At 45.5% G+C, this 57671-nt stretch carries 53 protein-coding genes and 3 tRNA genes (1 of these 56 only partly in view); 27 read left to right on the top strand and 29 right to left on the bottom strand.

The window, feature by feature from the left end; all coding sequences use genetic code 11:
* Window positions 1–55: 55 nt before the first annotated feature.
* A complete protein-coding gene (locus QTN94_RS03515) occupies window positions 56–526 on the bottom strand; it encodes a zinc ribbon-containing protein (protein WP_331426888.1) in 471 nt (156 codons plus the stop codon).
* Window positions 527–715: 189 nt separating this feature from the next.
* Between QTN94_RS03515 and leuS the strand changes: the two genes are divergently transcribed.
* From leuS to QTN94_RS03450, 13 genes are all read left to right on the top strand, one after another.
* Complete coding sequence (gene leuS, locus QTN94_RS03510; RefSeq protein WP_331426886.1) at window positions 716–3304, top strand: leucine--tRNA ligase; 2589 nt, start codon at window positions 716–718, stop codon at window positions 3302–3304.
* 137 nt (window positions 3305–3441) lie between these two features.
* Entirely contained in the window at window positions 3442–4080 is a 639-nt protein-coding gene (locus QTN94_RS03505; RefSeq protein WP_331426930.1) for an LPS-assembly lipoprotein LptE, read from the top strand.
* A 2-nt stretch (window positions 4081–4082) separates the two neighbouring features.
* Window positions 4083–5096: a DNA polymerase III subunit delta gene (gene holA / locus QTN94_RS03500; protein ID WP_331426885.1), complete on the top strand. Its 1014-nt coding sequence runs from the start codon at window positions 4083–4085 to the stop codon at window positions 5094–5096.
* A 72-nt stretch (window positions 5097–5168) separates the two neighbouring features.
* Complete coding sequence (gene rsfS / locus QTN94_RS03495; protein ID WP_138973403.1) at window positions 5169–5486, top strand: ribosome silencing factor; 318 nt, start codon at window positions 5169–5171, stop codon at window positions 5484–5486.
* Window positions 5487–5489: 3 nt separating this feature from the next.
* A complete protein-coding gene (gene rlmH / locus QTN94_RS03490) occupies window positions 5490–5960 on the top strand; it encodes a 23S rRNA (pseudouridine(1915)-N(3))-methyltransferase RlmH (protein ID WP_331416085.1) in 471 nt (156 codons plus the stop codon).
* A 6-nt stretch (window positions 5961–5966) separates the two neighbouring features.
* Window positions 5967–7847, top strand: a complete 1881-nt coding sequence (mrdA, locus tag QTN94_RS03485) for a penicillin-binding protein 2 (protein WP_331426884.1) — start codon at window positions 5967–5969, stop codon at window positions 7845–7847.
* Window positions 7848–7849: 2 nt separating this feature from the next.
* Window positions 7850–8971 (top strand): rod shape-determining protein RodA, encoded by a 1122-nt coding sequence (gene rodA, locus QTN94_RS03480; RefSeq protein ID WP_138973406.1) that lies wholly within the window; start codon window positions 7850–7852, stop codon window positions 8969–8971.
* Window positions 8972–9754 carry a septal ring lytic transglycosylase RlpA family protein gene (locus QTN94_RS03475; RefSeq protein WP_331426883.1) on the top strand — a complete coding sequence of 261 codons (783 nt, stop codon included), beginning with the start codon at window positions 8972–8974 and terminating at the stop codon, window positions 9752–9754.
* Window positions 9755–9844: 90 nt separating this feature from the next.
* Entirely contained in the window at window positions 9845–11023 is a 1179-nt protein-coding gene (locus QTN94_RS03470) for a serine hydrolase (protein ID WP_331416087.1), read from the top strand.
* 149 nt (window positions 11024–11172) lie between these two features.
* A complete protein-coding gene (gene ybeD, locus QTN94_RS03465) occupies window positions 11173–11451 on the top strand; it encodes a DUF493 family protein YbeD (protein WP_138973409.1) in 279 nt (92 codons plus the stop codon).
* A gap of 179 nt (window positions 11452–11630) precedes the next feature.
* The gene (gene lipB, locus QTN94_RS03460) at window positions 11631–12296 is read left to right on the top strand and encodes a lipoyl(octanoyl) transferase LipB (protein WP_331426882.1); all 666 of its coding nucleotides are present in this window, start codon (window positions 11631–11633) and stop codon (window positions 12294–12296) included.
* Window positions 12297–12303: 7 nt separating this feature from the next.
* Window positions 12304–13269 (top strand): lipoyl synthase, encoded by a 966-nt coding sequence (lipA, locus tag QTN94_RS03455; protein WP_331426881.1) that lies wholly within the window; start codon window positions 12304–12306, stop codon window positions 13267–13269.
* Between the two features lie 132 nt (window positions 13270–13401).
* Entirely contained in the window at window positions 13402–13728 is a 327-nt protein-coding gene (locus tag QTN94_RS03450) for a hypothetical protein (protein ID WP_138973412.1), read from the top strand.
* 150 nt (window positions 13729–13878) lie between these two features.
* On the opposite strand, the gene glyA is transcribed toward QTN94_RS03450, so the two are convergent.
* Window positions 13879–15129 (bottom strand): serine hydroxymethyltransferase, encoded by a 1251-nt coding sequence (glyA, locus tag QTN94_RS03445; protein WP_138973413.1) that lies wholly within the window; start codon window positions 15127–15129, stop codon window positions 13879–13881.
* Between the two features lie 346 nt (window positions 15130–15475).
* On the opposite strand from glyA, the gene QTN94_RS03440 reads away from it, so the two are divergent.
* Window positions 15476–16075, top strand: a complete 600-nt coding sequence (locus tag QTN94_RS03440; RefSeq protein ID WP_331426880.1) for a YitT family protein — start codon at window positions 15476–15478, stop codon at window positions 16073–16075.
* Window positions 16076–16136: 61 nt separating this feature from the next.
* On the opposite strand, the gene vexH is transcribed toward QTN94_RS03440, so the two are convergent.
* Window positions 16137–19259 (bottom strand): vibriobactin export RND transporter permease subunit VexH, encoded by a 3123-nt coding sequence (vexH, locus tag QTN94_RS03435; protein WP_331426879.1) that lies wholly within the window; start codon window positions 19257–19259, stop codon window positions 16137–16139.
* Complete coding sequence (locus QTN94_RS03430; protein WP_331426877.1) at window positions 19259–20329, bottom strand: efflux RND transporter periplasmic adaptor subunit; 1071 nt, start codon at window positions 20327–20329, stop codon at window positions 19259–19261. Before QTN94_RS03430 ends, vexH begins: the two co-directional genes overlap by 1 nt.
* A 284-nt stretch (window positions 20330–20613) precedes the next feature.
* On the opposite strand from QTN94_RS03430, the gene QTN94_RS03425 reads away from it, so the two are divergent.
* The 3 genes from QTN94_RS03425 to QTN94_RS03415 all read left to right on the top strand — a co-directional run bounded on the left by QTN94_RS03425 (window position 20614) and on the right by QTN94_RS03415 (window position 21077).
* A tRNA-Tyr gene (locus QTN94_RS03425) sits at window positions 20614–20698 on the top strand.
* 104 nt (window positions 20699–20802) lie between these two features.
* Window positions 20803–20887: transfer RNA gene (locus tag QTN94_RS03420), tRNA-Tyr, on the top strand.
* A 105-nt stretch (window positions 20888–20992) separates the two neighbouring features.
* Window positions 20993–21077, top strand: a tRNA-Tyr gene (locus QTN94_RS03415).
* A gap of 154 nt (window positions 21078–21231) precedes the next feature.
* Here the strand turns inward: QTN94_RS03415 and treC are convergent.
* The 5 genes from treC to gmhB form a co-directional block, all read right to left on the bottom strand.
* Window positions 21232–22914 (bottom strand): alpha,alpha-phosphotrehalase, encoded by a 1683-nt coding sequence (gene treC, locus QTN94_RS03410; RefSeq protein ID WP_331426875.1) that lies wholly within the window; start codon window positions 22912–22914, stop codon window positions 21232–21234.
* An 80-nt stretch (window positions 22915–22994) separates the two neighbouring features.
* Window positions 22995–24419, bottom strand: coding sequence for a PTS trehalose transporter subunit IIBC (gene treB, locus QTN94_RS03405; protein ID WP_331416094.1), 1425 nt, complete (start codon window positions 24417–24419; stop codon window positions 22995–22997).
* Between the two features lie 199 nt (window positions 24420–24618).
* Complete coding sequence (gene treR / locus QTN94_RS03400) at window positions 24619–25566, bottom strand: trehalose operon repressor TreR (protein ID WP_138973419.1); 948 nt, start codon at window positions 25564–25566, stop codon at window positions 24619–24621.
* A 72-nt stretch (window positions 25567–25638) separates the two neighbouring features.
* Complete coding sequence (locus tag QTN94_RS03395) at window positions 25639–25983, bottom strand: MliC family protein (protein ID WP_331416095.1); 345 nt, start codon at window positions 25981–25983, stop codon at window positions 25639–25641.
* Window positions 25984–26025: 42 nt separating this feature from the next.
* Window positions 26026–26577 carry a D-glycero-beta-D-manno-heptose 1,7-bisphosphate 7-phosphatase gene (gene gmhB / locus QTN94_RS03390; protein ID WP_331426873.1) on the bottom strand — a complete coding sequence of 184 codons (552 nt, stop codon included), beginning with the start codon at window positions 26575–26577 and terminating at the stop codon, window positions 26026–26028.
* A 223-nt stretch (window positions 26578–26800) separates the two neighbouring features.
* Here gmhB and metN point away from each other — a divergent pair, with 223 nt between their 5' ends.
* Genes metN through QTN94_RS03375 form a run of 3 tightly spaced genes read left to right on the top strand, consistent with a single transcriptional unit; the run spans window position 26801 to window position 29359 of the window.
* On the top strand, window positions 26801–27835 hold the full coding sequence (gene metN, locus QTN94_RS03385; RefSeq protein ID WP_331426871.1) for a methionine ABC transporter ATP-binding protein MetN: 1035 nt from the start codon (window positions 26801–26803) through the stop codon (window positions 27833–27835).
* Entirely contained in the window at window positions 27825–28502 is a 678-nt protein-coding gene (locus QTN94_RS03380) for a methionine ABC transporter permease (protein WP_269376720.1), read from the top strand. Before metN ends, QTN94_RS03380 begins: the two co-directional genes overlap by 11 nt.
* A gap of 47 nt (window positions 28503–28549) precedes the next feature.
* On the top strand, window positions 28550–29359 hold the full coding sequence (locus QTN94_RS03375; protein WP_331426870.1) for a MetQ/NlpA family lipoprotein: 810 nt from the start codon (window positions 28550–28552) through the stop codon (window positions 29357–29359).
* 52 nt (window positions 29360–29411) lie between these two features.
* Here QTN94_RS03375 and QTN94_RS03370 read toward each other — a convergent pair whose 3' ends face one another.
* The 4 genes from QTN94_RS03370 to QTN94_RS03355 all read right to left on the bottom strand — a co-directional run bounded on the left by QTN94_RS03370 (window position 29412) and on the right by QTN94_RS03355 (window position 32752).
* Entirely contained in the window at window positions 29412–30185 is a 774-nt protein-coding gene (locus tag QTN94_RS03370; RefSeq protein WP_331426868.1) for a substrate-binding periplasmic protein, read from the bottom strand.
* 218 nt (window positions 30186–30403) lie between these two features.
* A complete protein-coding gene (locus QTN94_RS03365) occupies window positions 30404–31990 on the bottom strand; it encodes an AbgT family transporter (protein WP_331426866.1) in 1587 nt (528 codons plus the stop codon).
* Window positions 31991–32365: 375 nt separating this feature from the next.
* Window positions 32366–32491 (bottom strand): type B 50S ribosomal protein L36, encoded by a 126-nt coding sequence (gene ykgO / locus QTN94_RS03360; protein ID WP_009847431.1) that lies wholly within the window; start codon window positions 32489–32491, stop codon window positions 32366–32368.
* On the bottom strand, window positions 32492–32752 hold the full coding sequence (locus QTN94_RS03355) for a type B 50S ribosomal protein L31 (RefSeq protein ID WP_331416100.1): 261 nt from the start codon (window positions 32750–32752) through the stop codon (window positions 32492–32494).
* Between the two features lie 119 nt (window positions 32753–32871).
* Between QTN94_RS03355 and tsaA the strand changes: the two genes are divergently transcribed.
* Complete coding sequence (tsaA, locus tag QTN94_RS03350) at window positions 32872–33567, top strand: tRNA (N6-threonylcarbamoyladenosine(37)-N6)-methyltransferase TrmO (protein ID WP_331426865.1); 696 nt, start codon at window positions 32872–32874, stop codon at window positions 33565–33567.
* Between the two features lie 110 nt (window positions 33568–33677).
* Window positions 33678–35393 (top strand): proline--tRNA ligase, encoded by a 1716-nt coding sequence (locus QTN94_RS03345; protein ID WP_331426863.1) that lies wholly within the window; start codon window positions 33678–33680, stop codon window positions 35391–35393.
* A gap of 278 nt (window positions 35394–35671) precedes the next feature.
* Here QTN94_RS03345 and QTN94_RS03340 read toward each other — a convergent pair whose 3' ends face one another.
* Window positions 35672–36517, bottom strand: coding sequence for a class II glutamine amidotransferase (locus QTN94_RS03340; protein WP_331426861.1), 846 nt, complete (start codon window positions 36515–36517; stop codon window positions 35672–35674).
* Window positions 36518–36591: 74 nt separating this feature from the next.
* Window positions 36592–37170, bottom strand: coding sequence for a D-sedoheptulose 7-phosphate isomerase (gene lpcA / locus QTN94_RS03335; protein ID WP_331426859.1), 579 nt, complete (start codon window positions 37168–37170; stop codon window positions 36592–36594).
* Between the two features lie 306 nt (window positions 37171–37476).
* Here lpcA and fadE point away from each other — a divergent pair, with 306 nt between their 5' ends.
* Window positions 37477–39930, top strand: a complete 2454-nt coding sequence (gene fadE, locus QTN94_RS03330) for an acyl-CoA dehydrogenase FadE (RefSeq protein WP_331426857.1) — start codon at window positions 37477–37479, stop codon at window positions 39928–39930.
* Between the two features lie 116 nt (window positions 39931–40046).
* Here fadE and QTN94_RS03325 read toward each other — a convergent pair whose 3' ends face one another.
* A complete protein-coding gene (locus QTN94_RS03325; protein ID WP_138973434.1) occupies window positions 40047–41297 on the bottom strand; it encodes a TIGR03503 family protein in 1251 nt (416 codons plus the stop codon).
* Window positions 41298–41305: 8 nt separating this feature from the next.
* On the bottom strand, window positions 41306–42043 hold the full coding sequence (dnaQ, locus tag QTN94_RS03320) for a DNA polymerase III subunit epsilon (protein WP_331426855.1): 738 nt from the start codon (window positions 42041–42043) through the stop codon (window positions 41306–41308).
* 56 nt (window positions 42044–42099) lie between these two features.
* Here dnaQ and rnhA point away from each other — a divergent pair, with 56 nt between their 5' ends.
* Window positions 42100–42564: a ribonuclease HI gene (rnhA, locus tag QTN94_RS03315; protein ID WP_138973436.1), complete on the top strand. Its 465-nt coding sequence runs from the start codon at window positions 42100–42102 to the stop codon at window positions 42562–42564.
* On the opposite strand, the gene QTN94_RS03310 is transcribed toward rnhA, so the two are convergent.
* Entirely contained in the window at window positions 42561–43304 is a 744-nt protein-coding gene (locus QTN94_RS03310) for a class I SAM-dependent methyltransferase (RefSeq protein WP_138973437.1), read from the bottom strand. The two genes, rnhA and QTN94_RS03310, sit on opposite strands and share 4 nt — an antisense overlap.
* 38 nt (window positions 43305–43342) lie before the next feature.
* On the opposite strand from QTN94_RS03310, the gene gloB reads away from it, so the two are divergent.
* From gloB to QTN94_RS03295, 3 genes are all read left to right on the top strand, one after another.
* Window positions 43343–44101: a hydroxyacylglutathione hydrolase gene (gene gloB, locus QTN94_RS03305; protein WP_331426853.1), complete on the top strand. Its 759-nt coding sequence runs from the start codon at window positions 43343–43345 to the stop codon at window positions 44099–44101.
* 70 nt (window positions 44102–44171) lie between these two features.
* On the top strand, window positions 44172–45734 hold the full coding sequence (locus QTN94_RS03300) for a LysM peptidoglycan-binding domain-containing protein (RefSeq protein ID WP_331426851.1): 1563 nt from the start codon (window positions 44172–44174) through the stop codon (window positions 45732–45734).
* Window positions 45731–46417, top strand: coding sequence for a YIP1 family protein (locus QTN94_RS03295; protein WP_269376703.1), 687 nt, complete (start codon window positions 45731–45733; stop codon window positions 46415–46417). Before QTN94_RS03300 ends, QTN94_RS03295 begins: the two co-directional genes overlap by 4 nt.
* 4 nt (window positions 46418–46421) lie before the next feature.
* On the opposite strand, the gene QTN94_RS03290 is transcribed toward QTN94_RS03295, so the two are convergent.
* The 11 genes from QTN94_RS03290 to lpxD all read right to left on the bottom strand — a co-directional run.
* The gene (locus QTN94_RS03290) at window positions 46422–47264 is read right to left on the bottom strand and encodes an endonuclease/exonuclease/phosphatase family protein (RefSeq protein ID WP_331416108.1); all 843 of its coding nucleotides are present in this window, start codon (window positions 47262–47264) and stop codon (window positions 46422–46424) included.
* A 55-nt stretch (window positions 47265–47319) separates the two neighbouring features.
* Window positions 47320–47658 (bottom strand): nitrogen regulatory protein P-II, encoded by a 339-nt coding sequence (gene glnB, locus QTN94_RS03285; RefSeq protein ID WP_331416109.1) that lies wholly within the window; start codon window positions 47656–47658, stop codon window positions 47320–47322.
* Between the two features lie 101 nt (window positions 47659–47759).
* A complete protein-coding gene (locus tag QTN94_RS03280; protein WP_331416110.1) occupies window positions 47760–48074 on the bottom strand; it encodes a c-type cytochrome in 315 nt (104 codons plus the stop codon).
* Window positions 48075–48124: 50 nt separating this feature from the next.
* Window positions 48125–49444, bottom strand: a complete 1320-nt coding sequence (gene tilS, locus QTN94_RS03275; RefSeq protein ID WP_331426849.1) for a tRNA lysidine(34) synthetase TilS — start codon at window positions 49442–49444, stop codon at window positions 48125–48127.
* 96 nt (window positions 49445–49540) lie between these two features.
* The gene (accA, locus tag QTN94_RS03270; protein WP_138973444.1) at window positions 49541–50500 is read right to left on the bottom strand and encodes an acetyl-CoA carboxylase carboxyl transferase subunit alpha; all 960 of its coding nucleotides are present in this window, start codon (window positions 50498–50500) and stop codon (window positions 49541–49543) included.
* Between the two features lie 38 nt (window positions 50501–50538).
* Complete coding sequence (gene dnaE, locus QTN94_RS03265) at window positions 50539–54018, bottom strand: DNA polymerase III subunit alpha (protein WP_331416113.1); 3480 nt, start codon at window positions 54016–54018, stop codon at window positions 50539–50541.
* Between the two features lie 90 nt (window positions 54019–54108).
* Complete coding sequence (gene rnhB, locus QTN94_RS03260) at window positions 54109–54726, bottom strand: ribonuclease HII (protein WP_331416114.1); 618 nt, start codon at window positions 54724–54726, stop codon at window positions 54109–54111.
* A 4-nt stretch (window positions 54727–54730) separates the two neighbouring features.
* A complete protein-coding gene (gene lpxB, locus QTN94_RS03255; protein WP_138973447.1) occupies window positions 54731–55873 on the bottom strand; it encodes a lipid-A-disaccharide synthase in 1143 nt (380 codons plus the stop codon).
* A 92-nt stretch (window positions 55874–55965) separates the two neighbouring features.
* Entirely contained in the window at window positions 55966–56754 is a 789-nt protein-coding gene (gene lpxA, locus QTN94_RS03250; RefSeq protein WP_331416116.1) for an acyl-ACP--UDP-N-acetylglucosamine O-acyltransferase, read from the bottom strand.
* A 1-nt stretch (window position 56755) separates the two neighbouring features.
* A complete protein-coding gene (fabZ, locus tag QTN94_RS03245) occupies window positions 56756–57208 on the bottom strand; it encodes a 3-hydroxyacyl-ACP dehydratase FabZ (RefSeq protein ID WP_138973449.1) in 453 nt (150 codons plus the stop codon).
* Window positions 57209–57303: 95 nt separating this feature from the next.
* A protein-coding gene (lpxD, locus tag QTN94_RS03240) for a UDP-3-O-(3-hydroxymyristoyl)glucosamine N-acyltransferase (protein ID WP_331416117.1) crosses the window boundary here: on the bottom strand, window positions 57304–57671 show its end. It continues 664 nt past the right edge of the window; the window shows 368 of its 1032 coding nt (coding positions 665–1032); the start codon falls outside the window, past its right edge — the gene reads right to left on this strand; it ends in the stop codon at window positions 57304–57306.

Genomic DNA, 57671 nt, shown 5'->3' with positions numbered 1-57671 from the left:
CTCGATTCTCGAAGCGAAGCGTTCTAGCATCTCGTAGGGCGCAGCCCGCTCTTTTTTACGGTTTCAATGCCCGTCGACTGAATCCTTTGTGGCCACAGTGCGTGCAAGGAATAATAACAGTTGGGTGAGTGTATTGTGTTTTATGACCACACTCATCACAGACAAGCATACCCAAACCAATCACTTCGCCCGCCTGATATAGACCTTGGTGCTCTAGATCCTGAAATAACTCGACCCACTCGACTTTCGTTCTATCCGTAATATCAAGTAGCCCTTGCCAGATGGAGTCGGCAATCATGATATAAAATGGACCACTTTTTGAGTCTTCATAATTGTCAGCAAACTCTTTTAAATCTGACTTAACATATGCAGACACAAGTGCTAACTCATCTTTGGTTAAGTCATTCGCAGCATCGACGACCTTACCAGAGGTTTCTAAAACGTGGTTAACTTCATCAGGACTATGCTTTAGAGCTTCGACAACATCTTCAAACATCTCCTCGTAACCTGCTTTGCGTTTTGCCATCGCTAACCTCCTTTCGATTCAGTGGTGCACATTCATAAAGCCCAGTTAAGGCATTAAACATCACCATCTTTACGTGATTTGAGTGGGTATTGGCTATTGTTGTGCCCCTCTCCTTTAGGTATTCTATGACGATCTATTAATGTCTGTTCTAACCGAACTCACAAATTCCAAGATAACCGGATATCATCGATGCAAGAACAATATAACCCGCAAGATATTGAACAAAAAGTTCAACAGCACTGGGATAACAACAAGACCTTTGTTGTAAGTGAAGACCCAAACAAAGAAAAATTCTACTGTCTCTCTATGTTCCCATACCCAAGTGGCCGACTGCACATGGGTCACGTGCGTAACTACACTATCGGTGATGTGGTATCTCGTTTCCAACGTCTTCAAGGTAAAAACGTAATGCAACCAATCGGTTGGGATGCATTCGGTCTACCTGCAGAAAATGCAGCCGTTAAAAACAACACGGCACCAGCGCCTTGGACTTACGAAAACATTGAGTACATGAAGAACCAGCTTAAACTTCTAGGCTTTGGTTACGACTGGAATCGTGAGTTTGCAACCTGTACACCAGAGTACTACCGTTGGGAACAGGAATTCTTCACTAAGCTTTACGATAAAGGCTTAGTTTACAAAAAAACGTCTTCAGTTAACTGGTGTCCAAACGACCAGACGGTTCTAGCTAACGAGCAGGTTGAAGACGGCTGTTGCTGGCGTTGTGACACACCTGTAGAACAAAAAGAGATCCCTCAGTGGTTCATTAAGATCACAGAGTACGCTCAAGAACTGCTAGACGATCTCGATAACCTAGACGGTTGGCCTGAAATGGTTAAAACCATGCAGCGCAACTGGATCGGTCGTTCTGAAGGTGTTGAACTGCGATTTACAGTAAAGAACGTCGAAGTAAAAGGTCACCAAGACCTAGAAGTTTACACAACACGTCCAGACACACTAATGGGTGTGACATACGTGGGCATCGCAGCAGGTCACCCTCTAGCGGCTATCGCAGCGGAAAATAACGCTGAGCTTGCAGCTTTCATCGAAGAGTGTAAGAACACTAAAGTCGCTGAAGCGGAACTAGCAACAATGGAGAAAAAAGGTATGGCGACTGGCCTTACCGCAATTCACCCATTGAATGGTCGTGAAGTTCCTGTTTACATTGCTAACTTCGTACTGATGGATTACGGCACAGGTGCTGTTATGGCTGTACCTGCGCACGACCAACGTGACTTCGAGTTTGCAACCAAGTACGGTCTAGATATCATCCCTGTTATCAAGCCAACTGACGGCAGCGAGCTAAACATCGCTGAAGAAGCATATACAGAGAAAGGTGTACTGTTCGATTCAGGCGAATTTGACGGTCTTGAATTCCAAGCAGCATTTGATGCCATTGCAGCAAAACTAGAAGCTGAAGGTAAAGGCACTAAAACAGTTAACTTCCGTCTACGTGACTGGGGTGTTTCTCGTCAGCGTTACTGGGGAGCTCCAATCCCAATGGTCACAACGGAAGATGGCCAAGTTCATCCAGTGCCAGCAGACCAACTACCAGTGATTCTTCCTGAAGATGTGGTAATGGACGGTGTAACGAGTCCGATCAAAGCAGATAAAGAGTGGGCGAAGACCACGTTCAACGGTGAACCAGCACTGCGCGAAACCGATACATTTGATACCTTTATGGAATCATCTTGGTACTACGCACGTTACTGTTCTCCGCAAGCTGATGACATCTTAGATCCAGAAAAAGCAAACTACTGGCTACCAGTAGACCAATACATCGGTGGTATCGAGCACGCTTGTATGCACCTACTGTACTCTCGCTTCTTCCATAAACTACTACGTGACGCGGGTTACGTAACCTCTGATGAGCCGTTCAAACAGCTGCTATGTCAAGGTATGGTGTTGGCTGATGCGTTCTACTTTGAAAACGAGAAAGGCGGTAAAGAGTGGGTTGCACCTACTGATGTAACCGTAGAGCGCGATGGCAAAGGCCGAATCACTTCTGCAAAAGATGACCAAGGCCGCGACGTTGAGCACTCAGGCATGATCAAGATGTCTAAGTCGAAAAACAACGGTATCGACCCACAAGAGATGGTAGACAAGTACGGCGCTGACACAGTACGCCTATTTATGATGTTTGCCTCTCCAGCAGATATGACTCTTGAGTGGCAAGAATCAGGCGTTGAAGGCGCTAACCGCTTCTTGAAACGTGTTTGGAAGCTGGTTAAAGAGCATGCATCAAAAGGCGTGGCTGAAGCCATTGACACGTCAGCACTATCTGGTGACCAGAAAGCGCTACGTCGTGATGTTCACAAAACTATCGCGAAAGTAACAGACGATATCGCTCGTCGTCAAACGTTCAACACAGCAATCGCCGCTATCATGGAACTAATGAACAAGCTAGCGAAAGCGCCTCAAGAATCAGCGCAAGACCGTGCGATCCTTGATGAAGCGTTAAAAGCGGTTGTCGCAATGCTTTACCCAATCACTCCGCACATCTCATACGAACTATGGGTTGCGCTAGGTGAATCAGATATCGATAACGCGGTATGGCCAACGTTTGACGAAAAAGCACTCGTTGAAGATGAGAAAACCATCGTTGTTCAAGTTAACGGCAAACTACGTGCGAAGCTAACAGTACCGGCAGATATCTCTAAAGACGAGATTGAACAACTGGGCCTAAACGATGAGAATGTGACTAAGTTCACTGAAGATAAAACGGTACGTAAAGTTATTTACGTCCCAGGTAAACTTCTAAACATCGTTGCGAACTAATCTGTTCTAATAACGTCATAAACAGGGTAGCCACCTACCCTGTTTTATTTATCTTAGCGTTTTGACCCGCAATAACTCAGAACGCTAAGATAAGTATTCCAATAATCGAGAGCCATCAACCTATGTTTCCTCAAGTCATGCGACTCATTTCAACTCGTTCTGTAAAGCTATCTACGGTTGTTCTTGCTGCAAGCCTTTTATCTGCTTGTGGTTTCCACCTACGCGGTGACTACTCAATCCCTGAAGAGCTTGATACGATGTCACTGACCAGTTATGACCAGTACAGCAACTTCACGCGTATGATGAAAGGCCAACTGCGTATGAGTGAAATTAAATTGGTTTCTCCTGCGGCAGATGTTCCGAATTTGCACCTAATTAGCGAAGGCGTCGGTGAACGTACGCTCTCGCTATACCAAAACACCCGTGCAGCCGAAAAAGAGCTGACATTCCGTACCTCTTACCGTGTGACTATTCCAGAGCTAGGTTCCAAAACGTTTTCTACTAGCGTAACGCGCAGCTACTTAGATAACCCACTGACAGCTTTAGCGAAATCGGTAGAACGCGACATGATCGAAGATGAAATGCGTAAACTCGCAGCGTCACAGATCATTCGTCAGATGGCTCGCCTAAAAACCAATATCGAATCCGGCACTATGCTTAGTCAAGTAGAGCAACAGGCGCAACTTAAGGAACAAGAGGAGCAGTACCGAGTGAAGACATTCGCTAGTGATGAACCTCAACAAACCGTCACAACTTCCTCTGAGAACCAGCAGTAACTATGCGAGTTTTCGCTGATCGATTGGTGGAGCAGTTAACCAAACAGCTCTACCCTACCTACTTAATTTTCGGTAACGAACCGCTACTTCTTCAGGAGTCTCGCCAAGCGATTCAACAAGCCGCCTATAAACAAGGTTTTGAGGAAAAACATAGGTTTGCTATCGATAATTCCTTTGACTGGAACTTAGTTTACGATTGCTGTCAGGCGATGAGCCTTTTTTCTGCCCGACAAATTATTGAGTTGGAGCTCCCTGAATCTGGTGTAAATACCACCATCGCTAAAGAGTTGCTTGCGGTCTCCGACTTACTCCATAGTGATGTCATTCTGGTTCTAATTGGAAGCAAGCTCACCAAGGTCCAAGAGAGTGCTAAGTGGTTTAAAGCTCTCTCAGGAACGGGCTGCTTGGTAAACTGCCTCACGCCAGATATTCAGCGCCTACCTCAGTTTGTTCAAATCCGTTGCCGCGCTCTTGGTCTTAAGCCGGACCCTGAAGCAGTTCAAATGCTGGCTCAATGGCACGAAGGTAACTTGTTTGCACTGACTCAGAGTTTGGAAAAACTGGCTCTGCTCTATCCAGATGGCGTACTTAATCTAATTCGGTTAGAAGAGTCCCTTAGCCGTCACAACCATTTTACTGCGTTTCATTGGATAGACGCCCTATTGGCGGGCAAGGCTAAGCGTTCTCAGCGCATCCTTCGCCAACTGGAAGCAGAAGGTGTAGAAACCGTCATCCTAGCCCGCACAGTACAAAAGGAACTCACACAACTACTGACAATGTCTCAGCTTCTACAAACACGGCCTATCGGACAAGTGTTTGAGAAATACAGAATTTGGCAGTCGAAGCGTCCTCTTTACTCTGCGGCTCTAAACCGATTGACACCAGTGAGACTGATGCAACTTCTTCAGTTATTGGCACAGACTGAGAGGACAATAAAAACTCAGTACGAACAATCTAGCTGGCCACTATTACACCAGTTGAGTACTGAGATTTGCTTACCTCAAGTTAAGCTATAAAAAGCGTGGTATACTTCGCCGCCCCAAAATACACTACCAAGTGTCAATCGATTAAATAACGAGGAAAAAGCCTTGCAACTTGAACAGTTAAACGAATTTCTAGTCGACAAAGTTGATGATATGAAAGCTCAAGACATTAAAACTATTGATGTTCAGGGTAAATCAAGCATTACAGATTACATGATCGTTTGTACTGGCACGTCAAAACGCCATGTTGCCTCTATTGCTGAACACGTCGCAAAAGAATCTAAACTTGCTGGTATTATTCCACTAGGCATTGATGGCGAAGCTGAAGGTGAATGGGTTGTACTTGATATGGGAACAACGATTATCCATGTTATGCAGGAAGAGCAACGCGAGCTATACCAACTTGAAAAGCTTTGGGGCTAAGCGATGAAATTACAGCTAATTGCCGTTGGCACTAAAATGCCGAAATGGGTTGAAGAGGGCTTTCAAGAGTATCGTCGTCGTTTCCCACACGATATGCCGCTTGAGCTGGTTGAAATTCCAGCTGGAAAACGTGGCAAAAACGCCGACATTGCAAGAATCTTGCAAAAAGAGGGCGAAGCGATGCTTGCAGCAGTGCCAAAAGGCAACCGAATTGTTACTCTCGATATTCCTGGCAAAAAGTGGGATACACCACAATTAGCGGAACAACTAGAGCATTGGAAACTTGATGCCAGAGACGTGTCTATTCTGATCGGTGGCCCAGAAGGTCTAGCACCTGCATGCAAAGCAGCCGCTGACCAGAGCTGGTCACTATCAGCACTAACGCTACCACACCCACTGGTGCGCATTGTAATGGCAGAAAGCCTGTATAGAGCGTGGAGCATTACTGCTAACCACCCATATCATCGAGAATAACCATCAATGTTAAGGAAGCGTACCCTAATAAGGGATTACCATGAAGAAGCGCGACTATTTAAAAGCCGCGCTATCGTCGCTTTCATCGGTATTGTCGCTATGCTGGGCATCTTGGTAACCAACCTGTACAACATCCAGATTAACCAATACCAAGATTACAAAACCCGCTCTAATGACAACCGAATTAAAGTTGTCCCTATCGCGCCTAACCGCGGCTTAATCTACGACCGTAACGGTAAACTGCTAGCGGAAAACCGCCCAGTATTCAGCCTCGAACTGACGCCGGAAATGATCAAAGATATGGATGATACCATTGCTCGTCTGCAAAAAATCTTAACCATTACTCCAGAGCAAGTAGAGCGTTTTCAAAAAGAACGCCGACAAACTCGACGCTTTAAATCTGTTCCGATCTTAAACCAACTGACACCAGAGCAAGTCGCCAAATTTTCGGTCAACCAACATAACTTTCCTGGCGTATCGGTTAATGCCGCGCTCAAACGTCACTACCCTTATGGTGAAGTGCTGACTCACGTTATTGGTTATGTGTCGCGTATCAATGACCGTGACATGCAACGTCTAGTTCGTGAAGAGAAAGATGCCAACTACCAGGCCACACATGATATCGGTAAACTCGGCATTGAACGCTATTACGAAGATATGCTGCATGGTACGGCGGGTTATCAGGAAGTCGAGGTTAACAGTCGTGGCCGCGTCATTCGTACACTTAAGTATGTACCTCCGGTTCCGGGCAAAGACATTGTACTTAACCTGGATATTGACCTTCAGCTCTATGTTCATAAGTTGCTTGATGGGCGTCGCGGCAGCGCGGTCGTTCTCGATCCTAAAGACAACGGCGTATTAGCAATGGTATCCAGTCCAAGTTACGACCCCAATGCTTTCGTTCATGGCATTTCAGGACAGGCATACAGCTCATTACTTAACGACAAAAACCGCCCCTTGGTGAATCGAGCAACACTCGGAATATATCCACCCGCTTCAACCATCAAACCATTTATGGCCGTGGCGGCGTTGCAAGAAGGCGTGGTTACCCCTTATACCACTAGAAATGATCCTGGGTACTGGAATATTCCGAACTCTAAAACAAAGCCGTTCCGCGATTGGTTACGCTGGGGCCACGGCAAAGTAGATATTGTTCAGTCGATTGAAGAATCTGTTGATACCTTTTTCTATCAAATCGCTTACGATATGGGGATTGATCGCATATCGAGTTGGATGATGATGTTCGGATTCGGTGACTACACTGGCATTGATATTTACGAAGAAAGTAAAGCTAACATGCCAACCCGTGAATGGAAAATGGCACGACATCGAACGCCTTGGTATCAGGGTGACACTATTCCTGTCGGTATTGGACAAGGGTACTGGACATCGACCCCAATGCAACTTGCTAAGGCAACATCGGTACTCGTAAAACGCGGAGAGGTGGTCGCTCCTCACCTACTAAGAGCCACTATCGATAATGGTGAAGTGTTTGAAAAACAACAGTTATCCGATATTGAAACTTATCCACCTATCGCTGGTGTCAAACCTCGTTACTGGGACATGGCCATTGAAGGCATGCGACTGGTTAACCATGGTAAGAAGGGAACCGCTCGTCGAGCGTTCACTAAGACACCGTATGTCAGTGCGGGTAAATCCGGGACAGCGCAGGTGTTTGGACTAAGTGAGGATGAAGAGTACAACGCAGATGAAATTGCGGAACACCTTCGCGACCATGCGCTCTTCACTGGGTTTGCTCCGATTGACAATCCAAAGGTGATTGTCACAATCGTATTAGAAAATGCTGGGGGTGGCTCTTCTCTGGGTGGCCCAGTGGTAAGAAAGATATTTGACCACGTACTCGTGGAAAACAAAGAGGCGAACTAATCATGGATTTGAATCCAGCAACGGGTCAAAACCGAGTTCTGTTTGAACGCTTCCACCTCGATCTACCTTTATTACTAGGAATTCTGGTCCTGATGGGATTTGGTCTTGTCGTCATGTACAGCGCTAGCGGACAAAGTTTAGCCATGATGGATCGTCAAGCAATGAGAATGGCTCTCTCCCTTGGCGTTATGTTACTTCTCGCACAAATTCCACCACGCACTTACGAGGCGATGGCACCGATCATGTTTGCTGGTGGTGTGGTGCTACTACTAGGCGTGCTCTTTTTCGGTGAAGCCTCTAAGGGAGCTCAGCGCTGGTTAAACTTGGGGTTTATTCGCTTCCAGCCATCTGAACTGCTTAAACTCGCAGTGCCTCTGATGGTGGCTCGTTATATTGGTAAACGCCCTCTTCCGCCAACATTCCAGACTCTGGTCATGTCATTGGTCATGGTGTTTGTCCCGACAATTCTGATTGCTAAGCAACCTGATTTAGGTACCTCAATACTGATTGCCGCATCAGGCATTTTCGTTATCTTTCTCGCCGGTATAAGTTGGAGAATCATTTTTGCAGCCGCCTGTGGCCTAGGTGCCTTTTTGCCTATTTTATGGTTCTTCCTGATGCGAGAGTATCAAAAGGTACGGGTGAGAACGCTATTTAACCCTGAGTCTGACCCACTTGGTGCGGGGTATCACATTATTCAAAGTAAAATCGCTATCGGCTCAGGAGGCATATCAGGGAAAGGATGGCTGCAAGGTACCCAATCACAATTGGAGTTTTTGCCTGAACGTCATACTGACTTCATTTTTGCCGTCATTGCCGAAGAGTGGGGATTGATTGGTATTCTTATCCTATTAGGCTTGTACCTGTTCATTATTGGTCGAGGCTTGGTGTTAGCCAGCAAAGCACAAACCGCATTCGGTCGAATGATGGCGGGTAGTATCGTTCTCAGCTTTTTCGTTTACGTCTTCGTAAATATTGGCATGGTGAGTGGAATTTTACCTGTTGTTGGCGTACCGCTCCCCTTAATCAGTTATGGTGGTACATCCATGGTAACTCTAATGGCTGGTTTCGGGATACTGATGTCAATTCACACTCATAGAAAAGCATTTTCCAAGGCAATTTAAATGATAAACAAGCGACTACTGCTTACTCTTGTTGCAACTTGTGCGGTTTTGGCAGGCTGCTCTTCAGCACCATCAAAACGCTACACCATTGATGATGACATTGCGCCTGATGCACCAATTTCAGTCGATCATATTGAAGATGCTACTCCACAATACGAATCCTATAGTTTAGGAGGTAACAGTAACTACACGCTAAGAGGCAATAGCTACACCATCATTAAAGAGCCTAAAGGCTTCAAACAAGAAGGCATTGCTTCGTGGTATGGTAAAAAATTTCACGGTCACTTAACTTCCAATGGCGAAGTCTATGATATGTATTCCATGTCAGCTGCCCACAAAGAGTTGCCGATCCCTAGTTATGTCAAAGTCACAAACAAAGACAATGGAAAGACAGCGATCGTTCGCGTCAACGACCGTGGTCCATTTCACCCAGGCCGTATCATTGACCTGAGCTATGCAGCTGCAACGAAATTAGATGTGATTAAAACGGGTACTGCCAACGTCGCCATCGAAGTTATTACGGTCGATAAACCAACGCAAACCAATAAACAGGATTCCCTGACTAAGTTTGCCGTTCAGGTAGCCTCTTCACAATATCAAGATCGCGTTGAAACTTTAGCGCGAGATTTAAGTCAAAAGCTATCGGTGAAAAGCTACGTCAACTCGAGTAGTAATGTACACCGCGTCTTTTTGGGCCCTTTCGACGACTATATGTCGAGCCAAAAAGCACTAGAAAGAGTGAAAGAACTCGGTTATACCAGTGCTTTCATTAAATCCCACTAGTCCTCAATCCAGTGTATCCCTATTCCTATACTGGTTTGAGAGATTGATTCTGTTAAGATATGGACAGTTAACGATAAACCTGTAGTCAATATGAAAAAAACAACGCTAATTAAATCAGTTTTTGCGTCTTCTATTGCGCTTTCTGCAACCATCGCATCTTCTGCCTTCGCATCACCAATTGTGATGCCAGACGCGCCTCAAATCGCCGCTAAAGGCTACGTTTTGATGGATTATCATTCAGGTAAAGTTTTAGCTGAAAAAGAGATGAATACAAAACTCTCTCCAGCAAGCTTAACGAAAATGATGACCAGCTATGTTATTGGTCAAGAGTTAGAACGCGGTAACATCTCACTGCAAGACGATGTCACCATCAGCAAGAACGCTTGGGCAAAAAACTTCCCTGATTCATCGAAAATGTTCATCGAAGTCGGCACTACCGTAAAAGTAGAAGACCTCAACCGAGGAATCATTATCCAGTCTGGCAATGATGCTTGTGTTGCTATGGCTGAACATATTGCCGGATCTGAAGATGCATTTGTTGATCTAATGAACGCATGGGCTGACACAATTGGTATGAAGGACACACACTTCGCCAACGTTCATGGCCTAGACAACGCGAATCTTTACTCGACACCTTACGATATGGCACTACTTGGTACTGCGCTTATTCGCGACGTACCGGAAGAATACCGTATCTACTCTGAGAAAAAATTCACCTACAACGGCATTACTCAATACAACCGTAACGGCCTGCTTTGGGATAAAAGCATGAACGTTGATGGTATTAAAACGGGCCACACAAGCAATGCTGGTTACAGCTTAGTAAGCTCTGCAACAGAGGGTAAAATGCGCCTTGTTGCCGTCGTGATGGGGACTAAAGACGCTAACGCTCGTAAATCAGAAAGTAAGAAGTTACTCAGCTACGGCTTCCGTTTCTTCGAAACAGTCGCGCCTCACAAAGCAGGTGAAACGTTCGTAGAAGAAAAAATCTGGATGGGTAATAAGGACACTGTGGCACTTGGGTTGGATCAAGACACCTATGTGACTTTACCTCGTGGACAAGCGAAAAATCTCAAAGCTAGCTTTATCCTTGAAAAAGAGCTTGAAGCCCCAATAATGAAGGGTGACGTAGTTGGTAAGCTATACTATCAACTAGAAGGTGAAGATATTGCCGAGTACCCACTACTTGCTCTTGAAAACGTAGAACAAGGTAGCCTATTCAGCCGCCTATGGGATTACATTGTCATGTTGTTCAAAAGCTTCTTGTAATCTATGTACTTAGCAAAAAAAGCCGCCAATTTGCGGCTTTTTTTTATTTATCTCAGTAGTGACTAGCGTGAGCCACGTCTTGAGTTCATCTCAGATAGACAGTACTATTCTGCGCTGCGAATAACGACTTTCCAACTTGGAGTTTCAACATGCTGAACATTAACTCAGATGCAAAATTGAGAGACCTGCTTGAGTTCCCTTGTTCTTTCACATACAAGGTAATGGGCTACGCTAAGCCAGAGCTACCAGAAAAGGTTCTTGAAGTCATCCAACGCCATGCTCCAGGTGATTACAGCCCAACAGTAAAACCAAGTGCTAAGGGAAATTACCACTCGGTATCAATCAACATCACTGCAACCTCGATTGAACAGGTTGAAACGCTTTATAAAGAGCTTGGTGAGATTGACATCGTGCGCATGGTGCTATAAAAAATTTGAATACACTCAAATTTTATTGAAAGCAGCGAAAGCTGCTTTCTTTTTAGATATCAATTAGATAAATATCCTGCAAAAACTCTAGGGTTAAAAATGTGTTACTGGCATATAGTTCAATAACCAGAAGCAGTTTATAATCTTTCCACTTTACTAACCGACGATGGAAGAGCGGAATGCAAAACCTGCTTGTTGTGAAACATCTTGGTAGACAGGACTATAAGCCTATCTGGCAAGCGATGCACGATTTCACTGACAATCGAACAGAAGAAACGCCTGATGAAGTATGGCTTGTCGAACACAACCCTGTCTTCACACAAGGACAAGCCGGCAAAGCTGAACACCTGTTAAACACAGGGGATATTCCGGTCGTTCAAAGCGATCGTGGTGGGCAAGTCACCTACCATGGACCCGGACAACTGGTCGCTTATTTTCTTATCAACCTTCGTCGTAAAAAGCTAGGTGTTAGAGAACTCGTTACACATATCGAGAACCTCGTAATCAACACTCTAAAAGCATACAATATCGAATCCGCTGCTCGACCTGATGCCCCTGGTGTCTACGTCGATGGCAAAAAGATTTGTTCCTTAGGGCTTAGAATTCGTAAAGGTTGTTCATTCCACGGCTTGGCACTAAACGTCAACATGGACTTGTCACCTTTCCTACGCATCAACCCATGTGGTTATGCAGGTATGGAGATGGTACAAGTCAGCCAATTAGGTGGGCCTGACGATATCGCTCAAGTTGAGACAAAGCTAGTCGAAGAACTGGTGACTTTACTTGGTTATGACCACGTAGAACTAGATACAGCCGCAAAATCGGCAAGCAACAACGAGAAGTAAGAGAAGCATGAGTAAACCAATCCAAATGGAAAAAGGCGTTAAGTACCGCGACGCTGACAAAATGGCTCTGATCCCGGTAAAGAACATGCCTACCGAGCAGAAAGAAGTTCTTCGTAAGCCAGAATGGATGAAGATCAAACTGCCTTCTGACAGCCAACGTATTCAAGATATCAAATCTGCAATGCGTAAAAACAACCTGCACTCCGTTTGTGAAGAAGCTTCGTGTCCAAATCTAGCAGAATGTTTTAACCACGGAACAGCAACTTTCATGATCCTTGGTGCAATCTGTACTCGTCGTTGCCCGTTTTGTGACGTTGCCCATGGACGTCCACTCGCTCCAGAAAATGATGAGCCAAAGAAACTAGCAAAAACAATCCAAGACATGAAGCTGAAGTATGTGGTGATCACATCGGTAGACCGTGATGATCTTCGTGATGGCGGCGCTCAGCATTTTGCAGACTGTAACCGTGAAATTCGTGCTCTCAACCCTAACATCAAGATTGAAACCTTGGTTCCTGATTTCCGTGGTCGCATGGATATCGCCCTTGAACTTCTTAAAGATAACCCGCCAGATGTCTTCAACCACAACCTTGAAACAGCACCTCGCCTTTATCGTAAAGCGCGTCCAGGAGCGAACTACAAGTGGTCACTGGAGTTATTGAAAAAATTCAAAGAACAGCATCCTAGCATTCCAACTAAGTCTGGTTTGATGATGGGTCTTGGTGAGACGAAAGAAGAGATCATTGAGGTTCTTAAAGACCTTCGTGCACACGGTGTCACTATGCTGACATTGGGTCAATACCTTGCACCAAGCCGCCACCATTTACCTGTTGAACGCTACGTGCCTCCATCAGAGTTTGATGAGTTAAAAGAAATTGCTCTAGAGCTTGGTTTCACACATGCAGCATGTGGACCATTTGTGCGCTCGTCGTACCATGCAGACCTTCAGGCTCAAGGTTTAGAGGTGAGCTAGAGTAAGTCAATTTTGTGGCAAGGGTCGACATAATAAGTCGACCCTTTTTGTTATCGGTTGTTGAATGAATCACTACACTTCGATAGGCTTAACCTACAACCATTACTACTAAGCGTATTCCAAGGAACTAGTATGAAAAAGTTTGGACTAGCGGCAATGACTCTGGCGGCCCTGTCTGCTGGCTGTGCTTCAAATACCGAGCAAGACAATTTTCGAGAAGCTTCATTTGAGCTTTGCAATACCGAAGTGGATATCTACTCAGTGAGTGATGACGGTCGCGTACGCATTGTTTGCTCTGACGGTTCTAAATTCGCACTGACGAATGAAAGCACGCTGGAAACGATGCGTGACATTAATATCGACTACTGTGACGGTGAAGGCTTAGGTAAATTCAACGAAAGCAGTAAGTATTACTCGTTCAAATGTAAGTCTGGCACTCTTCTTAGCCTACCTAAGTAACGGGAAATGAACAATAAAAAGGGCCGATGTAACAACATCGGCCCTTTTTGTTTTCTCACTGTATTGGTTCTAGCTCGAGGAAAAGGTGCGGAGTTTGCGCTAGTAAATGAGCACCTTTGACAACAAAATAGACCAAGTCAGGCAGAACCATTATGCGTAAACTGGTAGACGCTTACAGATATCGAGCACCTTCGCTTTCGTTGCTGCGATAACTTCCTCATTACCGATGTTATCTAAAACATCACACATCCAGTTTGCTAGCTCTTTTGCGTCTTCTTCAGTGAAACCACGACGAGTGATTGCAGGAGAACCAACACGGATACCAGACGTGACAAACGGGCTACGAGGGTCATTTGGTACAGAGTTCTTGTTAACTGTAATGTTTGCTGCACCTAGTGCTGCATCTGCATCTTTACCTGTAATATCTTTGTCAATTAGGTCAACAAGGAATAGGTGGTTTTCAGTACCGTTAGAAACGATCTTGTAGCCGCGCTCTTGGAACTGAGCAACCATTGCTTTCGCGTTTTTAACTACGCGAGCTTGGTACTCTTTAAACTCTGGCTCCATCGCTTCTTTGAATGCAACCGCTTTACCAGCGATAACATGCATTAACGGGCCACCTTGGCCACCAGGGAAGACAGCTGAGTTGAGTTTTTTGTACATCTCTTCACCCGCGTTAGACAGGATAAGACCACCACGTGGACCTGCTAGCGTTTTGTGCGTTGTTGTAGTGACAACGTGAGCGTGTGGTACAGGCGTTGGGTATACGCCCGCTGCGATTAGACCCGCAACGTGAGCCATATCGACAAATAGGTACGCGCCTGCTTTATCTGCGATTTGACGCATGCGAGCCCAATCTACGATCTGTGAGTAAGCAGAGAAACCACCGATGATCATCTTCGGTTTGTGTTCTAGAGCAAGTGCTTCCATTTCGTCGTAGTTGATTTGACCAGCTTCGTCGATACCGTAAGGAATAACGTTGTAGTGTTTACCAGAGAAGTTGACTGGAGAACCGTGTGTAAGGTGACCACCGTGCGCTAAGCTCATACCAAGAACAGTATCACCAGGGTTAAGTAGAGCCATGTAAACAGCACTGTTTGCCTGTGAGCCTGAGTGAGGCTGTACGTTTGCGTATTCACAGCCAAATAGCTGACATGCACGATCAATTGCCAGAGATTCAGCTTTATCAACGTACTCACAGCCACCGTAGTAGCGCTTGCCTGGGTAACCTTCAGCGTACTTATTTGTAAGCTGAGAACCTTGCGCTTCCATTACACGTGGACTTGTGTAGTTTTCTGAAGCAATAAGTTCAATGTGTTCTTCCTGGCGAAGAGTTTCTTCTTGAATTGCTGCGAACAGTTCCGCATCGTAATCTGCGATGTTCATATCACGCTTTAGCATCTGTATCTCCTGACTCAGATTGAGACTTTAAATTGCAAAAAAAACCGACCTTTGACACTCACGCAAACGTTTGCATCAAGCTAATGACGCGCATTCTACATAATTTGATCTTTGTCATAAAGAGAAAATTTCAGTTTTTCTCATGCAGTTTTTTCATAATGCTTTACAGGGAATCTCATGTTGAGCACTTATCCGAACATTTCGCCAGCTAAGTGTCAATTCCATCCTTTACACCCCGTAAAACGATAATTACATAGGTTTACCTTAAATTTCACTCTCAAGCTACCGAAATCCTATTTTTTTAAATAGTATGCACGCCATTATTTACTTGTTAAATTTCAAATTGATGGAAAAACACTCAAGACGAGAAGATTGGGTCGCAATTTTGACCGGCACCTTTTTAGTCGCCCAAGGCTTCTTTTTCCTCCAATCAGCATCACTGTTGACTGGAGGCACAGCAGGACTGGCACTTTTAACCAGCCAGATGACCCATTTTTCACTCGGCACTCTGTACTTTATTGCCAACTGTCCATTCTATTTATTAGCATGGAAGCGTTTCGGTACTCGATTTGCAATTAATAGTGCGATTTCTGGTGCTCTTGTGTCACTAATTACTGATCACCTCTATTTAGTCATCACTCTAGAGACCATCAACCAAGTCTACTGCGCGATCGCTGGAGGTCTTTTGATGGGATTAGGGATGCTGATTCTTTTTCGCCATCGTTCGAGTTTGGGGGGCTTCAATGTGTTGTGCCTGTTCATTCAGGACAAATTCGGCATTTCAGTGGGTAAGTCTCAGCTGGCTATAGATTGTGCGATTCTTTTTGCTTCGTTCTTTTTTGTCTCTCCAGAAGTGATTGGTTTATCGATTCTCGGGGCTGTCGCTCTAAATCTTGTCTTAGCAATGAACCACAAACCAACTCGCTACTCGGTGACTTACGGTTAGTCGTTAACTTCTACTACAAATACAATTAAGCCCGCGATCACTCGCGGGCTTATTGCGTTATTTAGTTCAATTCACCATGTGAGCTTCTCGCTTTCACATCATGGCTTAACTCTTTATTCAGTTCAGCCTCAACATGACCAGGTGATTGTGTGCCTTGCGAAATCAGACGATACATTGCAGGAATGACAAACAAGGTAACAAAGGTCGCAAAGCCCATACCGAAGAATATCACTGTCCCTACCGCAACACGGCTCTCATAACCAGCACCCGTCGAGAGAATCAACGGTATCGCTCCCGCTAATGTGGTGAATGCGGTCATCATAATCGGGCGTAAACGACGCGAAGAGGCATCAAGAATCGCTTTTTCGAACTCAATCCCACGGTCACGCAGTTGGTTAGCGAACTCTACAATCAAAATACCGTTCTTAGTGACCATGCCGATAAGCATAATCATTCCGATCTGGCTGTAGATATTCAGTCCCTGCCCCATCAGAAATAGACCAAGAAAACCACCGAATACCCCCATAGGAACCGTAAACATCACCACCAATGGGTTTATAAAGCTTTCAAACTGCGCGGCCAGTACCAGATACGCGACTAAAAGTGCTAACGCAAACACCAATAGAATGCTCGATTGGTTCTCTTTGTAATCTTTCGATTCCCCAGAATAGCTAACTGAAATATCACTAGGTAGTAGTTCAATCGCTTGCTGGTCAAGGAAATCGAGCGCCTCACCAAGAGTGTAACCGTCCGATAAGTTCGCTGTTATCGTGACCGCTTTTTGCTTGTTGTAGTGAGAGAGTCGAATCGACGAAGCCACTTCTTCAATCTTCGTTACCGCATCAAGCGTAACAAGTTCGCCTGATGATGTACGCATGTAGATTTGGCTCAAGTCTGACGCATTGTTAAAGCTATTTTCATCACCACGCAGATAAACATCATACTCTTCACCTCGTTCGACAAAGGTCGTCTCGCTCTTACCGCCCAGCATGATCTCCAAAGTATCGGAAATGTCTTGTACGCTGATCCCTAGTTCAGCCGCACGCTGTTTGTCTACGCTCACCACCAGCTCAGGTGTTTTCTCAGAGTAGTTAATGTCGCTGCCTTCCATATACGGAGAGTCTTCCGCGATCTGCTCCAATTTCTCAGCCCAGGTTTTCAGTTCACTGTAATCGGAACCGCCAAGTACGAATTGAACAGGTTCACTTGACCCCCCTCTAAATCCTGGCATAAATGGGAACACGCGCACATCCGCCATGCCAGCCAACGCCTTACGCACTTCACCTAACGCCTGCTGTGCTGTGACTTGGCGATCATTCCAATCTTCCAAAATCATAATAACGAAGCCGGTCTGATCCCCCGCATTGCCACCAAACGCAGGCGATTGGATACTGAAAGACTTCAGAAAACCTTGCCCAAGCAGAGGCATTAGTCTGTCTTCGACAATGTCCATATTTGCCGCCATGCGATTGTAACTGGTCGCATCGGCACCACGAACAAACGCAAAAATTACGCCGCGGTCCTCAGAGGGTGTTAACTGTGCAGGTACTTGTTGCATCAGCCCCCAGCTGCCACCGATACAGGAGACAATAATCAGCGGTGCAGCCCATTGCCATTTCAATGCCCCTTTCAATACTCGACGGTATAGCAACTCCAAACGACCAAATATTTGGTCAATAAACAGATTAAATCGATTCGGTTTGACGTTCGCTTTAAGCAGTTTACTTCCCAAAACAGGTGTCAACGTCAATGCGATGAGCGAAGAAAAAATCACCGACATCGCAAGCAAAACAGAAAACTCAGTAAATAGCAGACCTACCATGCCGTCCATAAAAGAGATAGGCAGGAACACCATAACCAAAACCAACGTGGTAGCTATAACCGCAAAACCCACTTCGCGGGTCCCTTTGTATGCCGCAAGCAATGGCTTTTCACCATTTTCGATATGATGGAAAATGTTCTCTACAACAACGATAGCATCATCGACAACCAGACCAATCGATAGAATCAACGCCATCAAGGTAATCAAGTTAATCGAGAAACCAAAATAGTAAGCCGCGATAAACGATGAAATCAAAGAGACAGGAACGGTTACCGCAGGGATAAGGGTCGCCCTTGCCTGACCAATAAAGATGTAGAGCACTAAGATGACTAAACCACCGGTAATAAACAAGGTGCTGTACACTTCTGCAATCGAGCGTTCAATGAACACTGTCGAATCATAATCGATCGCTAAACGAGTGCCTTGCGGTAGAAACTTCTGGATGTTTTCAACTTCTTGATGAACTAAGTCCGCCACTTCTAGTGGGTTGGCATCTGACTGCGGCACAATCCCCATACTGACGTTAACCACACCATCACTCTTAAAAGTCGAGTTCTCGTTTTCTGCACCTATGTAGACATCAGCAACATCTTTTAGGTAGATAGGTGTGTTATCTGATGCGCGCTTGACCACCAGATACTCAAAATCTTCTGCCTTGTTATAACTACGAGCCGTACGTACCGACATCACAATCTGATCGTTACGCACTTCACCTCCAGGGCTTTCAATATTCTCACTACGAAGAGCGGAAGTAATATCAGAAGTGGTTACGCCTCGGCCTGCCATCTGTTCTGGCTTCAACTTGACGTACATAACTTTGTATAAGCCACCCGAGATATCGACAGAGCTGACACCTGAGATAAGACTGAACCTGTCAATCAATACGCGTTCAACGTAGTCCGTTAACTGAGTTCTATCCATCTCAGAAGAACTGAGGTTGATATAGAGTGAAGCTTCACCTGAACCGTTGTTTTTGAACACAACGGGATCATCCGCTTCATCGGGTAGTGAACGCTGCGCACGGGCAACGGCATCACGAACATCACTCACGCCCGTATTAAGGTCATAACCAAGATCAAAAGTGATGGTAATACGCGACATACTGTTGCGGGTTGTCGACGATATCTCATCAATACCACTGATACCCGACAGTTGGTCTTCTAGTACTGAGGTTATCTGGCTTTCAATAATGGTCGCCGAAGCACCTTCGTAACGAGTACTAATAGAGACAACAGGACTTTCAATGTCCGGCATTTCTCGCACGGCCAGCTTATTAAAGGAAACAATACCGAAAACGCACAACAACAAACTTAAAACAACCGCGGCAACGGGTCGCTTAACTGAAACATCCGACAGCAGCATTAGTTAGCCCCTTCTTGCGGCTTTGCTTTCTCTTTAGGGCGGCCATCGCTACCTAACTCAGAAACCACTACGCCATCACGCATATTCACTATGCCCTGCACGACAATTTTGTCGCCAATCGATAATCCTTGCTCTATGACCACTAAATTGTCGACACGAGCGCCCAGCAATACCTCGGTTCGTTTAGCATTGTTGTTTTGATCAATAACATAGACGTAACGCTTAGTGCCCGAATACTCCAGAGCCTGGACTGGAATAATTGGCGCTTCTATAGCAGGAAAATCCATATTGGCTGATACCAGCATGCCGGGTTTTAGCTCTTCGGATGGATTACTAAAGTGAATACGCACTCTAAGATTAAGCGTTTCTTGGTTAATACGAGAGTCAATAGCAACAACTTGTCCCTCAAACACTTTATTCTGCCAAGCAGCCGTAGTCGCCGTCACTTTCATGCCTTCAGAGAGCTGTGACAGGTAACGCTCTGGCACCTGAAGATCCAACTGCATCACGGATAGATTATCCAGTGTGAGTAACGCCTCGCCTGCCGTCACCATTTTCCCGCGACTAAAATCGATAAAACCAACGGTGCCTGCAAACGGGGAGGTAATATGAAGATCTTTAAGGTTTGCGTTGGCCGCATCTAGGCGAGCCTGAGCAATTTCCACACTGGCTTTTTGCGCATCGATCTCTGTCTGCGTAATGGCATTGCGTTTAACAAGACGCTCGAATTCTTTCAACTTACGTTGTTCATCTTTCAAATACGCTTTTGCCTCAGCGACAGAAGCGCGAGCTTTATCATCATTAAGCTGAATGATCATTTGACCTTGACGCACAGCTTGATTCGCTTTGACAGCAATAGTGTCGACTTTTCCGGCGACTTCGGTAGAGATCTCTACCGATTGCTCAGCTTCCAACTTACCGACCAAGACAAGGGACTGAGAGACATTGTGTGTTTGAACAAGCTCAGTGACGACTGTAACTGTCGAAGGTCCTTGCCTCTTTGCATAAGAGAGTGGTGCTGCTGTAAGAATAGACAGAGACAAAAGACTCAAAACAATTTTATTTTTCATAGTGAGATTCTGCATAGATAAACTAGATATATTGTATCCGCTAAAATCCATTATGAACGTCAAGTAATGTAAAGAGCGAGAAATATTCTGTAAGTGAAGCCGTTGATTGTTTGAGCTTTATGCTCATTTCCTAGCTCCTTTGTCCAAAAAGGCATCATTCAATTCAAAAATACAAGAAAAGTCTTTACAGCATTTACGAGTTTGCTATGATGCGCTCCGCACTTGAGCAATGTGTTGGGAAAACATTACTTAAGCTATTCCTTAATGAGAATAGAAAACACCCTGGAGGGGTTCCCGAGTGGCCAAAGGGATCAGACTGTAAATCTGCTGGCACTGCCTTCGATGGTTCGAATCCGTCCCCCTCCACCATATTTCTTCTTGGAATCTGACTTTGGTGAATAACCTTGGGATAGATTGTGAGAAACACTTGATTAACGTGTTGGGAAAACATTAGTTAAGTATAAAAATACCCTGGAGGGGTTCCCGAGTGGCCAAAGGGATCAGACTGTAAATCTGCTGGCACTGCCTTCGATGGTTCGAATCCGTCCCCCTCCACCATATTCTTCTTACACTTAGCCTTACGGTGAATAAACCTCTGGATAAACTGTGAGAAACACTTGATTAACGTGTTGGGAAAACATCAGTTAAGTATAAAAATACCTTGGAGGGGTTCCCGAGTGGCCAAAGGGATCAGACTGTAAATCTGCTGGCACTGCCTTCGATGGTTCGAATCCGTCCCCCTCCACCATATTGAAGAAACCAGCTCATCGAGCTGGTTTTTTTTCGTCTCTACAAAGTCACATCCATCTCTATCTATTAAGAATCCAACAAAAAAAACCCGACAATGCGGGGCAAGTATCAGAACCAATAGGATCTGATGAAGCAAACACGACTAGGGGGTGTTAGCTTTCCACTAAAATAATACGTGTTTCGTAAGGTCTGAGTTTCTGCACCTTGTCTACCTGCGGTCTAAGCTCAGCATAGTTAGCCAACAGGTACCTAGCACGTGACACATCGAAGTTGTCAGGCAAGATACACTCTGTCTCTTGACCATAATAGTTGTTTAGACAGATCAAAGTGGCGGTTTGGGTTTGACGTCGATAACCGAATATCGCTTCATGATTCGGGTAAAGGTCCAGATAATCACCTGTCGTGATCACATCCCACTCTTTACGTAACTCAATCAGCTTGTGATAGAAATAAAAGACCGAGTTTTCGTCCTCTACGGCCGACTTGGCATTCACTTCACGGTAGTTTTCTGCCACTTCTAGCCACGGTGTCGTTTTGGAGAAACCAGCAAACTTATCATCATTCCACTGCATTGGTGTGCGGGAATTGTCGCGAGACTTTTGTGCCAGAATAGCCATCATATCGTCGTGTGAGACGCCTTGCTGATTGACCATAATGTCGTACATATTGGTACTTTCAACATCACGGTACTGATCAATGCGGGTATAGCCAGGATTGGTCATTCCAATCTCTTCGCCTTGATAAATATAAGGCGTCCCCTGCATCATGTGTATTGATGCGCCTAACATTTTTGCGGATTCAACCCGATACAGTTGATCATTACCTAAACGGCTCACCACTCGAGGTTGGTCATGGTTACACCAGAATAGCGCCCCCCACCCTTTGCCATTAAGACCCGTTTGCCAGTGGTTGAAAATTTGTTTTAACTGGATAAAGTCAAAAGGCGCCTTGGTCCACTTTTCTCCATTTGGGTAATCCGCTTTCAAATGGTGGAAGTTGAACACCATCGACAACTCTTTGTTATCTAATGACGAGTATTGCTGACAATGCTCCAGTGTTGTCGAAGACATCTCACCAACGGTAACGCTGCCATACTTTTGAAATACCGCTGAACTGATCTCTCGGAGATATTCATGAACACGAGGACCGTCGGTGTAAAAACGACGTCCATCACCAATATCATCGTTCGGAAAGTCTTGCTGCTTAGAAATCAGGTTAATCACATCAAGACGGAAGCCATCGACCCCTTTTTCAGCCCAGAAGCTGATCACCTGTTTGACTTCAGCGCGAACCTGAGGGTTCTCCCAGTTCAGATCGGCCTGCTGCTGAGCAAATAGATGCAGAAAATACTGTCCCGTTTGTTGATCGAGTTCCCAAGCACTTCCGCCAAATTTTGATTGCCAGTTATTTGGTCGCTCTCCATTAACCGGATCTCGCCAAATATAGTAGTCACGATATGGGCTGTTCTTGTCGCCCAACGCAGACTGGAACCAGTGGTGATCAGTTGAGGTGTGATTCACGACGATATCCATAATGATACGAATACCACGTTGATGGGCTTGCTCAAGCAACTGATCAAAATCGGCCATAGTGCCAAAATCTGAGTTAATGGCGTAGTAATCCGAAATATCATAGCCATTATCAATCATTGGTGACGGGTAAATTGGAGTCAGCCAGATTGCATCGACACCAAGGCGCTTTAGATAGTCGAGCTTAGAAATAATGCCTTGAATATCTCCCGTTCCCTTACTTCCGCTATCACAGAAACTTTTGGGATAAATTTGATAGATCGAAGCGGTTTTCCACCAATTTGGATCTTTAGCCATAGCTGTCATTTCTAAACTCACTTACCAAATAAAAATTGAATCTTTAAAAAAAGGAGCGGTGACTGCCCGCTCCTAAATGTATTGCTGAATTACGCGTTCACAGGCTCCAATTCGCCCTTCATTTGTGCGCGCTTATAGAAGAACAGAGTTAACACTGCTGGAAGAGCGATTGCGACGAGCATCGCGACAGCATAAATGCCCCAAAACTGTGGTTGGATTGAGAGAATGCCAGGTAAGCCACCCACACCAATACCATTTGCCATCACGCCAGCGCTACCACAGATTGCCGCGGCAACTGCACTACCAATCATGGCACTAAGCATAGGGAACTTGTATTTAAGGTTAATACCGTACATTGCGGGTTCCGTGACACCTAGGTATGCAGAGATTGCTGCTGGTACCGAGATATCACGTTCGCCATGTTTTTTACTGATGATAATGATTCCAACAACTGCTGAGGCCTGAGCGATGTTTGACAGAGCAATCAAAGGCCAGATAGGGGTACCACCAAGATCTTGCATCAACTGAAGATCCACGGCATTGGTCGTATGGTGAATACCCGTGATAACGAGTGGCGCATAGAGGAAACCAAATACCATTGAACCAATGACTGCAAAGTCACCCGTCATTGCTGCTTTTGCGGCAAAAGCCACACCATCACCCAGAACTCGACCAAATGGACCAATTAGCGAGTGCGCCAGAACCACAGAAACGATAATGGATACAAATGGGACAACAACTAGGTAGAGGTAAGACGGAACAATACGTTTCAAATTGGTTTCGATAAAGGCGAGTGCAACACCCGCTAACATCGCAGGGATAACCTGAGCTTGATAACCCACCTTCTCAATGACAAAGAGGCCGAAGTCCCATGCTTCTGGTACTTGCTTACCAATCAAATACGCATTCATCAATTGAGGAGAGACAAGCGTCACACCCAATGTGATGCCTAAAATCGGTGTACCACCCAGCTTTTTCACCGTAGACCAACACACACCAACGGGAAGGAAGAAGAAAATAGCTTCGCCAATTAACCACAAGAAGCTGTGTACCGTTGCCCAAAATTGACTGATTTCAGTCAGAGTCTGGCCATCAAACATCTTGATGTCACCAATGACATTACGGAAGCCTAAAATTAAACCACCCGTAATAATCGCAGGTAGAAGCGGAACAAAAATTTCAGCTAAATGGGAGATTCCACGTTCTAGGATGTTCATGTTTTGGCGAGCCGCGAGTTTAGCCTCATCTTTCGATGCCGCTTTTTGTCCGGTCAGTTCAATCAGAACTTTATACACTTCATCGACTTCAGTACCGATAACCACTTGAAACTGCCCCGCATTGGTAAAGCAACCTTTTACCATTGGCAGCGCTTCTAATGCTTTCTCATCGGCTTGCTCAGTATTGTTTAGTACAAAGCGAAGACGCGTTAAACAGTGGCTTACGCTCGCGATATTGTCGCGTCCACCGACTAACTCAATCAGACGCTCAACTTCTTGTTTCGCAATCTTACTCATATCCATGTCCACCCTAATTGGATTCTCATTCATGTCTAAATCAACATCAGACTTACAAACTGACCTGCTTTTATAATTATGGGAATGTTCCCATTTATGCTTATTATATTGTCAGATCCAATACTAGATAAAAATGGGAACAGTCCCATTAATTGAATGAGATCACAGTATAATTTTAATTCACTTTGAAAATAACGGCTTAGAGAGCAAGCGGCTGCTGAGTGATATGAACCTGTTTCAGCTCACCATTTATTTGAGAGATCAATAAATTAGCGGCTTTTTCTCCCGCAAGGGAATAACCTGGATCAATGCTAAAGACTTTTGGAAAAAGGAAAGAAAGTAGTTCATTTCCCCCTACCCCTGTCACCACGACATCTTCTCTGTCGAGCTCTTGAAGGCGTTTTATCACACCAAGTGCCAACGTATCACTGGCACAAACAATCGCTTCTGTTCGGGCGTCGAGTACGCTATCAACCAGTAAATAGGCACTTTCATGATTGAGTTGTCCTGTTTGATAATGGGCTTTAATTGCGTGCTGTTCACACCAATTTAGGTATGCCTCTAAACGTAGCTTTCCCGTTGTTTTATCGCTCGGTGAGACTCCGATAAATGCGATGTGTTGGAGTGACTTTTTCTGCAAATATTCCAGAGCTTTGGTGATCACTTGCGTGTTGTCGTAGTTGATAGAAGAGACTTGATCTGTATCCATGGCAATAACGACTGAGCAGTTTTTCCAGCTCGCCAGCTTGGAAATATCGAAATCGCTAAAGCCAAACACAATAACACCATCTACATTTCGTTTTTTCAGGACATCGAGATGTTCATTGGTTTTCTCGCGATCAAACTGGCTCTCCATAATAACAACATCATAGCCTGCATCGTATAAGGTACTTAGCATGCTGCCGACGGCTTTATTTTCTGATGGCGAATCGAGGCGAGATATGATGACCCCAACCACCTTCTGGCTGCCTCCACGCATGGCTTGTGCAGATTTTGATGGCACATAACCACACTCTTGAATCACCTGCTCAACTTTGGCTCGAGTTTCAGGCTTCACCTTAGGATCATTGGTCAAGACGCGAGACACCGTCGACTTACCGACACCAGACAGCTTAGCTATATCAAGAATGGTTAATTTTTTGCTCATAGGTTATTTATTGGGTCTAATAGTTAAATGTTAAAAGGAGGCGAACGCCTCCTTAATACTATCCGAACACATTTATTGGCTGATACAATTTTTATACACGACACGCCCTAGCTCTAAGCGAGCTTCACTGCCCTTAGTAAAGAGGGTTACTGGGTTGAGGGTCTGCGCCGTGCCATCATCAAGAATGTATTTTGTCCCTGAGCCAGAAGGAACTTGAACCAGTCTATAGTCATGCTCTGGTAACCTCAGTAATGCCAAAGGTTGATTGGGCATAAAGGCGACTTTGAAGGTTTTATCTGCACTGCACTGATAAAACTCGAAATCACCTTGATAGGCACTATCACGCTCTACAGCATTATAGGAACACGCTGTTAAAACGAGTCCAATCATCGCCGTGAGTAACACTCTAGATTTCATGATTCCCTCCTGACAAGATTACAGCGGACAACCTGATTTTGTTTACTTGACGAGATAGTCTGGTACTTGCTTAATGCTATCGAGTACCACTGAGGCTAACGCTTCACCTTTCTCAGTCACTGGTTTGCCAGTACGAACAAGAATCTTAGTTCCGACACCAGCAGCGTCAGCCGCCATCATGTCTTCCGCCTTATCACCAACCATCACTGAGTTGGCCATATCAATGTTTAAAAAGTCACGAGCAGAGATAAACATCCCAGGTTTTGGCTTACGACAATCACAATCTTCCTTATATTTACCCTGACCTTGCTCTGCATGGTGAGGGCAGTAATAGATCCCATCTAGCTCAACGCCATTATCAACGAAATTCCAATCCATCCACTGAGTTAGTGATAGAAAACGATCTTCACTGAACATACCACGTGCAATACCAGACTGGTTAGTCACAAGGACAAGCAGATAGCCCATCTCTTGGAGCTTTTTCGTCGCTTCAAACACACCTTCAATAAACTCAAAATCGTGTTCGTCATGCACATAGCCGTGGTCAACGTTGATTACGCCATCTCGGTCTAGAAAGACTGCAGGTTTTGCCAAAATATGCTTCTCGTTTTTGCTTTGATTAATAAGAATTATTGCACGCTTTATTTCTTTCATCACTATCTAATTACTAAACGATTGGGCAAAAAATACGTTTAGACGTCTAGACGTAAAAATATCTATTGACACCAATCACGCAAACCCATAGCATCCTCTAGTAAATGAGATGTGGCTCAAAATAATCTTCTGCTGCTCATCCAATCTGATAGTGGGTTTCTCGATGATTGAAATTAATCAAGTTAATAAGGTTTTCTTCCAAGGCACTAAGGAAATTCACGCCTTGAAAGAGATAAACCTTCATATTCCTCAAGGAACAATCTTTGGTGTTATTGGCTCATCAGGAGCAGGGAAAAGTACGCTTATTCGTTGTGTCAACATGCTAGAAGCACCAACGACAGGCTCGATCGTGGTTGATGGCGTGGATCTCACTAAGCTGTCTAAATCTCAGTTGAGTGAAGCTCGTCGTAATATTGGGATGATCTTCCAGCATTTTAATCTGCTGTCGTCACGCTCTGTGTATGACAACGTGGCACTACCGTTAGAGCTCGCGGGCAAAGATAAAGCGCATATCAACCAAAAAGTGACTGAGCTACTTAAGTTGGTAGGCCTTGAAGATAAACACGAAAGCTACCCTGCTAACCTTAGCGGTGGTCAAAAGCAGCGTGTTGCCATCGCTCGCGCACTGGCTTGCGATCCTAAAGTACTTTTATGTGATGAAGCCACCAGTGCACTAGATCCAGCGACAACTCAGTCTATTTTAGAGCTGCTCAGAGAGATTAACCGCAAGCTCAACATCACCATTCTCCTGATCACTCACGAGATGGATGTTGTGAAAAGTATTTGCCACCAAGTAGCTATTATTGGGGGTGGTGAATTGGTAGAGAAAGGCAGTGTTGGTGAGATCTTCGCGCACCCTAAAACCGAGCTAGCTCACCAGTTTATTCGTTCAACATTGGATCTTTCTATTCCTGAAGATTACCAAGCTCGTCTACAGGACACGCGCGTTGAGAACAGCTACCCACTAGTGCGTTTAGAGTTTACTGGCGCGACTGTTGATGCACCACTCATGAGCCAGATTGCTCGTAAATTCAATATTGATGTCAGCATTTTGAGTTCCGATCTCGATTACGCTGGCGGCGTTAAGTTTGGCATGATGGTCGCCGAGCTGTTCGGCAACGAACAAGACGATAATGGTGCCATTGAATTCCTGCGCGAACACAACGTAAAAGTAGAGGTACTGGGTTATGTCCTTTAATGAAATTTCACAGTGGCTGAACTTAAACAGCAACCTACTTATTGGCGCAACACTTGAAACTCTCTATATGGTCGCTGTCGCTGGTATTGTCGGCTTTGCAATAGGCATCCCGTTAGGCGTTGTTTTACACACGACTAAAAAAGATGGCCTGCTCGAAAACACTAAGCTCAATAGTGCGCTTGGTGCCATCGTAAACATTGGTCGCTCTGTACCATTCCTTGTCTTGATGGTAGCGATCATTCCAGTCACTAAGTTATTAGTGGGAACCTTTATCGGCACAACAGCGGCAATTGTTCCTTTGACCATAGGTGCGATTCCATTTGTCGCTCGTCTTATCGAAGGCGCATTGCTTGAAGTCCCAACGGGACTTGTCGAAGCTGCGCAGTCTATGGGCGCGACACCGTTGCAGATCATCTCAAAGGTATTACTCCCAGAAGCAATGCCAACTATCGTCAACTCCGTCACTATCACGCTAGTCACTCTAGTGAGTTACTCTGCAATGGCGGGAACGGTCGGAGGTGGAGGTTTGGGTGACGTAGCCATTCGCTACGGATTCCACCGCTACGATGTGGTGATCATGGCAGTGACAGTCGTCATGCTCATCGTACTGGTACAAATTATTCAATCTATTGGTGATGCGATTGTGCGTCGCGTCGATCACCGTTAATAATAAATTAAACGTTAATCACAGATTTTATTTATAAGGAGATAGTGATGAAATTCAGTCTTAAAGGTATTTTGGCTATCGCTGCAGCAGCGTCTGCACTGGTTCTGGCAGGTTGTGGCGATAAAGAAGCAGACACAAGCAAAATCAAAGTTGGTGTTATGGCAGGTGCTGAAGCACAAGTTGCTGAAGTAGCAGCAAAAGTGGCTAAAGAAAAATTCGGCCTAGAGGTTGAGTTAGTGACTTTCACCGATTACGTAACACCAAATGCAGCGTTGGATGACGGTTCAATCGATATCAATGCATTCCAACATAAACCATACCTTGATCAGCAAGTAGCAGACCGCGGTTACAAACTGACAATTGCGGGTAACACCTTTGTTTACCCGATTGCAGGTTACTCTAAGCAAGTAACATCTGTTGAAGAGATCCAAGATGGTGCTCGTATTGCGGTACCAAACGATCCAACAAACCTTGGTCGTTCTTTACTGCTTCTTGAGCAACAAGGTCTTCTGAAACTTCGCGAAGACGTCGGTCTACTAGCAACGGTTCGTGATATCGTTGAAAACCCAAAAAACATCACAATTGTAGAACTTGATGCGGCTCAACTACCACGTTCACTTGATGACGTTGCACTTTCAGTGATCAACACTACATACGCGAGCTCAATCAATCTGACACCACAAAAAGACGGTATCTTCGTTGAAGACAAAGAGTCTCCATACGTAAACCTTATCGTCGCTCGTGAAGACAATGTCCAAGCTGAAAACGTACAAAACTTCGTTAAGTCTTACCAAACTGAAGAAGTGTACAACGCAGCATCAGACATCTTCCAAGGTGGTGTAGTTAAAGGCTGGTAATCCACAACTCGCTTAAACATTCGCTAAGGGCTGACGAGATTCGTCAGCCCTTTTATTTTTGTTCCGGCTTTTTGATACGTTCAAAATAGTTATCAATAATGGCTTCATAGCGACCATCTTGTTTCATTTCTCGCAATGCCTCGTCGAATCGCTCTCGCAGCCAAGCATGTTCCCTCAACTTAGAAAAAGCGATATAGCTGGGTGTCGCTTCAATAGGAGGAGAGAGGATTTCTAACACCTTATCCATCCCCTCACTAGCAATGATACTTCGAGCACCAAAACTGTTATTCACCCATATATCTGCCCGTCCGGTTCTCACCAGATGTGCACAGTCGCGAGTATGGTTACGCCTAAAAACCATTTTGAAACGGCTCTCTGCAAGTAAAGCGTCCATTCTTGCGCCGTAACTCACTCGGTTAACAACGCAGATAGTTGAATTGGATAAATCAGAGGTTAAGAATAAGTCACTAGAGATATTACTGTTTGTCTTCACGACTAAGCTGATGTTTTGTGTGAACAATATCTGGTGACTAAAATCGGCAAACTGTTCTCTTTGTGGATTTTTAAATGCTGTAAAAATTGCATCGGCTCGACCAAATTGGACATTACTTAATGCCCTAGCCCATGGCAATACTTCGATAGAAATTGGAACATTGAGTTGTTTAAATACCGCTTCTACTAATTCGACCGCCACTCCGGATAGTTCATCTTCGTGGCTGACAATATACGGTGGGTATTCAAGGGTAACGAGTTGAATTGGCGCTTCACTACGAACGTTAAAAGCGAGCCCAAAAAACAATGCAGATAACGCGATACGTCGAATCATGAACAAAGAAACTCAAAAGAGTTGAGCGATTCTGTTAAGCGCCGTTTAGCCGCAAGAGATACCACTGTCTGATTTTCATTTAACCTCCGAACTCACTGCTATAGAGGTAAGTAAAGTTCACCGCATTCATTTGTCAACTCAAATTGCACGAATCATCATTGACAAAAAAGCCAGAGCGAATGCTCTGGCTTTGAAATTAACCAATATCTGTATCGTGGTTAAGGTGTGTAATACGTTGCCGCACCTGGACCTACAGGTAGACCCAAGACAAATACCCACACATAGAACAGCAGACTCCAACCTACGATGAAACAAATAGAGTAAGGAAGCATAGTCGCGATAAGTGTACCAATACCTAGATTCTTCATGTAGCGAGTCGCTACGGCTAGAATAAGACCAAAGTAGCTCATCATAGGTGTAATGATATTGGTGGTCGAATCACCGATACGGTATGCAGCTTGAATCGTTTCTGGCGCATAACCCACTAGCATTAGCATTGGAACAAAGATAGGTGCTGTTACTGCCCACTGAGCCGACGCTGAGCCGATCATTAGGTTAATGAAGCCACACATCAAGATGAATGCGAAGAACAACATTGGGCCTGTCAGACCAATATCTTGTAGGAAGTTAGCACCTGCAACAGCAAATACCTGACCAAAGTTAGTCCACTTAAAGAATGCAACAAACTGAGCAGCGAAGAACACCAACACAATGTACATACCCATAGAAGACATCGATTTAGCCATCGCATCGATCACGTCGCGATCCGTCTTCATCGTGCCCGTTACTTTGCCGTAAACAAAGCCTGGGATGGCAAAGAAGACAAAGATAAACGCTACGATACTCTTAAGGAATGGCGAACCAGCAACGGTACCCGCATCTGAACGAAGTACACCATCTGCAGGAACAATCGTCCAAGCAAGAAGCGCCGAAACGACAACAACAGCAAGACCAGCTAATTTAAGACCTTTCTTTTCAATATCCGTCAGTTTACCCATAGAGTCGTTTGACAGATCTTCCGAGGCTTCCTCATCATTGTATTTGCCAAGCTTAGGCTCAACAATTTTCTCAGTAACAAACGCACCCATTGCAGCAATAAAGAACGTCGACACAAACATGAAGTACCAGTTAACTTCTGGACCAACTGTATAAGTCGGATCAATCATTTGTGCTGCGGTTTCAGTAATACCAGAAAGTAGCGGGTCAACGGTACCAATCAGTAGGTTCGCAGAGTAACCACCAGAAACACCAGCAAACGCTGCTGCAAGACCAGCAAGAGGGTGACGACCTAAAGAGTGGAATAGCATTGCAGCTAGTGGGATTAGAACCACATAGCCAAGCTCAGACGCGGTATTTGAAATGATACCAGCGAAGACTACCGTTACTGTAACCATGCGCTTTGACGCACCCATTACCATGCCGCGCATTGCAGCTGATAGAAGGCCAGAGTGCTCTGCGATTGCCACACCTAACATAGCAACAAGTACTGTACCTAACGGTGCAAAACCAACAAAGTTTTTAACTAGGTTAGTAACGATCAGTTGGAGACCTTCGGCGTTAAGCAGGCTCACAACATGAATCATACCATCTGCTGCACGGCCCTTAGCGCCTTCTGGGCGAGGGTCCATAACAGAAACTTCAAAGTAACCAGCAATGCCTGATGTAACTAGGATCGCTAAACAGAAGATGGCGAAAAGAGTGATTGGGTGGGGTAAAAGGTTCCCCAAATATTCAACAGTATCAAGAAAGCGTGTAAACAGCGGCTTTTTTGGCGAGTTTTGTTTAATCGAAGCAGATGAACTCATCTGTTCCCTCCTTGTAGTTATTCCTGTGCAAATGTGACAAAAATGTTCCAAATGCCGGCAGAGATTACTCGACAAAACTCTCAATTAGAAATTCAAAATGTTACAAAGTGTGTAACACCCAATTCAATTTAACTAAAAATAAACAAAAAATTAGCAAACGTGGCTAATTTTAAATCAAAACCCAGAATTATAGTTCAATGCCACGCATTTACTATCAGAATGAAACAAAATCTAACCTCTTGATTCGATTCAGGGTGATAGGAAAGCGCCCAAGATGAGAGTGACCTATTGCACACCATCTTGGACGATTAAAACCCTTGTTGAGAAAAAAGAGTCAATTGACGATTTTTAAACCAACCTCAAACATCCGTCGCACTATTTTTGCACTGCTTTAAACCTTGGGTTCGATTTACATATCACATAGAGTCGCCCACGACGTTTTACGATCTGGCAGTCAGGATGACGACTCTTGGCACTCTTTAATGATTTCACTACTTTCATCTATTGGTCTCCTTTTTCAAACTGACCGAAACGACGTCTAAAGTTCGCCACACGACCCTCTTTTTGAATCACTCGTTGCTTACCTGTATAGAAAGGATGAGACTTCGAAGAGACTTCAACGGTGAAATAAGGGTAGGTTTTCCCATCACTCCATTCGATTGTTCGATCTGTTTGTAGCGTAGAACCAATCAGAAAATACTCATCGACACTGGTGTCGTGAAAAACAACTGTTCGATATTGTGGGTGGATATTTGCTTGCATGATAAGCTCTCTCAAATTGTTATGTTATAACATATTAATTAGTAATCATTCTCAACAATCATTGCAAGCTTTTTTTATGATACTTTTGCTATAACCCTATCCACAGAGTAAAGAAGACCATGTATTCCGTAGAGCCGATCGGTTTTATTGAAAGCCCATACAAAGAGAAATTTGCCGTTCCCCGTCAACCAGGTTTAGTGTCCGCTGCCCGCTCTCGTGTCAGATTAACAGGAGCAGCAAACAGCCCTGAATCACTGCGTGGCATTGAGCAGTTCTCTCATGTTTGGTTGCTATTTTTGTTCGATCAGAATCTAGACGCAGGCTGGAAGCCAACCGTTCGTCCACCTCGTCTTGGCGGCAATGAACGAATTGGTGTCTTTGCTTCACGTTCAACTTTTAGACCAAACGGTATAGGTATGTCTGCGGTGAAAATAAAGGCAGTCACCAAACAAGGTGATCAGATCTACTTAGAGCTCGGAAATGTCGATTTGGTTGATGGTACACCTATCATCGATATCAAACCCTACATCCCCTACTCCGATGCGATTACGGCGGCAAGTGGAGGCTATGCTGAAGGAGAACCCGAGACTTATCCCGTCAACTTTTCAGCCGCCGCCTTATCTCAGTTGCAGCAGCACAACGAGACTGAGTATGTTACAGCGGTGATAGAACAGGTTTTGGCACAGGATCCTCGCCCAGCCTACAAAAAAAATAAGCCCGACAGTAAGGAATATGCGGTAAATTTGTTCGATCTTAACGTGAAGTTCATGGTCACCGATAACTTAATAACGGTTACTGCGATTGAAAGCTTTTGACAAAGGCAATTGGCTGATATTATAAGCGGCTAACAATTTTCCCTTGTGGGACTTCCATACTTCAATCCATTGCGGCTTGAGAATCTAACTTTAATAAACGGATAAGTTAAATGCGTACCAGTAATTATCTTCTTTCTACTCTGAAGGAGACTCCAAACGACGCAGAAGTAGTGAGCCACCAGCTCATGCTACGTGCAGGTATGATCCGTAAGCTGGCTTCAGGTCTATACACCTGGCTACCTACCGGTCTACGTGTTCTGCGTAAAGTCGAAAACATCGTTCGTCAAGAGATCGACAATGCAGGCGCTGTCGAAACTTTGATGCCCGTTGTTCAGCCGTTTGAACTATGGGAAGAAACAGGTCGCAGCGAGAAGATGGGCCCTGAGCTATTACGCTTTACTGACCGTCACACTCGTCCGTTTGTACTTAGCCCAACGGCTGAAGAAGTGATCACTAGCCTAGTGCGTAATGAAGTGAGCTCTTACAAGCAGTTACCGCTAAACCTGTACCAAATCCAAACTAAGTTCCGTGATGAACGTCGCCCACGTTTCGGCGTAATGCGTGCTCGTGAATTCTGCATGATGGATGCGTACAGCTTCGATATCGACAAAGCGGGTCTAGAGAAATCTTACCAAGCTATGCATGACGCTTACTGTAAAGCTTTTGACCGCATGGGTCTTGAGTACCGTCCTGTATTGGCAGATTCTGGTGCTATTGGTGGTAGTGGTTCTCAAGAGTTCCATGTGCTGGCTGAAAGCGGCGAAGACCTCATCGCCTTCTCTACTGAGTCTGATTACGCAGCGAACATCGAGAAAGCAGAAGCGGCAGCGCCTGCTGGCGATCGCGCAGAACCAACACAAGAGATGACGCTAGTCGACACTCCAAACGCGAAAACTATCGCTGAACTAGTAGAGCAATTCGATCTACCAATCGAGAAAACGGTTAAAACTCTATTCGTTAAAGCATCTGATGAAGTAGACGCTGAGATCATCGCACTTATCATCCGTGGCGACCACGAACTGAACGAAGTGAAAGCGGAAAACCTACCGCAAGTTGCAGCGCCTCTAGAGATGGCAACCGAAGAGCAAATTCGTGCGCTTATCGGTGCAGGTCCTGGCTCTTTAGGCCCTGTTGGTCTTGAGCTACCATTCATCGTTGACCGCACTGTAGCGGTAATGAGCGACTTTGGTGCTGGTGCGAACATTGATGATAAACACTACTTCGGTATCAACTGGGGTCGTGATGTTGAGCTAGGCCAAGTTGAAGATCTGCGTAACGTTGTTGAAGGTGATCCAAGCCCATGTGGTCAAGGTACCCTAATGCTAAAACGCGGTATCGAAGTCGGTCATATCTTCCAGCTAGGTAACGTTTACTCGGAAGCAATGAACTGTGGCGTTCTTGGTCCTGATGGTAAGAACGTCATCTTAGAGATGGGGTGTTACGGTATTGGTGTATCACGAGTAGTGGCTTCTGCAATCGAGCAAAACCACGACGAATACGGCATCATCTGGCCTGACGCACTTGCTCCTTTCCAAGTTGCTATCGTACCAATGAACATGCACAAATCAGAAGAAGTACAGCAAGCGGCAGAGAAGCTATATGCTGAACTCACAGCAATGGGTATTGAAGTTCTATTCGACGATCGTAAAGAACGCCCAGGTGTGATGTTCTCGGATATGGAACTTATCGGCATTCCTCACACTATCGTTATCGGTGACCGTTCAATGAAAGAAGGCAACTTCGAGTATAAGAACCGCCGCTCAGGTGAGAAAACAGCCGTAGCGATAGCCGATATTGTTGAATACGTAAAAGCTCAGCTAGCATAAGCTTTCGCTAAGATATAGAAAGGCCGATGGAGACATCGGCCTTTTTTTTGAGCTGGATTATTATCTCTTCCAGGGAAGAAGTACTGTCAACACATTTGTACTAAAGGTTCTTTCACCGTTCTACCAACCCCAACCTCTCGGAGGACGAAGTCCGTACCAGTTATCTAGCAGCGAAGCGATCCATAGGGCGCAGCCCGATCCAGTTATCCATAGGACGCAGTCCGTTCTCGCCTCTCGAAGCGAAGCGCTCTCGCAGGACGAAGTCCGGTCTCGTATTCCTACTCCAACGGCTCTGTAGGTGCCTGACTGGCGACCTTTTTTGGAGCAAAAGCAACATCCCTTAGCGCCGCAGAATTGCCATCGATAAGTTCACCAAAATGGAAAATACCAAACTCACCTGGTTTCATACGATGCCACTCTTCGTTATCAGTCAATGGTTGCGTCGCAATAACCGAAACGATGTCATTAGGTGTTGTTTCTTCTTGGAAATTGATCTCTACATCTTCATCAATCAGTGACGCTTTACCAAACGGAGCGCGACGCGTTATCCAATAAAGATGGTTGGTACAATATGTCATGACAAACTCACCGTCTGACAGCAGCATATTGAAGACACCTTTATCTTTCAGTTGTTCGCAACACTCGGCAATAAAACGAAATACGCCGACCATATCTTGTGGAGGTTGTGGATAACGCAGCTCCATTTGATTCAATAACCAGCAAAATGACAGTTCACTATCTGTTTGGCCGACAGGGCGATGACGACCCGAATCTAAGCCTTGATAGTCAGTGAGTTGCCCATTATGGGCAAAAGTCCAGTAACGTCCCCAAAGCTCTCGGGTAAATGGATGGGTGTTTTCAAGGTTCACTGCTCCACGATTCGCTTGGCGAATATGGCTAATCACTGCACAGCTTTTAATTGGATAGTTCTGGACCAGTTCAGCAATTTTTGAATCACAGCTAGGGTTGGGATCTTTAAAATTACGAAAGCCCTTGCCTTCGTAAAAAGTAATGCCCCAACCATCACGATGCGGACCGGTATTGCCACCACGTTGCATAAGACCGGTAAAACTAAAACAGATATCGGTTGGCACATTGGCGCTCATTCCGAGCAGTTCACACATGGTTTTAAAAACTCCCTATACAGCAACCGTATTAGTGCAAAGCACTAATACGGTTTACAACCCTTGATAAAGGGTTACTTTTCCATTTCTTTTTCAATCAGTTGGATCACAATGTGAATAATCTTGATGTGGATCTCTTGGATGCGGTCTGCGTAACCAAAATGAGGTACACGGATTTCAATATCCGCTAGACCTGCCATTTTACCACCATCCTTACCGGTTAGAGCGATGGTCTTCATACCCTTAGCGTGCGCAGCTTCAATCGCTTTAAGGATATTGCCAGAGTTACCTGAAGTCGACAGGCCAAATAGCACGTCACCTTTTGAACCTACCGCTTCTACATAACGAGAGAAGACATACTCATAACCAAAGTCATTGCTGACACAAGATAAATGGCTTGGATCTGAAATCGCAATGCCTGGCAAACCAGGACGATTTTCGCGGTAACGGCCTGTCAGTTCTTCTGCAAAATGCATCGCATCACAGTGTGAACCACCATTACCACATGACAGTACTTTACCGCCTTGCTTAAATGAATCCGCAATCATTTTCGCCGCAGCTTCAATTTGAGCGATGTTATTCTCGTCGCTCAAGAACTTGTTTAGAACATCAGCAGCTTCATTCAATTCGCTTTTAATCAGGTCCTGGTACATAGGTTTTTCTCTAATTTTTGTAATAAATAGTTCTGTGAACAAGACAGAAACGGTTATCTACAGAGTTTACTCAAACAATTCTCACTGTCGATAGCTTGCCGATAACATTTACCGCTTTCTTGCCATTCTCCGCTCACAATTTCCGCACAGCTCGCCATTTTTAGACCTTTGACTCTACTTAGATCACTTTTTGAACAAATACAGGTTTTACATTTCATTAATATTTTGATTACACTTAACTGGTTAGACCTCTTACCCGTCATCGGCGAATAACCAACTATAAATCGCCGCAAAAGGAATATACATATGGACATTTTGCTCTCTATTCTTGGCTTTACCACGGTACTGGCAGTCTGCCTCTATCATCGCACCTCACTGCTAGTGTCGATTGCAGCACTGACTGTAACCATGGTTGCGCTTTCAATTTTCGGTTCTGCTGGTTCACTTAGTTGGATACTGTTTATCGCGGCAATTGCTACCTTAGCGGTTCCATCAATTCGTCAATCTCTGATTAGCAAGAAAGCGTTATCGCTGTTTAAAAAAGTGTTGCCTGCTATGTCTCAAACAGAGAAAGAAGCACTCGATGCAGGTACGGTTTGGTGGGAAGCAGAACTGTTCAAAGGCAAGCCAGATTGGAAAAAGCTTCACGACATCAAAGCCCCTCAATTGAGCGCAGAAGAACAAGCATTCCTAGACGGCCCTGTGAACGAAGTCTGTGCCATGGTCAATGATTACCAAGTCACTCATGAGCTTGCCGATTTGCCACCTGAAGTTTGGCAATACCTAAAAGACAACAAATTCTTCGCGATGATCATTAAGAAAAAATATGGTGGCTTAGAGTTTTCAGCGTATGCACAATCCCTAGTATTGCAGAAACTGACCGGTGTCTCTGGGGTGCTGTCTTCAACGGTTGGCGTTCCTAACTCATTGGGTCCAGGTGAACTGCTGCAACATTACGGTACCACTGAGCAAAAAGATTACTACTTGCCTCGACTTGCAGAAGGTAAAGAGATCCCATGTTTTGCCCTAACTAGCCCTGAAGCGGGTTCAGATGCGGGCTCAATTCCAGATTTTGGTATTGTCTGCAAAGGTGAGTGGCAAGGTAAAGAAGTGCTTGGTATGCGTCTGACGTGGAACAAACGCTACATCACACTGGCGCCAGTTGCGACTGTGTTGGGTCTAGCGTTTAAACTGCGCGACCCAGATGGCCTACTTGGTGATCAACAAGATATTGGCATCACCTGTGCCCTTATTCCAACACATTTAGAAGGTGTTGAAATTGGCAACCGCCATTTCCCACTTAACGTGCCTTTCCAAAATGGTCCAACACGTGGCCAAGACCTGTTTGTTCCTCTTGATTTCATCATCGGCGGTCCAAAAATGGCTGGCCAAGGCTGGCGTATGTTGGTTGAGTGTCTGTCGGTAGGTCGTGGTATCACTCTGCCTTCAAACTCGACGGGTGGCATTAAGTCCGCCGCTTTAGCCACGGGAGCCTACGCTCGTATTCGCCGTCAGTTTAAGCAACCAATCGGCCATATGGAAGGTGTCGAAGAGCCATTGGCACGCCTTGGCGGCAATGCATATGTCATGGATGCTGCCAGTAACCTAACAGTCGCGGGTATTGACCTTGGTGAGAAACCATCCGTCATCTCTGCGATTGTAAAATACCACTGTACTCACCGTGGTCAGCAAAGCATCATCGACGCTATGGACATTGTCGGCGGAAAAGGCATCTGTCTTGGCCCTTCTAACTTCCTTGCTCGTGGTTACCAAGGTGCGCCCATTGCGGTGACAGTTGAAGGTGCAAACATTCTGACTCGCTCTATGATCATCTTTGGTCAAGGTGCCATTCGTTGTCACCCTTACGTATTGGAAGAGATGAATGCAGCCTACTCAGAAGCCTCAGACGCGCTAGACAAGTTTGACTCTGCGCTGGCTGGACACGTCAGCTTTACCATGAGTAATCTTGTTCGCAGCTTCTGGCTTGGTTTAACAGATGGTCGTTTCTCGGATGCACCAGTCAAAGATGCCACAACGCGTTACTACCAGCAGCTTAACCGATACAGTGCCAACATTGCCTTCCTCTCTGATATTTCAATGGCAGTGCTTGGCGGTTCCCTGAAACGCAAGGAACGTCTATCTGCTCGCTTGGGCGATATTTTGAGCCAGTTGTACTTAAGCTCTGCAACATTAAAACGCTTTGAGAGTGACGGCCGTATTGCAGATGACCTACCTTTAGTACATTGGGGACTACAAGATAGTCTGAAACAAACTGAGTTGGCGATTGATGAGTTTTTAGCAAACTTCCCGAACAAAGTCCTCGGTAAAGCCCTGCGTCTAGTCATCATGCCGTTTGGTCGAGTTCGTAAAGCACCGAGTGATAAGCTGGATAGCCAAGTGGCTCAAATTCTGCAAACACCGAGCGAAACTCGTTCACGTATTGGCCGTAACCAATACTTGGCAGCAACTGAGTTCAACGCGGCAGGTCGTATTGAGCAGGCTCTAGAAGTGATTCTGCAAGCAGAGCCAGTATTCAACAAAATCTGTGAGCAGCTAGGTCAACGTCGCCCATTCTTGCGTCTAGATGAAGTCGCTCAACTGGGCCTCGAAAAAGGCATCATTGATGCTGACGATGCGAAACTACTGACTGAAGCAGAGCAACATCGCTTATACGTCATTAACGTTGATGACTTCAGCCCAGAGGAACTGGCCGCAAAGCCAATGCCTCTGCTTCAACCAGAGATGGATGAAGTGGCGTAACCCAACTTAAAACTGAAACAAAGGGCTGCAATCGCAGCCCTTTATTTATTCTTGTATCAAAGAATGTCTAGAGGAAAGACGGCAGCCCCATTAACGCGGGTCCCATTAACGACTCACTACTTTTTAGGCATATCGAGTTGCATTTCCGGCAATGCTTGTCTGCTTGCCTTTAGCTTACGCATAACAAACCAAACCGCGATACCCAATATCAGTACCACCAAATTACCCACACCAATTAGAATCATGGTACGAGTGCGTTTAGCTTCGCGCATCTCCATCATTTGAATTTCTTCCAGCATTTTTTGCTGCTTGAGACGCTCTTCTTCCTGCAAACGACGGGTTTCGGCAATATCTACCTCTTCTACCACGCTGTATGTGTGTTCACTGATCGGGAAAATCAGTGGTCGCTCAGAGCCCATTTCGGTTGCAAAGGCTTTACCATGCCAAGCATAGAGACCAAGATCGGCACTGTAAGGAATCTCAAGTGTCAGCTTATTGCTCTCCTCGCCCGCACTGCCCTGAACGGTGGTCAACGCACCATTGGGAGAGGTATGCTCAACGTGACCGGCAATCGAGCCTGGTTTAATCATTCCCTGCTCACCTGCAAAGACAATCTGGTTAGGACTCATTTCTTCACGAGACTGAATAAAGGTAGCCAACAGGGGCGATGGGTAGACTAAAACCTCTTGCTCTTGAGCACGCAAGAACACGCCATTACCAGAAGTGATTCTGACACGATACTTGCCTGGCTCACTGGTAATAGGCAAAGCAACGGTGAAAATACCATCGCCAGCAACCTCATCAAGATCCTTACCATCATCAGCGAACTCACCAATTACTTCAGGTAATGGACGTGCCTCCTTCACCAACGACTCTTCATTCTCGACATATTTCGTAAAGGTCACTTTCAGTTTCACACGATCAAGAAAATCTCTTAATACGAGTGGCTGATTGTCTGAGGTCAAGCGGGCATTAAACTTAATCGACTCTCCTTGATACAATCGAGTCGGCAGCGTGTCCGTGGACAGCTCAAGATGAGAAATCAGCTTTATCTTGTTCTTGGGAGTCACTTTACCAATTGCTTGCCAAGGGCCAGGCATAGGATTATCAATGGAAACGATGTCCATTGAAGGTTCTTGGTACCAGCGAACATTGTCTGGACTACGCCAGGCATAATATTTCTTGCCGTCGGGTCTCACTAAGACCACTGGCTGAGAACTTTGCGCTCGGTAGATAACAAAGGTAATTTGCTTAATCGACGGGTCGACTCTAAAGCGATTATCCAACAACGACATTGAGGTTCCTTCGGCAGCATAGCCTAACGAACTAAATACAAAACCTAAAATGGCAATCCAAAACCTCAACATCCTTTCTCCTACTGACGCCAGAGACAGCTACCGCTTTTCTCTACTATGTCTAATCTACTTTGGTGGGCTTCTAATTCATCGGCTGTTGCACGTAAAACCTTTAGCGATTTTCGACCACTTGCCGCACGTTTTATGACTTCGCCCTCTTCACCTCCAGAGCTCCCTGCATTGAACTGCAGCGAAGTCTGTCCACCCGTCATTAGCAGATAAACATCTGCCAGAATCTCGGCATCGAGTAATGCCCCGTGGAGAGTACGGTGAGAGTTATCTATACCGTAACGATCACAAAGTACGTCAAGGTTGTTTCGCTTGCCAGGGAAGATTTTCTTCGCCATAGCCAGCGTATCGGTTACTTTACAATAGTCAATCGTCTTGCCGATGCTAGGGTCAAGCATCCGAAACTCATTGTCCATGAAGCCAACGTCGAAGGGCGCATTGTGCGCCACCAGCTCAGCCCCTTTGATGAAGTCTAGAAATTCAGCATGGACATCACGATAGTCTGGTTTGTCGACCAAAAACTCATCGGTAATACCGTGAACTTCTACCGCATCAGGCTGAATTTCACGATCGGGTTTGATGTAGACATGGAAATGACGCCCTGTCAGTTTGCGGTTTATGATCTCCACAGCACCGATTTCAATGATTCGGTGATCCTGATAGTGAGGTCCACCCTCACGGTTCATACCTGTGGTTTCTGTATCGAGTACAACGATACGATGTTGATTAGAATTGTTGCTGGTATTCATAACAATATGTGTGTCAGACTATGCCAATAATGTGCTTAACCCAATAGTATCAAATCATGACGAAACAGGTGGAAATTTTCACTGATGGTTCTTGTTTAGGTAACCCAGGTCCTGGTGGTTACGGAATCGTACTCCGCTATAAACAGGTCGAAAAAACGCTCGCCAAAGGTTTTACCCTTACCACAAACAACCGTATGGAAATGATGGCTACCATTGTCGCCTTGCAAGCTTTAAAAGAGCCATGCGACGTAATTCTAACGACCGACAGTCAATATGTTCGTCAAGGTATTACTCAGTGGATACACAACTGGAAAAAGCGCGGCTGGAAAACAGCAGACAAGAAACCCGTTAAGAATGCCGATCTTTGGCAAGCGCTTGATACAGAAACCCAGCGCCATAGCATCGATTGGCGCTGGGTCAAAGGTCACGCAGGGCATAGAGAAAACGAAATGTGTGATGAATTAGCCCGTACCGCAGCGGAAAACCCAACCGATGAAGATGTCGGTTATCAGCCTAGCTAGTTGGAGCTAGACTGTCGGCTCGACACTTTGTAATTGACGCCAACTGGCGTCAATTTTCGTTTTAACTTCCAGTGAGGCTTAATTAGCTTGAGTGGATAAGTACGTTTTCGTGCCACGATAAAATAGAGACTTCCCGCAGGTGCCGCCCAATCGCCAAGACTGTTCTCCAACCAAGTCCACATAGTGCGATATTTCTGCATAGGGAACAGTGCGTAACTGTCGCACTCCAACACCTGATAGTTTAATAGCCCAAGCCAATCTTTAACTCGATTGGGCGTAAACATCCGACCGCTCCATGGTAAATTGTTACGTCGCCAAGGCATTAAGCTCGCAAGCCCAGTAAAACTGATTGGGTTGAAACCCGTTATAATCAGGTAACCATCATCAATCATGACTCGGTCAACTTCTCGTAACATACGATGAGGATCGTTACAGTAGTCAAGTTGATGGGACATCAGCACGGCATCGAAACTTTTTTCCAGAAAGGGCAAATCGTAACCATCTGCAATCACATTGTGCAAAGGGTTCTGGATATCTAAGTGAACTTGATGTTGAATGTTACAGTTGAAGCTGGTTAACTCGCAGCTCAACCCGCCCAGCTTAAGTAGGTGATATCCGAATAGTTTTGGGCACCATTCGTCAATGCGGGTTTGAATTGAATCACTGACCCACTGGCCATTTTTTAGCTGAGACCATGAATGAGGCTTTTCAAGCTTTTTTCTGCTAAGTGCTGGTTTCATATATAACCTGCTTCACCCTGGTAACTGGAGACACAACCATGTTGAATATCAAAAGCATACCCGCATTTAATGATAATTACATCTGGCTAATTGAAAATAGCGATCGTCGTTGTGCTGTGGTTGATCCAGGTGACGCGACCCCAGTCCTCACTTACCTAAAAGAGCACGAACTGAATTTAGAGGCAATTCTCATTACTCACCACCACAATGACCATATTGGTGGTGTTGCTGAGCTGGTACGACAGTTTCCTAGCGTCGATGTTGTTGGCCCCGCCAACGAACCTGTACCCACCTTAACTCATGCCGTCGATGCAGGAGATCAATTAGAGCTATTTAATGAAATCTTTTTTGTTCTAGGTCTAGAAGGCCATACTAGTGGCCATATCGGCTATGTCGGAGATGGAAAGCTATTCTGTGGTGACGTGCTATTCTCTGCCGGATGTGGGCGCGTATTTGAGGGAACGATGGAACAGATGCATAACTCTCTCAACAAACTCGCAGCCTTGCCAGAAGAGACGGAGGTCTACTGTGCACACGAGTACACCACCAGCAATCTGGCCTTTGCACTGGCCGTTGAACCAGATAATAGTCAGTTGCAACAATATCGAGACGAAGTAAACCGCTTAAGAGCGCAAAACAAACCGACGTTACCGACTACCATTCGACGAGAAAAGTGGATCAATCCATTTTTGCGTACCGATCAGCCTAGCGTTATCCGCTCCGTATCAAATAGAACCTCTCAAACTGATCCACTCGCGATTTTTACTGCATTACGTGAGTGGAAGAACGAATTTTAACGATTTGCTGCTTGTCACCTACTGAGAGAGGCAAGTATTATCAGCAGCCAAATAGAAAAAGGGCTGTGCAATGCGAGTTAAACACAGCTGGGTATTGGCATTACTCTTAGCAGGTTGTCAGCTTACCCAGCCGACCGATTCTGGAGAAGCCGTCTCTCCAGATACCAACAATCCAACCATAACACCGACTGAGCCTGTAGCTCAGCCTGAAAAACCGGTAGTCAAAGTAGAGCCGGTGGTCACACCGCAAACTCAGCAAGACGTCTGGCAGCGTATCGCGATGCAACTCGATATGCCGATCCCTGATCACCAACTGGTCGATTACTACCGCACATGGTATTTGAAGCATCCAAATCATTTAAAAACGGTTTCGCAACGCGCCGAACCTTTCCTATATTTGATTACAGAGAAGATCGAGCAACGTGGCTTGCCACTGGAACTGGCACTTCTTCCTGTCGTTGAAAGTTCATTTGATGCCTTCGCTTACTCTCATGGTAGTGCCGCTGGTTTATGGCAGTTTGTTCCCGGTACGGGCGAGATGTACGGTCTCAAACAAAACTTCTGGTACGATGGTCGTCGCGATGTCCCCGCTGCGACAGATGCTGCACTCGATTACCTGACTTACCTAAATAAGCGTTTTGATGGCGATTGGACACACGCGATTGCCGCGTACAACAGCGGTGGCGGCCGCGTCTCCAGCGCTATCCGCAAAAACAACAAACTCGGTAAGCCAATCGACTTCTTCTCTCTCGACTTACCAAAAGAAACCAGTGGTTATGTGCCAAAATTACTGGCTCTGGCAGACATTGTCGCCAATCAAGAAAAATACGGCATTGAAATCCCACCTATCGCCAACCGACAGGTTGTGGAATTGGTCAACCCCAAAGAACAGCTCGACCTTGCTATCGCGGCTAACTACGCTGGTATCAGTGTCAAAGATCTGCAAAGTTTGAATCCAGCATACAACCAATGGGCCACAGCACCAGATGGTCCACACCAGCTGCTGCTACCTATCGACAACGTCGCTCAGTTTAACAGTGCGGCTAGTAAAAACCGTGGTAAAGGGATGAAAGTGGTACGCTACAAAGTGAAATCCGGCGATACTTTGAGTGTTTTGGCTGAGAAATATAACACGACAGCCCAAGTCATCCGCACTGCGAATAATATTAGCGGCAATAACATCCGAGTCGGCCAACACTTAATGATTCCGACCTCAACTCGTGACGACAAAGCGTATGCCCTCAGCGCATCAAACCGCTTAGCTAAAACGCAGTCTGAAAGTCGAGGTCAGTACAAACTGACTCATACGGTACGTTCTGGCGATAGCTTATGGTCCATTGCCAAAGCCAACAAAGTGTCTCACCAATCTCTTGCGAAATGGAATGGAATGGGACCAAGAGATACCCTGCGAGTTGGGCAGAAACTGGTTATTTGGAAAAATAGCTCTGATGGCGCCGTCGTCAGAACCGTCTTCTATAGCGTTCGCTCAGGAGACACGATCAGTGGTATTGCCACCAAATTTAAAGTGAAGTCCAATGACATCGTCAAATGGAATGATCTGAGCAATCAGAAGTACCTCAAACCAGGTCAAAAGCTGAAGCTGTATGTTGATGTAACTAAGGTAAGTGTATGAGCCCCTCAAGTAACCCTATTATTATGCTGGTCGATATCTTCCGTTCGCCTAGCGCCTGTTTTCTCGCTCTCTACCAACGTGGAGCTTGGGGCTGGCAACCATACATTTTCTTGATTCTCTCTCCATTTTTATTTTGGGGAGCGTACTTTGATATGGTCAACTTTGATTGGCTGAGAGAAACGCTTGCGGCTCAGTTGGCGGTCACGAATCCTAAGCAACTTGAGCTTTTAGACGCAAACACCCTTATGGCCAGCGAAATCATCAGCGATATTGCAGGCAGAACTCTAACTATCTTGATGCTAGCATTTTGGTTCAACCTAGCAACGAAGCCAAGCCAGCATCAACATGGCTTTTGGAAGTGGTTCGCCGCGAGTGCAGTCATTACCTTCCCTGCTATCATTGGCGACTTAGCAAGTTACGTAAGTGCGCTACTGAAACATGGTCAGGTGTTAGTTTATGCCGCAGATCTCAATAGCCTTAATGGTTTTCTCAAGCTGCCACTCACCAATCCTTGGTCTCAATTTGCCAGTTCATTCCCAATACTGCTCCCTTGGTACATTGCCTTGGGCTATGCCGCGGTCGGGACTTGGACTGAGTTTGAACGAGGTCAGGCTCTTGCCATTTCAGCGCTTCCATGGCTAGCCTACTACCTGATCTGGGCACTTTATATTGTCATTTTTTAATCGGTTATAAGTGAAAAGTCACTAAGATTGGATTGTGATCAGAGGCGTCAGAGACTGGCGCCTCTGCTTTTTCCAACGTAAGTCCACGATAGAAAACATGATCCAAAGGTAAGCCGGTCATAAACTGAGTCCGGTTATCACTGTCATAGGTCACCTCCTTTAATCCTAATGAACTTAGCGCTTCGGACATCACTCTCAAACGCTCTTGGCTCCAGCTATTAAAATCGCCTGCCACAATCACTGGCCCCTGATGTTCACTGAGTTCCTGTGCCAATACGTTTAACTGACGATGATATTCTTCAGTGCCATAGGTAAAGTTGACCGCATGGATATTCACGACCGCAAGTTGTTGCCCATTTGACAACGGATAGAGTGCGTAGAGTGCCGATTTAGGTAGACGAAGCCAAGGTTCAAGCTCTGTATATGCACAAGCTTTTAGTGGCGTATTCAAAGATAAATTCAGCACCCCAGCCGTGGTATCAAACGCTTTAAAAGCATCAACTTGGCTACCAAACCACCGCCCTTGCTTCAGCCACTCTCTCAGCTCCCCCGTCATGCTGGCTTCCTGCAGCAAGACCAGTTGTTTACCTTGAGCATAGTTGCTCAAGCTCGAGCTCCAGTTAGATCGATTTTGCTTATAGATATTCCACACCAACAAGCTAATTTGCTGGTTTTGATCAAGCTGTTTGGTCGTTGGGTTTTCGTAGCATGTCAGGGATAGCTGTTCTGAATCATGGTCATATGACGTTATTTGAGCCTGAGAAGGCAAACTAAAAACGCTCTTATATCCAATCAGTGCTGTACCAACGAGAAGCAGAGCAACTACAAACCAACGAGCTTTATTCATTTCTCACTATCCAAAAAGTAAAAGAGCCATGCGGCTCTTTTTCCAAGGTGTATCTTTAAATTGCGTCTTCGTCTTCTTCGCCAGTTCGGATTCGAACGATACGCTCAACATCGGTGATAAAGATTTTACCGTCGCCAATTTTACCCGTTTGCGCTGTCTCAATAATGGTCTCGACACACTGATCAGCCACTTCGTCAGTGACAACAATTTCAAGCTTTACTTTAGGTAGAAAGTCGACCATATACTCAGCGCCACGATATAGCTCAGTATGACCTTTCTGACGTCCGAAGCCTTTTACTTCTGATACCGTCATGCCTGTAATGCCTACTTCCGCCAGTGCCTCACGGACATCATCTAATTTGAATGGCTTAATGATGGCTTCAATCTTTTTCATGTTCATCCCTTAAACTATTGTTACTTGCGCCATTATCCCACGATAACTAGGTAATAAAAAGCCCGAGCGAATCATGCTCGGGCTGATTTCTCACAACTCGGTTACTTCAAGCTTGCGTAGTATGCAGCAAGGTTAGCTACATCAGCATCACTTAATGCTGCAGCCTGCGCTTGCATCACAACCGCTAAACCGCCGTTACGCTCTTTATTTTTGTACGCATTGATTGCAGACACAAGGTACTGTTCATTCTGACCTTTTAGATTCGGATAACCAGGGATAATTGCAATACCATCAGCACCATGACACGCAGCACATACCGCGGCTTTTGCTTGCCCTGCTGCTGCATCACCAGCTGCCAACGCCTGACCACTTAGTAGCCCCATTCCTAATACCAATCCAATTGCGAATTTCTTCATTGCTCTTCCTTATAATTCCATGTTAGTTGTGCGTTATTATGTATACAATTTTACATAAACAACAATGGCTTGTCCCAGACGAGTTCACAATCCTGACCTGCAAAATGACGATCCATAAATAAATCACCCACCGCAACAACTTGCTGATCACAAATTACTATAGGTGTTCTACGTCGTAGCCAGCTAGGTACATCATATTCTTGGAACAATTTTTTGAGTTTTCTGCTGTGCCTACGCTCAACGGGATGCGCACTTAACCCCTGAGGATCAAATATTACCTGTAGCTGTCCCTGGCTTAGTGCTTGTTTTGATAATTGTCCATGCGGTGAACTGCGAAGAACTAAGCGGCCTAAATCTTCTGGTAATACACACGCTTGATCGAATCGAAGATCTTGCTGCCACTCCACCAAAGGTTGCCACTCTCTGACGAAATAGAGCCGATTGGCGTGACGTCTGATTTGTCCGTCAATCAACGCGAGCTGAGGATTTGCATCTTGCTGAGCACAAGCAACCTGTGGCCATACAAGCTTCAACTGTTCACGCGAAGGCATACGAACGTTTTGCCGAGCTAACCACATACGCAATGCTCGAGTTCGAACCAACTCACTATAGGTGGCCAACGTATTGATATCGAGACTCGCATCACTGTGAAGCGCACTGTTCAACTTGTCACTCATCAATTCATCAAGCAATGCCTCTTGCTCCGCACACAGTTCTGCGCTCCGCTGGACAGCTTGATTGAAGTAAGGCCACCGCTCCGTCAGCGGTGGAGAGACAGTATGTCGGATAAAATTACGCTCAAAGCGCTGGTCAAGATTACTCTCATCTTCCACCCAAGTTAGCTGCTTCTGCTCAGCGTAACCTTCTATCTGTTGACGGCTTATCGTCAATAGTGGTCTGACAATCTTAGCGTGTGCAAATGGCATCGCCTCTGCCATCGCAGACAAGCCTTTAGGTCCACTTCCCCGTTTGAGAGCGAGTAGGAATGTTTCTACTTGGTCATCGGCATGCTGTCCTGTCAGCAATAGATCACCGTTCTCGAGATGGTTAACTAACGCCTGATATCTCGCTTCTCTGGCACTCTCTTCTAAACTACGCCCTTTGCGATCCAGTTGTACTTTTTCAATTACTAAAGGCACATTGAGTTGCTGACACCATTGCTGACACTGTCGCGCCCACTGATCGGCATTGACACTTAATCCGTGATGAACATGCACCGCTAGACACTCAGTCTGCTGACTCCGACTGTACTCGGCCATCAAGTCGAGCATAACTCGTGAATCCAATCCGCCACTTAACCCAAGCACAAGACGACCTTGAGCTTGAGCGTGACGTTCAATAACAGTGGCAAAGTGGGACTTAAGACTCATAAATAGAAAGCACTTGACGATTCAAAACACCAGTTTATCACCGAAAACAAAAAAAGGCTGAACCCTAGTTCAGCCTTTAAGCATAATCCGTATAGATTAACAGTAACCGTAGCTCATTAGGCGTTGGTAACGACGTTCAAGAAGCGTGTCATTATCGAACTGTTCTAACTCTTCAAGCTGACGAACTAACGTATCTTTCATGTTCTTAGCCATCTGAAGGTGATCACGATGCGCGCCGCCTAGTGGCTCTTCGATGATTTCGTCAATCAATTCAAGCTCTTTTAAGCGAGGAGCGATAAGACCCATTGCTTCTGCAGCTTGTGGCGCTTTGTCAGAATCACGCCATAGGATTGAAGCGCAACCTTCTGGAGAAATCACTGAGTAAGTAGAGTACTGAAGCATGTTTACGTAGTCGCCTACACCGATAGCAAGTGCACCACCAGAACCACCTTCACCTACAACGTTACAAATAACAGGCACTTTCAAACCCGCCATCACTTTTAGGTTGGTCGCGATAGCTTCAGATTGACCACGTTCTTCTGCACCAACACCTGGGTACGCGCCCGCGGTATCGATGAAAGTAATAATCGGCATATTAAAACGCTCTGCCGTTTGCATTAGACGTAGCGCTTTGCGGTAACCTTCTGGTTTTGGCATACCAAAGTTACGTTTCACTTTCTCTTTTGTTTCACGACCTTTCTGATGACCAATAACCATGACTGGACGGCCATTTAGACGAGCCATACCACCCACAATCGCCTTGTCATCAGCGTAGTGACGGTCACCTGCCAACTCATCAAACTCAGTGAAAACATGCTCGATGTAATCAAGTGTGTAAGGACGTAATGGGTGACGAGCAAGTTGGGCAGTTTCCCAAGCACCAAGGTCGCTAAATGTTTTCTTCTTTAGTTCTAAGCTTTTTTTCTCTAGCTGTTCGATCTCTTTATCAAGATCAACACCAGAATCACCACCGTGACGAGAGACATCACGTAGTGCTTCAATTTTTGCTTCTAGCTCTGCGATTGGTTTTTCAAATTCTAAAAAATTCAGGCTCATCTATAGATCCTTTCTTATTCGGTAACCTTCTACCGAACTTAGTTAAATTCGAGTTCTACCTGGCCTTTCCCAAGTAGTTGTTTTAAATCATCTAATAATGCGTCGCTTGGCGTAACTCGCCATTCTGTACCCAACGTTAAACGCGCTCGCGCATCTGAGCGTTGGTAGTATACATGGACAGGAACGCTCCCCGCCCTATGAGGCTCTAGTATTTGACTAAACCGCTCAAAAAATCGGTCATTAATTTGAGATTCATCAATTGAAACCGATAGGCCCCGTGCATATTTTTCACGAGCGGTTCCGAGATCCATGACCTCGCGCGCGGACATTTTAAGACCACCATTGAAATCATCAAAGCTGACCTGTCCTGAAACGACCAATATTTTATCTTTTTCTAACAATTCTGCGTAGCGATCGAGCGCATCAGAAAACAGCATGACCTCCATTCGGCCACTGCGATCATCCAGCGTCATAAGACCGATACGGGTACCACGTTTAGTTGTCATGACACGAGCAGCAATAACCAGACCAGCCAGAGTCACGCTCTGATCGCGCCTTGTTGGTGTTGCATCTTTTAATCGACAACTGGTGTACTTGCCAAGTTCCTTACTATACGCATTTATAGGGTGCCCTGTTAAATAAAGGCCAAGTGTGTCACGTTCTCCCTCTAGCCAGACTTTCTCAGGCCATGGCTCAACTTTGATGTACTTGTGCTCAACTTCTTCAGGAGCTTCTGTCAGAACGCCAAAAAGATCACTTTGCCCAAATGCTTCCGCTTGGTGGTGTTGGCTGGCTGCTTTTACGGCATCCGCAAGTGATGCCATCATCGCAGCTCGGTGCGGCCCAAGGCGATCAAGAGCACCTGCATAGATAAGTTTTTCAATAACTCGCTTATTCACTTTCTTGAGGTCAATACGCGCACAGAAATCAAACAGATCTTTGAAGTAGCCACCTTTATTCCGCGCTTCAAGAATGGCTTCAATCGGGCCTTCACCCACCCCTTTAATTGCGCCGATACCGTAAACGATAGCCCCCGTTTCATCGACATTAAAGCGGTATAGACCTGCATTAATATCGGGTGGAAGCACCTTTAGCTTCATACGGAAACACTCATCAACTAGGCCAACGACCTTCTCTGTGTTATCCATATCAGCAGTCATTACCGCGGCCATAAACTCGGCTGGGTAATGCGTCTTTAACCAAAGCGTCTGGTAAGAGACAAGCGCATAGGCTGCTGAGTGAGATTTGTTAAAGCCGTAGCCCGCGAACTTCTCCACAAGGTCGAAGATCTTCATCGCCAGCTCGCCATCAACTCCGTTCTTCTCCGCGCCCTCTTTGAAGGTGCCGCGCTGCTTGGCCATCTCTTCCGGTTTTTTCTTACCCATCGCACGACGCAGCATGTCTGCGCCACCCAGAGTATAACCCGCAAGGATCTGGGCAATTTGCATTACCTGTTCTTGATACAGGATGATGCCGTAGGTTGGGTCAAGCGTCTCTTTTAAAGACTCGTGCTGCCAAGTTTCATCTGGGTATGAGATTGCCTCTCGACCATGCTTACGGTCAATAAAGTTATCTACCATGCCCGATTGCAACGGACCAGGACGGAACAGGGCTACTAGTGCGATGATATCTTCAAAACAGTCTGGCTGAAGTCGCTTGATCAACTCTTTCATACCGCGTGATTCCAACTGGAATACCGCTGTCGTCTCTGAGTTTTGCAGTACGTTAAATGACGCCTGATCGTCAAGAGGGATCGACTCAATGGCGACGGCTGGCTTACCTTCGCGCTCAAGACGAGGGTTGATCAAGCCTAAAGCCCAGTCGATGATGGTCAGTGTCCGCAGACCCAAGAAGTCAAACTTAACCAAACCCGCCGTTTCTACGTCATTCTTATCAAACTGAGTAACTGGAAAGTTACCTTCTGCATCCGCGTATATCGGAGCAAAGTCAGTAATAGTCGTCGGAGAGATAACTACGCCACCCGCGTGCTTACCAGCATTTCGTGTACACCCTTCTAGAATGCGACACATGTCGATAAGCTCTTTTACCTCTTCGTCGTTTTCATACAACTCAGGTAATGCTGGCTCTGCTTTAAATGCCTTTTCGAGGGTCATGCCTGGATCGGGTGGTACCAGCTTGGAGATTCGATCAACGAAACCAAAGCCATGCCCAAGCACACGACCTACATCGCGGATTACCGCTTTTGCCGCCATCGTACCAAAGGTAATAATCTGAGACACGGCGTCACGACCGTACATTTCTGCGACGTGATCAATCACCTGATCGCGCTTGTCCATACAGAAGTCGACGTCGAAGTCGGGCATGGAGACACGCTCTGGGTTAAGAAATCGTTCGAAAAGTAGGTCATACTCAAGTGGGTCAAGATCGGTGATCTTCAACGCGTAAGCAACGAGAGAGCCCGCACCAGAACCACGGCCAGGCCCTACTGGAATACTGTTATCTTTTGACCACTGGATAAACTCCATTACGATCAAGAAGTAACCTGGGAAGCCCATGTTATTGATAACTTCCAGTTCAACATCAAGGCGCTCATCATACTCAGGTCGTCGTTGTGCACGAACTTGAGGATCAGGGAAAAGGAACTCAAGTCGCTCTTCTAAGCCCTCTTTAGACTTCATGACCAAAAACTCGGTCTCTTTCATCCCTTCAGTTGGGAAGGCGGGTAGGAAGTACTCGCCAAGACGTACCGTGACGTTACAACGCTTAGCAATTTCAACACTGTTTTCAAGCGCTTCAGGAATGTCTGAGAAAAGTTCACACATTTCTTGTTCGCTACGCAAATATTGCTGAGGGCTGTAGTTTTTTGGTCGACGAGGGTCTTCTAGAGTGTAGCCATCGTGAATGGCAACACGAATTTCATGGGCATCAAACAGGGACTCATCGAGAATAACCACATCATTGGTCGCTACGACAGGCAGCTCCGCTTGTTCCGCTAGCTCCAACGCGAAGTGAAGATACGTCTCTTCATCGGCGCGTCCGGTTCTCGTCAGCTCAAGATAAAAGCGATCTGGGAAATGGGTTTGATAAAACTCAACACACTCAGACACTACTTTGTGGTTGCCCTTCAATAACGCCTTACCAATTTCGCCATTTTTACCGCCTGACAGTAAGATAACACCTTCAGACAGTTCAACTAGCCACTCTCTATCAATGACAGGCTGGTGCTGAACATGACCGCGCAAATACGCTTTTGAGATAAGCAACGTTAGGTTCTTGTAACCGACATTGTCAGCCGCTAGAACCGTCAACTTTGTTAACTCATCACCAAACCCAGCCGACTGCATCAAGAAATCGGCACCGATGATCGGCTTAACCCCACAACCATGCGCGGTACCGTAAAACTTAACCAAACCACAGAGGTTGGTAAAATCCGTCAACGCCACCGCTGGCATGCCCAATTCAGCCACTTTCTTCACCAATGGTGGTACTTTTGACAAGCCGTCAACCATGGAAAAGTCACTATGAACTCGAAGGTGGATAAACTTAGGGTCTGACATGAATATCGTCCAGAAAGATAACTAATTTGGGAAGACAATTGGGTATTTTAAGTGAAAAACGCGTACTTATATACCCCTTAACAGGGCTTTCTACTCGATGCCAAGAGCCCGTTTAACGGGTTTAAAACTCTTGCGGTGTTGATCGATCACACCATGCTGCTCAATCGCATCAAAATGCGCCTTAGTCGGATAGCCTTTATGTTTTGCAAACCCAAACTCTGGATACTGCTTGTCCAGCTCTTCCATCTCTTGGTCACGAACCACTTTTGCAATAATGGAAGCAGCACTGATCTCCGCAACTCGTAGGTCACCTTTTACAACCGCCTGTGAGTCCATAGGGAGCTGTGGGCAGCGGTTTCCATCAATAAGCACGAGATCGGGTTGAATTGACAGCCCTGCGATGGCGCGCTGCATGGCAACCATGGTCGCTTGCAAAATGTTTAACTGGTCAATTTCTTCCGGGCTGCAACGGCCAACTGACCATGCCAACGCCTTCTCTTGAATTTCAGGTAATAAGGCGAGGCGTTTTTTCTCTGACAGCTTTTTTGAGTCATTCAAGCCTTCAATTGGATTCTTAGGATCAAGAATAACAGCGGCCGTCACCACATCACCAACAAGAGGACCACGCCCTACTTCGTCAACCCCCGCGATTAACTGATAACCCATTGGGTATTCAAATGGCGGGAGTTCTTTTGTCTGTTTTGTCATTGTCTTACTCTCTGCCGATCAGTTTAAGCACCGCTTGAGCGGCTTGGTTATCGGCATCTTTACGGATCCAGTGATGCATTTCAGTGAACTTTTCAATCATCTTTTCACCACCATTTTCAATTAGACGAGTGACTTCGCGAGAGAGATTCTCCGGTGTGCACTCTTCAAGCAGGTACTCTTTGACTAACTCTTGGTCAGCAAGAATATTGGGGAGTGAAACGTATTTGGTCTTCACTAGACGACGAGCAATGAACGCGGTAATCGCATTGACTCGGTAGCCAACTACCATTGGTCGTTTGAGCAGCATACATTCAAGTGCGACCGTTCCTGATGCCAGCATCACAGTATCCGCTGCGGTTATGACGTTTTTCGCCGTGTCATTAACCAATTTAAAATCGAGTTCTGGCGCGATTTGTTGCCAAGCTTGTTCAAATTGCTCACGGCGTTTTTCATTGACCAAGGCAACGACAAAACCTAACTCTGGATATTGCTTATGCAGCAACTGACAAGCTTTGATAAATGGCTCAGCCAGCATCTTAAGTTCACTGCCACGGCTACCTGGCAATACCGCTAGCCATTGCTTATCTTGTTGTAAACCTAATAGCTCGCGTGCTGGTGCCTTAGCCGACTCCATAGGAATGGCATCCGCTAATGTGTGGCCGATAAACTCACATGGAACATTAAACTTGTCATAGAAGGCTTTTTCGAATGGTAAGAAAGCCAGCACTAAGTTGGTTGCAGCTTCAATCTTGAAGATACGCTTTTGGCGCCACGCCCAAACCGACGGGCTAACATAATGGACGGTTTTAATTCCCGCTTGCTTTAAATCTAACTCAAGTCGCAAGTTGAAGTCCGGTGCATCAATGCCAACGAATACATCTGGAGGATTATCGGTGAAGAACTTAACTAACTCAGCTTTGACTTTTAGCAAACGCGGCAGTCGACCTAATACTTCAACCAATCCCATCACCGCGAGCTCTTCCATCTCAAACAGTGATTGGCACCCTTGAGCGATCATCTTCGGCCCGCCGATCCCAACGAATTCTGCATCTGGATATTTCGCTTTTATCGCCTTGATAAAGCCTTCACCCAACGTGTCCCCTGACAATTCGCCTGCGACAATTCCAATTCGTAATGGTTTTTCCATTGCTGACTGACCTATCTGATTTATTGCTTTAAAACGCAAAAAAGACCGCAGCCGAAAGACTACGATCTTTTACCATTCATTTGACTGCTGGGTTAGCGAATAACACCACGCTCAGACGTTTCCACAAACTCAATGAAGTGCTTGATTGAAGGCCAGTCTTTAGCCATCTGCTCCAAAACGACTTTGGCTTCAGCTTGAGTTTTGCCTGCACGGTAAAACTCTTTGTAAGCGTTACGTAGTGCACGCAGTTCTGCTTTTTCAAATCCATTGCGCTGTAGACCTACAAGGTTCAGACCAAATGGAGTCGCATGATTACCCTGCGCTAATACGTATGGCGGTACGTCTTTCACCACTGCTGAACAACCACCGATGTAGCTGTAAGCACCCACTTTACAGAATGGGTGAATCGCAGACAGTGCCATAACACCAGCGTAATCTTCAACCGTTACGTGTCCACCAAGGATAGCGTTGTTACCCACGTGTGTGTGGTTACCAACGATAACGTCATGGGCGATGTGAGCATTAACACACAGTAGGTTGTCATTGCCAATCACAGTTGTAGCTTTGTCTTGAGTCGTACCACGGTGAATCTGTACCGCTTCACGAATAACGTTACGATCACCAATCACAACTGTTGTCGCTTCGCCACCATACTTCTTGTCTTGGTTCTCTTCACCAATAACAGCGTGTGGGAAAATACGGTTGTCTTTACCAATGGTAGTATGACCTTTAATGACAACGTGAGACATGATTTCAGTGCCTTCACCAATCTCAATATTACCTGAGATATAGGTAAACGGACCAACCGTCACGTTGGCAGCAATCTTTACATCTCCTTCAATCACTGCTGAAGGATGAATTTGAGCCGTTTCATGAATCATATTAAAACTCTCGACGAGCACATTTTAGCTCTGCAGAACAGACAACGTCACCATCCACTTTTGCAATGCCTTTGAATGCAGCAATGCCGCGACGCTCTTTGATAAATTCTACTTCGATCACTAGCTGGTCACCTGGAACAACCGGTTTACGGAATTTCGCACCATCAACACTAGCAAAATAGTAAAGTTCGTTTTCTGAAGGAGCACCAAATGATTTGAATGCGAGTAGACCTGTCGCCTGTGCCATCGCTTCAAGGATCAGTACGCCTGGAAATACAGGTAGTTGAGGGAAATGACCTGTAAACTGAGGTTCATTCACTGAAACGTTTTTAATCGCAGTAAGGTATTTCTCTTCTTGAAAGTCAATAACACGATCAATCAGCAAAAATGGGTAGCGATGAGGGAGTAATTCCTGAATTTCAGTGATGTTCATCGTTTTGTTTTCAGTAGTCAAAGTCATATTCCTATGTTGAATGCTAATTTGTATCTGAGAGGCATTATAGATGAAAAAGACCCGCAATACGCGAGCCTTTTTAGTTTCATCTAGAACTAGGCGTCTTCTTTATTTTCTAGCTGTTTTTCTACAGCTTTCAAGCGCTTGTTCATATCGTCAATTCGATGAACACGTGCCGCAGTTTTTCGCCACTCTTTGTTCGTTTGTAGCGGAATACCTGAAGAGTACATACCTTTCTCTTCAATACCACGCATTACCATCCCCATACCTGTGATAGTAACGCCATCGGCAATGTCAATATGACCATTGATCACAGCGCCGCCGCCGATGATACAGTATTTTCCGATCTTAGTACTGCCCGCAACAATGGTACCACCAGCTATGGCAGTACCATATCCGATGTGTACGTTATGAGCGATCTGCAACTGGTTATCGAGAATAACATTATCTTCAATAACAGTGT

Origin of the sequence: Vibrio sp. M250220 (assembly GCF_036533795.1) — a bacterium.
Lineage (GTDB): Bacteria > Pseudomonadota > Gammaproteobacteria > Enterobacterales > Vibrionaceae > Vibrio.
Note: the sequence above shows the minus strand (reverse complement) of the source record. Positions and strands in the feature narration are given on the sequence as shown.

What these genes read in the sequence shown, in the direction of transcription:
- QTN94_RS03515 (WP_331426888.1), bottom strand. Translation starts at nt 526, where the DNA reads ATGGCAAAACGCAAAGCAGGTTACGAGGAGATGTTTGAAGATGTTGTC.
- leuS (WP_331426886.1), top strand. Translation starts at nt 716, where the DNA reads ATGCAAGAACAATATAACCCGCAAGATATTGAACAAAAAGTTCAACAG.
- QTN94_RS03505 (WP_331426930.1), top strand. Translation starts at nt 3,442, where the DNA reads ATGCGACTCATTTCAACTCGTTCTGTAAAGCTATCTACGGTTGTTCTT.
- holA (WP_331426885.1), top strand. Translation starts at nt 4,083, where the DNA reads ATGCGAGTTTTCGCTGATCGATTGGTGGAGCAGTTAACCAAACAGCTC.
- rlmH (WP_331416085.1), top strand. Translation starts at nt 5,490, where the DNA reads ATGAAATTACAGCTAATTGCCGTTGGCACTAAAATGCCGAAATGGGTT.
- mrdA (WP_331426884.1), top strand. Translation starts at nt 5,967, where the DNA reads ATGTTAAGGAAGCGTACCCTAATAAGGGATTACCATGAAGAAGCGCGA.
- rodA (WP_138973406.1), top strand. Translation starts at nt 7,850, where the DNA reads ATGGATTTGAATCCAGCAACGGGTCAAAACCGAGTTCTGTTTGAACGC.
- QTN94_RS03475 (WP_331426883.1), top strand. Translation starts at nt 8,972, where the DNA reads ATGATAAACAAGCGACTACTGCTTACTCTTGTTGCAACTTGTGCGGTT.
- QTN94_RS03470 (WP_331416087.1), top strand. Translation starts at nt 9,845, where the DNA reads ATGAAAAAAACAACGCTAATTAAATCAGTTTTTGCGTCTTCTATTGCG.
- ybeD (WP_138973409.1), top strand. Translation starts at nt 11,173, where the DNA reads ATGCTGAACATTAACTCAGATGCAAAATTGAGAGACCTGCTTGAGTTC.
- lipB (WP_331426882.1), top strand. Translation starts at nt 11,631, where the DNA reads ATGCAAAACCTGCTTGTTGTGAAACATCTTGGTAGACAGGACTATAAG.
- lipA (WP_331426881.1), top strand. Translation starts at nt 12,304, where the DNA reads ATGAGTAAACCAATCCAAATGGAAAAAGGCGTTAAGTACCGCGACGCT.
- QTN94_RS03450 (WP_138973412.1), top strand. Translation starts at nt 13,402, where the DNA reads ATGAAAAAGTTTGGACTAGCGGCAATGACTCTGGCGGCCCTGTCTGCT.
- glyA (WP_138973413.1), bottom strand. Translation starts at nt 15,129, where the DNA reads ATGCTAAAGCGTGATATGAACATCGCAGATTACGATGCGGAACTGTTC.
- QTN94_RS03440 (WP_331426880.1), top strand. Translation starts at nt 15,476, where the DNA reads ATGGAAAAACACTCAAGACGAGAAGATTGGGTCGCAATTTTGACCGGC.
- vexH (WP_331426879.1), bottom strand. Translation starts at nt 19,259, where the DNA reads ATGCTGCTGTCGGATGTTTCAGTTAAGCGACCCGTTGCCGCGGTTGTT.
- QTN94_RS03430 (WP_331426877.1), bottom strand. Translation starts at nt 20,329, where the DNA reads ATGAAAAATAAAATTGTTTTGAGTCTTTTGTCTCTGTCTATTCTTACA.
- treC (WP_331426875.1), bottom strand. Translation starts at nt 22,914, where the DNA reads ATGACAGCTATGGCTAAAGATCCAAATTGGTGGAAAACCGCTTCGATC.
- treB (WP_331416094.1), bottom strand. Translation starts at nt 24,419, where the DNA reads ATGAGTAAGATTGCGAAACAAGAAGTTGAGCGTCTGATTGAGTTAGTC.
- treR (WP_138973419.1), bottom strand. Translation starts at nt 25,566, where the DNA reads ATGAGCAAAAAATTAACCATTCTTGATATAGCTAAGCTGTCTGGTGTC.
- QTN94_RS03395 (WP_331416095.1), bottom strand. Translation starts at nt 25,983, where the DNA reads ATGAAATCTAGAGTGTTACTCACGGCGATGATTGGACTCGTTTTAACA.
- metN (WP_331426871.1), top strand. Translation starts at nt 26,801, where the DNA reads ATGATTGAAATTAATCAAGTTAATAAGGTTTTCTTCCAAGGCACTAAG.
- QTN94_RS03380 (WP_269376720.1), top strand. Translation starts at nt 27,825, where the DNA reads ATGTCCTTTAATGAAATTTCACAGTGGCTGAACTTAAACAGCAACCTA.
- QTN94_RS03375 (WP_331426870.1), top strand. Translation starts at nt 28,550, where the DNA reads ATGAAATTCAGTCTTAAAGGTATTTTGGCTATCGCTGCAGCAGCGTCT.
- QTN94_RS03370 (WP_331426868.1), bottom strand. Translation starts at nt 30,185, where the DNA reads ATGATTCGACGTATCGCGTTATCTGCATTGTTTTTTGGGCTCGCTTTT.
- QTN94_RS03365 (WP_331426866.1), bottom strand. Translation starts at nt 31,990, where the DNA reads ATGAGTTCATCTGCTTCGATTAAACAAAACTCGCCAAAAAAGCCGCTG.
- ykgO (WP_009847431.1), bottom strand. Translation starts at nt 32,491, where the DNA reads ATGAAAGTAGTGAAATCATTAAAGAGTGCCAAGAGTCGTCATCCTGAC.
- QTN94_RS03355 (WP_331416100.1), bottom strand. Translation starts at nt 32,752, where the DNA reads ATGCAAGCAAATATCCACCCACAATATCGAACAGTTGTTTTTCACGAC.
- tsaA (WP_331426865.1), top strand. Translation starts at nt 32,872, where the DNA reads ATGTATTCCGTAGAGCCGATCGGTTTTATTGAAAGCCCATACAAAGAG.
- QTN94_RS03345 (WP_331426863.1), top strand. Translation starts at nt 33,678, where the DNA reads ATGCGTACCAGTAATTATCTTCTTTCTACTCTGAAGGAGACTCCAAAC.
- QTN94_RS03340 (WP_331426861.1), bottom strand. Translation starts at nt 36,517, where the DNA reads ATGTGTGAACTGCTCGGAATGAGCGCCAATGTGCCAACCGATATCTGT.
- lpcA (WP_331426859.1), bottom strand. Translation starts at nt 37,170, where the DNA reads ATGTACCAGGACCTGATTAAAAGCGAATTGAATGAAGCTGCTGATGTT.
- fadE (WP_331426857.1), top strand. Translation starts at nt 37,477, where the DNA reads ATGGACATTTTGCTCTCTATTCTTGGCTTTACCACGGTACTGGCAGTC.
- QTN94_RS03325 (WP_138973434.1), bottom strand. Translation starts at nt 41,297, where the DNA reads ATGTTGAGGTTTTGGATTGCCATTTTAGGTTTTGTATTTAGTTCGTTA.
- dnaQ (WP_331426855.1), bottom strand. Translation starts at nt 42,043, where the DNA reads ATGAATACCAGCAACAATTCTAATCAACATCGTATCGTTGTACTCGAT.
- rnhA (WP_138973436.1), top strand. Translation starts at nt 42,100, where the DNA reads ATGACGAAACAGGTGGAAATTTTCACTGATGGTTCTTGTTTAGGTAAC.
- QTN94_RS03310 (WP_138973437.1), bottom strand. Translation starts at nt 43,304, where the DNA reads ATGAAACCAGCACTTAGCAGAAAAAAGCTTGAAAAGCCTCATTCATGG.
- gloB (WP_331426853.1), top strand. Translation starts at nt 43,343, where the DNA reads ATGTTGAATATCAAAAGCATACCCGCATTTAATGATAATTACATCTGG.
- QTN94_RS03300 (WP_331426851.1), top strand. Translation starts at nt 44,172, where the DNA reads ATGCGAGTTAAACACAGCTGGGTATTGGCATTACTCTTAGCAGGTTGT.
- QTN94_RS03295 (WP_269376703.1), top strand. Translation starts at nt 45,731, where the DNA reads ATGAGCCCCTCAAGTAACCCTATTATTATGCTGGTCGATATCTTCCGT.
- QTN94_RS03290 (WP_331416108.1), bottom strand. Translation starts at nt 47,264, where the DNA reads ATGAATAAAGCTCGTTGGTTTGTAGTTGCTCTGCTTCTCGTTGGTACA.
- glnB (WP_331416109.1), bottom strand. Translation starts at nt 47,658, where the DNA reads ATGAAAAAGATTGAAGCCATCATTAAGCCATTCAAATTAGATGATGTC.
- QTN94_RS03280 (WP_331416110.1), bottom strand. Translation starts at nt 48,074, where the DNA reads ATGAAGAAATTCGCAATTGGATTGGTATTAGGAATGGGGCTACTAAGT.
- tilS (WP_331426849.1), bottom strand. Translation starts at nt 49,444, where the DNA reads ATGAGTCTTAAGTCCCACTTTGCCACTGTTATTGAACGTCACGCTCAA.
- accA (WP_138973444.1), bottom strand. Translation starts at nt 50,500, where the DNA reads ATGAGCCTGAATTTTTTAGAATTTGAAAAACCAATCGCAGAGCTAGAA.
- dnaE (WP_331416113.1), bottom strand. Translation starts at nt 54,018, where the DNA reads ATGTCAGACCCTAAGTTTATCCACCTTCGAGTTCATAGTGACTTTTCC.
- rnhB (WP_331416114.1), bottom strand. Translation starts at nt 54,726, where the DNA reads ATGACAAAACAGACAAAAGAACTCCCGCCATTTGAATACCCAATGGGT.
- lpxB (WP_138973447.1), bottom strand. Translation starts at nt 55,873, where the DNA reads ATGGAAAAACCATTACGAATTGGAATTGTCGCAGGCGAATTGTCAGGG.
- lpxA (WP_331416116.1), bottom strand. Translation starts at nt 56,754, where the DNA reads ATGATTCATGAAACGGCTCAAATTCATCCTTCAGCAGTGATTGAAGGA.